This window comes from Pseudomonas sp. Q11 (genome assembly GCF_024494355.1).
GTDB lineage: Bacteria > Pseudomonadota > Gammaproteobacteria > Pseudomonadales > Pseudomonadaceae > Aquipseudomonas > Aquipseudomonas hefeiensis.
On the sequence record NZ_JAKNQY010000024.1, the window covers coordinates 1 to 56111 of the forward strand.

The following is a 56111-nucleotide window of genomic DNA, read 5'->3' on the forward strand; positions in this document are numbered from 1 at the left end:
CGCTGAAAGCCTGGACCGTGAAAAAGTTACTCATCTGCGTTCGGTCAAGGGGATCGGTCTGGTTACGGCGGCCAGTGTAATGGCCTATCTTCCTGAGCTTGGCGAGGTTGGCCGGCATCAGATCGCTGCATTGGCAGGCATCGCCCCCTATAACGACGATAGCGGCACGCACAAAGGCAAGCGCTACATCAGCGGAGGTAGGTTCGCCGCTAGGCGTGCTCTGTACATGGCCTGCTGGTCAGTGATCAGGTATCAGCCTGACTTTAATGCGCGGTATAAGGCGCTTCGCGAGAAAGGTAAATGCGCCAAGGTTGCGCTCATCGCATGCATGCGTGTCTTGCTGGTACGTCTAAACGCAATGATCCGGGATGGTTCTGAGTGGAAGGGCCGCGTCGCCTAAAGTGCGATCACGGAGACACCCTCAGATTTTGCATGGCCTGGAGCTGTGGGAGGCTTGCTGTCCCTGGAAACGATGGCTAAATAAATCATCCAAGACAGTTGCTCCCACAGTTCTCTGCGGTGTTCACCCATCGTGTTCACCACCAGAGCCCCTTGTGGGAGCGAGCCTGCTCGCGATGCAGGCGAACCTGTCTCCCAGGCTGGTCCCGACGTTATTCCAGCGCCGCCGCCGGGCCGAAGAATTCGTAGCGGCTCTGCCCGTCCGGCACGCCCAGTGCCTTGAGGTGGCGCTTCACAGCGGCCATGAAGCCTTTGGGCCCCAGGAAGTAGGCATCCAGGTCACGCTGCTCTGGCAACCATTTCGCCAGTTGCTCCTGGCTCAACAACCCGACCTTGTCAGCCGCCGGGCTCAAGCCGTCATCTTCGTCGTAGCAATAGAAGCGCTTGAGTTGTGGATGCCGCTGGGCCAGGTCATCGATCCAGTCGCGAAAGGCATGCGCGCCGCCATTGCGCGCGCAATGGATAAAATGCACAGGGCGTTCGGTTTGCAACGCCGCCTGCAACATCGCCAGGGTCGGGGTGATGCCGACGCCGCCGCTGATCAGTACCAGTGGCTTGTCGCTCTGGGTCAGGAAGAACTCCCCTGACGGCGGAAACAACTGGATGCTGCTGCCAATCGGGAAATGATGGTGCAGGTAGTTGGACACGCGCCCACCGGGCTCACGCTTGACGCTGATGCGATACTGACCGTTGTCCGCCAGGGCCGACAGGGAATAATTGCGGCGTACCTCCTCGCCATCCAACATCAGTTTCATGCCGATGTACTGGCCTGGTTCGGCTACCAGGATCGCTCCTTTGTCCGCCGGCTCGAAGTAGAAAGACGTGATTTCCGAGCTTTCCTGCACCCTGGCCGTCAGGATGAACTCACGCTCACCCCGCCAGCCGCCCGGTGCTGCGGCTTTCTGGTCATACATGCCAGCTTCGGCACCGATCAGGATATCGGCCAACTGGTTATAGGCAGCGCCCCATGCGGCAATCACTTGGGGGGTGGCAATCTCTTGACCCAATACCTCGGCGATCGCACGCAGCAAGCAGGAACCGACAATGGGGTAATGTTGGGGCTCGATCTGCAGGGCGACGTGTTTGTTGACGATTTTCGCCACCAGATCACCCAACTGATCGAGTTGGTCAATGTGCCGGGCATACATCAACACGCCGTTGGCCAGGGCACGGGGCTGATCACCGCTGGCCTGGTGAGCCTGGTTGAACAGCGGGCGCACCTGCGGATATTCGGACAGCATCATGCGATAGAAGTGAGTGATGAGCGCTTCACCACCGCTTTCAAGCAATGGCACGGTGGAGCGGATGATGGCGCGTTCTTCTCGGCTGAGCATAGGGTGATTCCTCGCAGGCTACAGAAATGGATACCTATGCCTTATCAGATTCCATGCCATAAAATTTATTGATATTTTTCAAATAATTACAAACAAGATAGTCATAAAGACACGGTACGCCGTATAGTCTTAAAGACCACATGGAGTCATTATGACCGCAACCTCCCTGCTAACCTCGCTGCTTCCACTGGTCGCCGACCTGTCTCGCGAATTGCCTGAAGGCGAGCGTTATCGTCGCCTGCTGGGCGCTTTGCGAGCGCTGCTGCCTTGCGACGCCGCCGCGCTGTTACGCCTGGACGGGGACTGCCTGATCCCTCTGGCGGTCGACGGCTTGAGTACAGACACACTGGGCCGGCGATTCCGGATCAGCGAACACCCACGTTTCCAGGCACTGCTGGCCAACCCGCAACCCACCCGCTTCGCCGCCGACAGTGACCTGCCCGATCCATACGACGGGTTGGTCGAGGGTCTTGATGAGCATCTGGAAGTCCACGACTGCATGGGCTGCCCACTGTTTGTCGACGAACGACCGTGGGGCCTGTTGACCCTCGACGCCCTGAACCCGGAACGCTTCGAGCCCATCGACCTGAGCGCCTTGCAGGCCTTTGCCAGCCTTGCCGCGGCCACGGTCAGCGCCGCCGAACGCATCGATCGCCTGGCCTTGAAAGCCGAAGACGAACATCGCCGCGCCGAGGTCTACCGCCAGGCCAGCGGCCAGCAACACCGCGACATGGTCGGCCAGAGCAAGGCCCACAAGCGATTAGTCGAAGAAATCAACCTGGTGGGTGGCAGCGACCTGACGGTACTGATCACCGGCGAAACCGGGGTCGGCAAGGAGCTGGTCGCCCAAGCCATACACGCGGCTTCCAAGCGCGCCGAGCAACCGCTTATCAGCCTCAACTGCGCCGCCTTGCCGGATACCCTGGTGGAAAGCGAACTGTTCGGCCATGTACGCGGCGCCTTCACCGGCGCCACGAACGACCGGAGCGGCAAGTTCGAACTGGCCGATGGCGGCACGTTGTTCCTCGATGAAGTGGGCGAGTTGTCCTTGACCGTGCAGGCCAAGCTGCTGCGAGTGTTGCAGAGCGGCCAGTTGCAACGCCTGGGCTCGGACAAGGAGCACCGGGTCGATGTGCGCCTGATCGCGGCCACCAATCGCGACCTGGCCGAAGAGGTGCGCAACGGGCGATATCGGGCCGACTTCTATCATCGCCTGAGCGTGTACCCGTTGCTGGTGCCGGCGCTACGGGATCGCGGGCGCGATGTGCTGCTGCTCAGCGGTTTCTTCCTGGAACAGAACCGTTCGCGCATGGGATTGGGCAGCCTGCGTCTGACCAGTGATGCCCAGGCTTCATTGCTGGCGTATGACTGGCCGGGGAATGTGCGTGAACTGGAGCACTTGATCGGGCGCAGCGCCTTGAAAGCCTTGGGCAGGTGCGCGGTGCGGCCAAAGATTCTCAGCCTCAGCGCCCAGGATCTGGACTTGCCCCAAAGCCCGGAGCAAAGTTCGGCACCTTTATCCGCTGGCCCTGCGCCTGCCATGGAGGGGGTCGCGGGGGACTTGCGCGAAGCCGTGGACGACTTTCAGCGCAAGCTGATCGTCGCCAGCCTGGAACGACACCAGCACAACTGGGCCAGCGCCGCCCGGGAACTGGGCCTGGATCGGGCTAACCTGGGGCGGATGGCCAGGCGGCTGGGGTTAAAATAGAACCTTTTCTGCCGCTGCGGCCCTTGTGGCGAGGGGATTTATCTCCTGGCCACAGCGTGTGTATTCACAGGCCGCTGACTTGAAATCGATTGTCTGTGGGTTTGGCCCTAAAGCCAGCCCCCAACGAGTCGATAACCCAATATCAAAAGCTGTTTTGGCGTTCTTCACGCTCGCCCCACCTTTTTCCACAGAAGGTTTTTATGTCTTCCAACAAAGGCCGCGCAGATTCACTTTCGCTTCTGCTGTTTACCTTGCGCAGCGGCAAGCTGATGGCAATCAACCTGCTCAAGGTCAGCGAAATCATTCCCTGCCCACCGCTGACCAAGCTGCCGGAGTCGCACCCGCACGTCAAAGGCATCGCGACCCTGCGCGGGGCCTCGTTGTCGGTGATTGACCTGAGCCGCGCCATTGGCGAACGGCCCCTGGAAGATCCCGACGGCGGATGCCTGATCGTCACTGATGTGAGTCGCTCCAAGCAGGGCTTGCATGTGCAGGCGGTGAGCAAGATCGTGCATTGCCTGACCACCGACATCAAACCACCGCCTTTCGGCTCAGGCGGCGTCCGCGCCTTCATCACCGGTGTGACTTCAGTGGATGGCACGCTGGTGCAGGTGCTGGACATCGAAAAAGTCATCCACGGCATCGCCCCGGCGCAAATTGAAACCGCGCCCACCGAACTGAGCATGGAAGACGCCGAAGTCCTGGGCAACGCGCGGATCCTGGTGGTCGATGACAGTCAGGTAGCGTTGCAACAATCGGTACACACCTTGCGTAACCTCGGCCTGCAATGCCACACCGCTCGCAGCGCCAAGGAAGCCATCGAATGCCTGCTGGACCTGCAAGGCACTGCGCAACAGATCAACCTGATCGTCTCGGACATCGAAATGTCGGAGATGGACGGCTATGCCCTCACCCGGACCTTGCGGGAAACACCGGATTTCGCCCACCTCTACGTGTTGCTGCACACCTCGCTGGACAGCGCCATGAACAGTGAAAAGGCTCGACTATCCGGCGCCAATGGAGTGCTGACCAAGTTCTCCTCACCGGAGCTGACCAAGTGCCTGATCACGGCCGCCAAGGCCGTTGCCGAGCAAGGTCACTGAGATCCGACGCTGCCCGTCGCGGGCAGGCCTTGCCCGCGATAACGCCCAAAACGCCAATCCAACCTCAGGCATACTCCGGTCCTGGCTTCCCAGAAAGGATCTTGCTGATGAAAACCCACACACTCATGTTCTTGGGCTTCACGGCCCTCGCCGTCCAGGCTCACGCCTCCAGCCCAGAAGCCTGGGCCATCCATGACAAAGCCGTGCTTGCCAGTTGCATCAAGGCCAGCGGCCTGAAGAACGCCGAACCTGTGGGCACTGCTGCGCAGTTCGATGACCGAGTGGGTTACACCGCGCTGTTGCTGCAAGGCCAGTACCCGCAGGAACACATGAAAGGCGCGACGGGCACCGAGCTGTGCCTCTACCGCAAGAAATCCAAAACCGCCTACGTGACCGAGTGGGACTCCATCCGCCCGCCGACACTGCCCGGTGATGGCGCATAACTTGCTTTGCAACGGCTAATCGCGGCGTTTTTCTGTCGCCGCTTTCCAGCTTTTTACCGGTCGCTCAATGAACACAACGTTTTCCTGCGTAGGGTGCGGCAAATGCTGCACCGATCACCATGTCCCCCTGACCCTCGATGAGGCTCGGATGTGGGCTGACGACGGCGGCCAGGTGATTGTCCTGGTGGAAGCCTTCCTGGCCGATGGCCTGGGCCTGCCGACAGGGCAACGCGAGCACGCTGAACGCCGTTCGGCGCGGGTCCACAGCGGCACCACCGAAGCCCTCGTGGCGATCACCTTCGCCGCCTATAACGCGGGTCGCTGCCGCAATCTTGACGAACAAAACCTCTGCCGCATCTACGAGCGCCGCCCCTTGGTGTGCCGCATCTATCCGATGGAAATCAACCCGCACATCCCCCTCAATACCTCCGTAAAGGAGTGCCCGCCGGAGTCGTGGGAGACCGGACCGCAACTGATACTCGGCGGTGAACTGGTCGACAGGGAACTGGCGCAGTTGATCGAGCGCTCACGTCAGGCCGATCGCGAGGAAATCCGGATCAAGGATCAAATCTGTGCGTCGTTGGGCATTCGCACCACAGCGTTGAAGGGTGATGGGTTTACCGCGTACCTGCCGGACATGAGCGCATTCGCCGCGGCCCTCGATCAAGTGCGCTTGCAGCCGCTGGAGCAGGAAACCAGTGAATGGCTGTTCCATCCGTCCGGCGATGACGTGGCCTGCCAGGTCCTGGCCAGCGGAGCCCGGGTCGTCACTGAGGCACCGGTCAACTACGCGTTTATTTCGCTACGGGCGGCGTAAACACCCCAGGGATGAAATAAAGATCCCTTGTGGGAGCGAGCCTGCTCGCGATAGCGGTGGATCAGTTTGCAGTGATGGTGGATGTGCCGCCGTCATCGCGAGCAGGCTCGCTCCCACATAGGTACTGCCCATGAGTACTCCATTCCTGCCACTGACTCGTCTCAATCGACGCTCCCCCTCTCGCCTAACCCACATGCAGAATGTTAGCGTGCTTGGTATTCCTTGCCCGATGAGCCTTCTGCGATGAAAAAAACCGTACTTGCCTTCAGCCGTATCACGCCCAAGATGGTCGAACGCCTGCAACAGGATTTCGACGTGATCGTGCCAAACCCGTCGAACGGCGACATCAACGCACAGTTCAACGAAGCCCTGCCCCACGTGCATGGCCTGATCGGTGTCGGTCGCAAGCTCGGCCGCGAGCAACTGCAGAACGCCACGAACCTGCAAGTGGTGTCCAGTGTGTCGGTGGGTTACGACAACTATGACCTGGCCTACTTCAATGAGCGTGGAATCATGCTCACCAACACCCCCGACGTGCTCACTGAAAGCACCGCCGACCTGGCCTTCTCCCTGCTGATGAGCAGTGCCCGTCGCGTCGCGGAACTGGACGCCTGGACCAAGGCCGGCCAATGGCAAGCGACGGTCGGCCCGCAACTGTTCGGCAGTGACGTGCACGGCAAGACGTTGGGCATCGTCGGTATGGGCAACATCGGAGCAGCCATTGCCCGGCGTGGCCGGCTGGGGTTCAACATGCCGATCCTCTACAGCGGCAACAGCCGCAAGACCGAACTGGAAGATCAGTTGGGCGCACAATTTCGTGAGCTGGATCAGTTGCTGGCCGAAGCGGACTTTGTTTGCCTCGTGGTGCCATTGAGCGAGAAGACCCGCCACCTGATTGGCCAGCGTGAACTGGCCCTGATGAAACCAAGTGCCATTCTGGTCAATATTTCCCGCGGCCCGGTGGTGGATGAACCGGCGCTGATCGAAGCCTTGCAAAACAACCGCATCCGCGGCGCCGGGCTGGACGTTTACGAGAAAGAGCCATTGGCCGAGTCGCCGCTGTTCCAGCTGAAAAACGCCGTAACCCTGCCCCATATCGGCTCGGCCACCCACGAAACCCGTGAAGCCATGGCCAACCTTGCGGTGGAGAACTTGCGAAGTGCGCTGCAGGGCCGGCGCCCGCCGAATCTGGTGAACCCGCAAGTCTGGAAGTAAACCAACCGGCAGGCCCCTTGTACGGGCCTGCCATTTCCTGGTTCAGCGCGCGCCCAAGGCGACTTCCGTCGCCACGGGCCGGGGTTTGCGAAACACCAGCACATTCCCCAGCATCACCAGGACTAACCCGAGCAGTGCCGGCGCCGTCCATTGGTAGCCCTCGACCAACGCCGAAACGTTCAACGCCACCACCGGAAACAGCACCGTGCAGTACGCCGCCTTTTCCGGGCCCATGCGCCCCACCAGCGTCAGGTAGGCGGTAAAGCCGATCACCGAGCCTGGAATCACCAGGTACAGCAGCGAGCCGACATAACGCGCGTTCCATTCCATATCAAACGGGATGCCTTTGAAAAGGCACCACACCGCCAGCATCGCCGCGCCATAGGCCATGCCCCAGGCGTTGGTGGTCAACGGTTTGAGACCGGCCTTCTGTTGCAGGCTCGAGAGTATGTTACCCGCCGAGAAACACAAGGTGCCCAGCAGCGCCAATGCCAATCCGAACAGCGTTTGCGGGCTCGCGCTATGGCCTGCGAGCTCCGGCCAGAACAGCAGCGCCAGCCCCAGCAGCCCCAAGGCGCCGCCCAGCATGACGTTGCGGGCGATCCTTTGCCCAAAGAACACTCGGGCATTGAGGGCATTCCAGAGCGTGGCGGTAGAGAACACCACCGCGACCAACCCGCTGGGAATCCACTGGCTGGCGGAGAGGAAACACATGAAGTTGATGCAGAACAGGCACAGGCCCTGGGCCACACAAATCAAATGACCGCGCCGGTTCATCACTTGCAGACGCCGGCTGAGCAAGAGCATCACAAACAGAATCAGCGCCGCCAGGCCGAAGCGATAGACAATCGACACGGGGATGGCGACATCGCCCAACTGCAATTTCAGCGCAATCCAGGTGGTGCCCCAGATGAGCACGGTAAGCAGATACAACGAGAGGTTCATGACGGCGACTCCTGACAATGACCGCCAGTGTTGCGCCGCCAACCATCGGGCGCTTGCGTAAACTTGCGGTTTTGTCGGCTGGCAGGCTGGCATGGGCCGTTCGACGGAGTAGGATGCAAGGCGTTGGAGAGAACCGATCATGCCCACACTGCAAACCCTGCAAGTCTTTCAAGCCCTCAACAGTTCGCCCAATGCTCGCCTTGAGCACAGTGCCGAGCTGGGAGACGGTATGGCGGCCGCTTTGTGGAGCAACCATCACGACGCCCAGGACTATGAGGCGCCGACTCACCACACACTGTCGTGCTACATCGCCGGTGGCACCGGCACGTTTCGCCGCGAACGGCCCGACACCACGGGGGCACCCAACAAACTCTGCGTCCTGCCGGCCGGGCATGAATCGGCCTGGGTCATCAATGGCGACATTCGCCTCGCCCACCTGTACTTCAGCCCTGAACAATTCGCCCTCGGTTGCGTCACGCTACTGGATCGCGAGCCGCGGCAAGTGCAGTTGCGCGAGGCCACCTTTCTCGACGACCCGCAACAGGCACAGCGCTTTCGCCAGTTGATCGCCCTGAACTGGCAGGAGCCCGGTGAACGCCTGCTGACCACCAGCCTGGCCCATGACCTGCTCAACCATCTGCTATTGAGTCAGGTCGGCCAGCGCCAGGGGCTTCGCCTCAAGGGTGGGCTGGCCGCTCACCAGCGGCGAATGCTGGTGGACTACATCGACAGCCATCTGGCCGACGCCATCAGCCTCGGCCAACTGGCGGCCCTGTGTGCGCTGTCCGAATACCACTTTGCCCGGATGTTCCGCGAAAGCTTCGGCTTGCCGCCCCACCAATACGTGCTGGCTCGACGCCTCGCACACGCGCGGCACTGGCTGCGCAGCACGTCAAAACCGCTGGGCGAGGTGGCGTTGGCCTGCGGGTTCGCGAGCGCCAGCCACTTTACGAATCGCTTCCGCCAGGCCCTGGGGGCGACGCCCGGCGAATATCGGCAGGCGTTTTTGCGCTAGCGAACAAAGTGCCAGCGGGGCGATCGCCATCGCGAGCAGGCTCGCTCCCACAGGAGCGCTATGCCGAACGTAAAACTCAAGTCCACTGAAGATCCAGTGTGGGAGCGAGCCTGCTCGCGAGACGGTAGCGCATTCAACATGGATGCAAGCTGAACGGGCGCCATCGCGAGCAGGCTCGCTCCCACATTGATCGCATGTTTGGGTGGCCTATCAAAGCAAAACGGGCCTGCGATGGCAGGCCCGTTTTCGGTAGGTCAGTAAAAAGAATTAGGCTCAGCCGTTGAGGGCAGCCCGTTCGTTCTCCAGGAATTCTTCCTCCAGCATCGCATCGGCCAAGGCCACGGATTCGGTCGGTGTCTCAACGGTCGCGCGCTTGACGCGAAGTTTGCCGAACAGATGCTCCAGGGCATGTTCAAGCTTGGTGGCCGCACCTTCGATGGCCAGTTCCAGCGTATCGGCCTTGTGTGTCACCGATACCGGTTGCAGGCCCTTTGGCCGCGCTTCCAGCTGACAACGCAAGTCATGGGGACCGGGCTTGTCGCCGTTCTCGTCCCGCAAATGAACCTCAACCCGTGTCAGGTCTTCTTCATAACGTTCGAGCGTGCTTTCGATGGTAGTACGTACCCACTCCTCCAGTCGGATGCTGCTTTGAATATGGTTATCGCTGTTGACTTGGATTTGCATAGTTCATCCCTTATTTCGGCTAGCTCGCCAGGGGCCAATCGACGTTAGCGCGACAACCCCTTGAATACAGAGTCGGGCTGGCGACAGAACAATTCAACCCCTTCGAAAAGATAAATATTCATATGCAAATAAAGCCAGACAACGGGCAAAAGCGCTGTTAATGTCGGGAGTTACCTCGCCTTGCTTACCCCGCGAAAAATCCGCGCTTACCCTGCACCGTCAGCGACCACTCGCCCATTCCTGCCCCGAAACGGGCATCCTGCCGGGCCGCATGCCAAAGCCTTCAGCGCCTATGCGCCGTGATCATTATCCGACAGTTTTTCCGGCATGCCCCTTGCTACTTCTCTGCAGGAGCTGTTGCAGGTTGGGATCTTCCGATCAAGCACCAGCATGGCTTCTGGATGAAGCATGATCATGGAATGGCCGGTGGTCCGGTATTGCGAACTAATCCCGATCACGACCGGTCAACAACTGCACGTTCAATCAGGCGGTGACGCATCATGGACAACCCTTTTCAGCTCATTACCGACGCTTTTGCGCCGCAGTATCAAATCAACCTGAGCATCCAGGGCCTGGACGGCAGCATCATGCTGACCCTGTCCAAAGCCGGGCGCATCGTCGCCAAGCGTATGATCAGCGCCCAGCAACGCAACGACCCGGAACGCCTGCGGCGCTTGGTCCAGAGCATTCAGTTCGGCATCGCCATCGAGCAAGGTCACAGCGCTGTGGCGATCCTCGAAGCCATGACCGGCGGTGACACTGTCAAGCTGCCACCACCGCAGACGCAGGGCGCGACATCCGCCCCCGCCGGCCTCTAGATCTCGCCCTTCTCCACTTCGGCATGCTCGCTGGAACCCGCGCCACCCTTGCGGTGCGGGTGCTCGATTTTCACCGAGGGGAACTGCGACGAGGCGTAACGCACCACCAGGATCGCGAACGCCAGCAGCAAGATGCCGCCGCACAGGTAGATGATGCCCAGGTCAGGCGGGCTGTGGTGAGAGACGTTGGAAATCAGCAGGCGCGTCAGCGCGGTGATCGCCACGTAGATCAGAAACCGCACCGGCATGTGGTTGGTCTTGAAGTAGATCCCGACCATCGCCCCCAATTCCAGATAGATAAACAGCAGCAGGATGTCATCGATCTTGATGTGCCCCTGCTCGAGCATCTGCAAAAACTCCATCACTGCCGCCCACGCGGTCACCGCGCCAATGGCGAACAGTGCCAGGTAATGGAAGGTCTCGACGAACAGGTTGCCCAGGGACTCGGCCAACTGATGTACGTTCTGGCGCAGGTTCTCGGCCCAGTTGATTTTCACGATGTAGTTTCCTTAGGTCGACTCGACCGGATGATGCAGGTTGGACGTGACGGTTGTTCTGCATGCAGAAAAAAGGCCAGCGGTTGAGGGTGAGATGGCAATGGGCCGCAACCGGACACTTTTGTGAGGTTGATGCGGGCCCTATCGCGAGCAGGCTCGCTCCCGCACAAGCGCTGCTGCCTCGCGACAAATACGGAAACCGGTCTACATTAAAAAGCCACTATCCAAAGGGAAGGGATTCGCTTATCCTTTTGGCTGTATATAAATACAGTAGTCACAAAGATAACCAATGTGAAGGCATGTGAGGTGGTGAATGGCCGTCGAAGTGGTATACCGCAGCAGCCGAGATCTGGAGCGCTTGTTCATGGATAAAGCCGAAGCTGACCGTCATGACAAAATGCTGGAACTCGCCGAATTGCTGGCCGAAGTGTTGCAAAAAGCCGTTCCATCGCTGAGCGAGAAACAGGTTGAGGAAGCCGGCATCTACATGGCGAAGAATCGCGATGTATTCGCCAAGGCGTTCAAGAGTCAGCCGGACGCCTTGTCCGAACTGCTCAATGCCCCTGCTGAATAAGCCTTGAAAAGATCGCAGCCTTCGGCAGCTCCATGGATACCCCTGGAGCTGCCGAAGGCCGCGATCTTTTTTTATCGGTACAACAAACGCTCTGCCAGTTCATCGGCCACCCTGGCCGGTGAGCGTTTTTCTGCCTGGGCGTGAGCAAAGACTTCCGTAAGCCTGGCGCCGATTTTCGACAAATGCGCGGTGATCGTCGACAGCTCTTCGCCGCGATGCTTCAAGGCGACATAGATCAGGCCACCGGAGTTGATCACGTAGTCCGGTGCATAGAGAATCCCGCGCCGTTCCAATTGATCGGCCACTTGCAGGTTGCTCAACTGGTTATGGGCCGACCCGGCGACCGCCGAGCAGCGTAGCTGAGCCACGCTGTGACTGTTGAGCACACCACCCAGGCCACAAGGGGCGAGGATGTCGCACGGGGTACTGAGCAGCGCGTCGTTGGCGATCGGATGCGCGCCCAGTTGCTCCATCGCCAGTTGTACCTTGCCGGGATCAATGTCGCTGACCAACAGTTCGGCACCCGCTGCGTGTAGCTGTTCGGCCAGGGCGTAACCGACATTGCCCAGGCCCTGGATCGCTACCCGCAGGCTTTCCAGGTTATCGCTGCCCAGGCGGGCCATGGCCGTGGCACGGATGCCAGCGAATACCCCCATCGCCGCGTGGGGCGCAGGGTCTCCCGACGCCGTGGTGCTGGTTACATGGCGGGTCTGTTGGGCGATGCAGTCCATGTCCGCCACCGACGTGCCGCTGTCGATGGCGGTGATATACCGTCCATCCAGTTGCTCGATGCAGCGCCCAAATGCCTCAAACAGCGCAGCGCGGCTTTCGACATGGGCCGGACGCATGATCACTGCCACGCCGCCGCCCACCGGCAAGCCGGCCAATGCGGCCTTATAGCTCATGCCCTGAGCCAGGCGCACGGCGTCGACCACGGCACTTTCATCGTCGGGGTAGGAAAGATAACGACATCCACCCAGAGCAGGCCCAGGACGGCTGCAATGAATGGCAATCACCGCCTTCAACCCGGTGGCCGGGTCTACGCTCAGGTGCAGCGATTCAAGGCGGGAGCTTTGCATGAGAGCAAACATCGACAGGCTCCCGAATCACTTTTGTTTGTTCCGCCAGTATAGGCGTGCGGTCAGAATTTGCTGGAGCGCGCCGGAATAAGTCGCCACGGCGGCCAGTCTTTTGGGCATAACCTGATTCCTTCCCTGGACGAGACTGGACGAAAGCCCGTAGCAGAGCTAAAAACGAGGCATAGCCCGGAGAGTGTGATGAAACCGCGCCAAGCCTTTTTTGATTGCCTGCATCGTTCCCCACCGGCGCTGTTCGAAGCGGCGTTGTGGATTGCTGCCGAACATGATCGCGAAGTGGACGTAACGGCCTTGCTGAAGGATTTCAAGGATCTGCAACAGCGTGTCAGCCACGACCTGCCGATGCTGCCCGTCAGTGAACTGGGCCAGCCCTTGCTGCGACGCCTCAATGACCTTGGATTCGCCCAGGACGATTTCACGCCCCTGCGCCCGAGGGCCGCTTTGCTCGACAAGGTGTTGACGCGTAAACGTGGACAGCCCCTCGCCCTCGGCCTGATCGCCCTGGAACTGGCTCGTGGCCTGGAAATTCCGATGGTCGGTGTCAATTTCCCCGGTCACTTCCTGTTGCGGGTCCCCGGTGCCGATCACCTGCTCGACCCGTGTGGCGGGCGCCGGTTGTACCCCAACGACTGTCGGGAATTGCTGCAACGCCAATACGGCGCCAACATGCCACTCAAAGCCGAGCACCTGGTCAGTGCCGAGCCCATGCAGATGCTCCAGCGCCTGTCGCGCAATCTTCGCCAATTGCATCTGACTAACGATGATTACATAGCTGCACTGATCGACGCCGAACGGGTGCTGGAACTGGGCAACGCCAGCGCCGCCGATTACCTGGCCCGCGCCAGCCTGTACCAGCGACTCGACTGCCCCAACGCCGAACGATTCGACTTGGAGCACGCGCTGATGCTCAGCGAGGACCCGATCCAGAGAATTCGGCTGACGGAACGGCTGGGGCATCTGCCGCCCAATTCGATTGTGCATTGAGCGGGGTGGTGGTGGATTGCAGAATGCAGATCCAGCTGTTCACCACACATCCTGTGGGAGCGAGCCTGCTCGCGATGGTGGTGTGTCAGGTAACATGTTTGGGAGCTGATCCACCGCTATCGCGAGCAGGCTCGCTCCCACAGGGGTTTCAGGGTGTGTCAGGTTGACTGGCCGGGTGGGCTTGCTGGAACGCTGGATGCGCGGCCGCCAGCGCCGCAACGCGACGGATCCGTGGATACGCCTCCAGGGAAACATTGAACCGCTCGGCCGCGTACAACTGCGGGATCAGATACACGTCCGCGACCCCGGGTGTCGTGCCGAAGCAGAAACCGTCATCCCCAATCAACTGCTCCACCGCCGCCAGCCCCTGGCTGATCCAATGCCCGATCCACTGTGCCACCTGCCTTTCATCGTGGCCCCACTGCCGCAGCATGTTGAGCACGCTGACGTTGTGCAGCGGATGAATATCACAACCGATCAACGCCGCGACGCCCCGCTCCCGGGCACGAAGCGCCAGGTCCGCGTTGAGCAGCGGCACCTGTGGATAACGTTCCTCCAGGTACTCGATGATCGCGGGTGACTGCACCAGCAACGTGCCTTCATCGGTACGCAGCGCTGGAACCCGGCCTTGAGGGTTGAGCGCCAGGTAAGCCGGCTGACGATGCTCGCCCCCAGGCACAGCGATCAGGTTGACCGGCAAGGCCTGGTAATCCAGACATTTTAGCGCCAGGGCAATGCGCACCCGGTAGGAAGAAGTGGAGCGGTAGTAAGTGTAGAGTTCCATGCCTTGTCCCTCACCGCGCCGGCAGGATCTTGCCCCGGCATTCGCCGAAGCCGATGGACGCAACACCTTCGCGGCTGCAACGGGCCCGCAGGATGATCTCGTCACCGTCCTCCAGGAATTTGCGTACTTCGCCAGAAGCCAGTTCGATTGGTTTTTTACCACCCTCGGTGATTTCCAGCAGGCTGCCGAACTGACCGCTCTCAGGCCCCGACAAGGTCCCCGAGCCGAACAGGTCACCGGCCTGCAACTGGCAACCATTGACGCTGTGGTGGGCGACCATCTGCGCCACGGTCCAGTACATGTACCGGGTGTTGCTCAACGTCAGGCGGTGGGCCGGCAGGTTCTGCTCGCGCATGGCTTCGGTCAGCAGCAGGACTTCCAGTTCGATGTCGAACGCCCCACCGGCCTGGTCACGCTCGTCCAGCAGATACGGCAATGGCTGCGGATCGCCTGCCGGGCGCGCCGGTTGCGGGCGACGGAAGGGTTCGAGGGCTTCGGCTGTCACCACCCACGGCGAAATACTGGTCAGGAAGCTTTTGGACAGAAAGGGCCCCAGCGGCTGGTATTCCCAGGCCTGGATATCCCGGGCCGACCAGTCGTTGAGCAGGCAGAAACCGCCGATGTGCTCGGCGGCATCACCGATGGCGATGGCGTCGCCCAGTGCGTTGCCCTTGCCGATCCAGATGCCCAGTTCCAGTTCATAGTCCAGCCGCGCGCACGGGCCAAAGGTCGGCTCGCTCTGGCCGGCAGGCAGCGTCTGGCCCTTGGGGCGGCGCACGTCGGTGCCGGACGGGCGAATGGTCGAGGCACGCCCGTGATAACCGATGGGCACGTACTTGTAGTTGGGCAACAGCGGATTGTCGGGACGGAACAACTTGCCGACGTTTTGCGCGTGTTCGATACCTACGTAGAAGTCGGTGTAGTCGTTGATTTTTGCCGGCAGGTGCATCTGGCAGTCGGCGGCGAGAACCAGCAGCTTCGCACCCTGGGCCTGGATCTGGTCCCGCAACGGGCTGTCTTCGCGCAGCAGGTCCAGCAGCCGTTGGCGCAAGGCCACCCGAGCATCGCGCCCCAGCTCGAAGAACGCATTCAACTGCCCGCCACTCATGGCTTCAACAGCGGTGCGCGCGGCGCCGTCAAACAGGCCCGCCTGCAGCGCGGCCTGCAAATCGAAAATCTGTTCGCCTATGGCCACGCCGCTACGGGGGCTGTCGCCTTGCACGCTGAATACACCCAGCGGCAGGTTTTGCAACGGGAAGTCGGCATGGCCGTTGGCGGAGGCAACCCAGCTACGGGTAGGGGAAACGTGAGTCATGGGTTATCTCCGGGTCGGGTCGAAGGTGACCGGCAGCGAGGCCCAGCAGGCGTCGTAGTCAGTTTGCAATTGTGGGCAATCCAGGGCGAAACGGCTCGGTCGCAGCACTTGGCTGGTCTCGAACATGAAGGCCATGGTGTTGTCGATTTTCACGGGTTCAAGCGCAGCATTGATGGCCTTGGTGCAGGTTTCGCCGTCCGGGCCATGGGCACTCATGCAGCTGTGCAAGGACGCACCGCCCGGCAGGAAACCTTCGGCCTTGGCATCATAGGCGCCCTGGATCAACCCCATGAACTCGTTCATCAGGTTGCGGTGAAACCACGGCGGACGGAAGGTGTTTTCAGCCACCATCCAGCGCGGCGGGAAGATCACGAAGTCGAGATTGGCCAATCCGTGGACGCTGGTGGGTGACGTCAATACGGTGAAAATCGAGGGGTCCGGATGGTCGAAGCTGACCGTGCCGATGGTGTTGAAACGGCGCAGGTCATATTTGTATGGCACGTTGTTGCCATGCCAGGCCACCACATCGAAGGGCGAATGATCCAGTTCACACCCCCACAACTCACCGAGGAATTTCTGCACCAGCGTGGTCGGGCGGGCAAGGTTCTCGTAATGAGCGACCGGCGCCAGAAAATCCCGTGGGTTGGCCAGGCCGTTGCTGCCGATCGGCCCGAGGTCCGGCAGGCGCAACGGCGCGCCATGATTTTCGGCAATATAGCCGCGGGCTTGTGGATCAAGCAGCTCGACGCGAAATTTCAAGCCCCGGGGGATTACGGCAATTTCCAGTGGCGCCAGTTCCAGCATGCCCAGTTCGGTGACGATGCGCAGCCGTCCCAGTTGCGGCACGATCAGCCATTCCCCGTCAGCATTGAAGAACACTCGTTCCATGGAACGGTTGGCGCGGTAATGGTAGAGGCTGATGCCGGCCGGTTTGTCCGAGCCGGCATTGGCCGCCATGCGCACCAGCCCATCGATGAAATCGGTCGGCTCGACGGGGATATCCAACGGGTTCCAGCGCAGCCGATTGGGCGTGACCTCGCCCAGAGGACCGCCCGCTATCTGATGTTCAAGCTTGATGAAGGCCGGATGATTGGCCGACGGCCGGATGCGATACATCCAGGTACGCCGCGCTTCGCTGCGAACCATGGTGAAGGCAGTGCCGGAGAATAATTCGGCATAGAGACCGTAAGGGGCTTTCTGCGGGGAGTTCTGGCCAACGGGCAAGGCGCCGGGCAGCGCCTCACTGGCAAATTCATTGCCAAAGCCTGACTGATAAGCCAGGTCCGACACTGTGGAATCGAGGGTCATGGAGCCTCCTGAACACAGGACTGGGTACGGCCTCGTCGTTTCACGAAGAAACGTCAGGCGCACAAGTTATTTTTATCGTAATTCAATTACGCATAACGTAATTTGCTCGACAGCGACCGTCAAGCTATAAAGACGCCCATTCGCCTCTGGACTCTGCGCCTCCATGGAAACCCCGCTCAGCAACGGTAAACAGAAAGTCCGCTCGGCCGAAGTCGGCACCGACATCCTCAAGGCCCTGGCCGAGCTGTCGCCCTCCACGTCGCTGTCGCGCCTGGCCGAACACGTGCAGATGCCGGCGAGCAAGGTTCATCGATACCTGCAGGCCTTGATCGCCAGCGGCTTCGCTGAACAGAACACCTCCACCAACCACTACGGCCTCGGGCGCGAAGCCTTGCGCGTGGGCCTGGCGGCGTTGAACGGCATGGACGTGTTGCAAGTGGCCGCCCTGCCCTTGGCCGAACTGCGCGATGACTTGAACGAAACCTGTTTCCTGGCGGTGTGGGGCAATCACGGCGCCACCGTCGTACGGATCGAACCCGCCGTACGGGCAGTGACCGTGGTGACGCAACTGGGGTCGGTATTGCCGCTGCTCAGCTCGTCCACGGGGCTGGTGTTCAGCGCCTACCTACCGACGCGCGAAACGATCGGCTTGCGCGAACAGGAGGTGAGCGCTTCCACCGCCCACGCCCTGGCCGATGACCAGGCCTATGCCGCCCTGTGTCAGCAGATCCGCAGTCGCGGCTTGCATCATGTGCATGGCTTGCTGATGCCCGGAGTGGATGCCTTGTCAGCCCCGGTATTCAATGCCGTCGGCCAAGTGACGGCGGTGATGACCATTGTCGGCCCGACCTCCCTGTTCCATGCCGATGAGAGCGGCCCGGCGGCGCAACGACTGCTGGCGGCGACCCGGGCCGTGAGCTGGCGGATGGGGTATGAAGCAGGCTCAGATCAGCAAACGGGACAATCCTGATCACGCCATCATTGATGTGAGCGGTGGTACGTTGCGGGGGCAGGTAATCATCTTGCCCGCTGGGAATTCTTTATCGCATAACGCCCATGACTTTGGCCTTGGCGACCGCCTGCGTGCGCCGTTGGACGCCTAACTTGCTGTGTATCCGCCGCGAATGGGTTTTTACCGTGTGCAAGGATATGAACAACCGTTCGGCAATCTGCTGATTTGAATAGCCCTGCGCAATGAGCTCCAGCACTTCCAGTTCCCGATGACTCAACAACGTGTCTTCGCCTGCCACCACCGGCTGCTCGATGTGCTCAGCCGATTGCGCCCAGCACAACAGATCAGACCGGCGCGAGCGTAACTCGCACAAGGCTTGCTCGGCCCGCCAACAGGCAACTCGCTTGAGTCCCTCTTGCACGAGCGAGCGCGCCTGGGAGCGATCAGCGGACAGCCAGACGACTTCAGCCAATGCCAGATACAACTCGGTCTCCAGGCCATGCATTTCACAGTGCTGTGCCCGGGCGATCATTGTCTTGAGTTGAGCTTGCGGATCTTGTGCCCGATGCAGGTAGACCTCGGTAAGCACCAGCAGGTACTCAAGTCTCGGAATCAACTCAAGGGTCGCAGGAGGCGCATGCTTGGCCTGCGGCCCGCGAAAGTGACGCAAGACCCGGGTCAAGGCTTCATGGGCCAGCTCCGGACGGCCTTGTTGCAGCCAGAACTGGCAACTGGTTTGCAACAGCACGCCACGGTACACCGTGTCGGGGATGTGCCGCTGTTGCATGATCCGCTCGGCATCGCGCAGTTGCAGGAAAGCCTCGCCATAGTCGCCGCTATTGGCCGCCAGGATGGCCTTGCCGAGAAAGCCATAAAGCACTTGTTTGTCCTGGCAAAGCAGCCCCGTTTCCAGGCCTGCTTGAAACTGCTCGGCAGCCCGCTCGGCAAACCCCATGCGCAATGCCAGGCGACCACGGCGCAGGGCAATACGCCCCAGCAACGCAGAAAAGTCCTGCCCCGGCTTATCGAGCAACGCCTGAACCGCGCACAACAGATGGTCGGCCCGGTGAGGAGCGCCGCGTTGCTCCAGTATTTGAGCGTGATCCAGTTCCAGCAACCCCTCGAAGACCAGCGATCCTTGGGCACGCGCCAGGCATAGCGCCTGACGGTTGATCCATTGGGCAGACGCCAGTTCACCTTTGAGCAGCGCCTGCTGTGTCAGCCCCAACAGGCACAACAGTTGTAAGGCCCAGGCCTCTGGGTCCAGGCTCGCCTGGGCCTGGAGCAAGTGCTCGCGCGCCTGTTCGCCATCTCCCGAAAGGTGCAACAGCCAGCCCCGCAGAACCTGCCACCGGGCCAGCAGTTGTCGCTGCAGGCAGGCCGAAGGTTGCGGCATGAACCGGGCCAGTTGTTCGATGCACGCCGATGCCTGATCGAAGCGTCCGGCGAACAGCAACGACGCCGTGACCAACCCCACCGATTGCGGTGTGCCGAGTGTCAGCGCTTCACCTTGTTGATCATGCAACTTGAGCAATAGCGTCACGTTGCTGCGCTGCAATACGTGTTCAAAATTCAGATGTTGCAGGAAACTGACGGCAGCCTCGAACTCTTGCGCTTGCATGGCCTGCTCGAATGCCATTTGCCAATCCTGCTCGGCGGCAAACCACTGGCAAGCCCGGCGATGCCAGGAACGTCCCTGCGGCCAGGGCTCGTCACGCACCAGTCGGGCCAGGGCCGGGAAAATCTGCAACCAATCCGAAGATTGCTCCCACGGTTCGATGAAACAGCCCAGGTCCAGCAACAAGGGCAGGCATTCGGCGCCCACCGTGTCACCAAACAGATGCTCGCAGAGCCGGGCATTGAAGCGGGGCAGATGCGCCAGCACGCGCCAGGCCTGCGCCAGGTCCGGGGTCAGCGTACTGAACAACTCATACTCAAGGTAATCATGCAGGGTCCCGGGCCGCCCCGGCGACGCGTGGCTGCGCGCCCATTCACAACGTTCAAGCAGGGCGATGCGCACCCCGGCACACCAACCGCCACTGCGCTGTATCACCTCGCGAGCGGTACGAGCACCCTGGGGACCGGGCAGATGTTTGAGCAACTGCTGGACATCGTCATGGGTGAAGACCAGTGCCTGGGCATCGAATTCATGCAGTTCATCATCCAGTAGCAGGCGCGGCCAGTTACAGTGAGGACGGCGGCGACCATTCAACCAAAGGTGCAGCGCCGGACTGCTGATGCTCAACAGACGATCGAGAAACTGGTCCAGCTCGGGATTGGGTACTCGGCAATAATCATCCAGGAACAGCCAGGTCGGCGCTTGCAAGCCCGCCAGGTGAGCCAACAGCCCCTCTTCATCCAGCAGCGGCAGCCCGAGGGTCTGCGCCAGACGCTCGCACATTTGCGCCGCGTCCAGCGTCGCGCCCCCCAACGGCAGCCAATGCAACCGGCACCCGGCGGGCGCCTGCAGGAAACATTCAGCGAACAACGCACTCTTGCCACTGCCCGCCGGTGCGCAAAGCAGTTTTACCCGCGCCTCGGAGGCCAGCAAGGGCTCGCTCAAGACCTTGCGCGGCACATGGGTCGAAGACAGCCGGGGCAGTAATCCAGGACGGTCCGGGCACGGGGTCATGGCGGTCATGTGCGAAGTCCTGTTTATTATTGTTTCATCACCCTAGTCCTGTGGCGCTCACCTTTGGAGAAGTATTCAGCGCGCTGATTGGCGCCCATAAAAAAAGACCGGCAAATCGATTGCCGGTCATCACGATTATCTAAAGTCAGGCTCAATTCAGTGGGAGCATGGCTTGCCCGCGATGGCCGCGCCGCGGTTCAACAATTGAACCGCGTTATCGTTCATCGCGGGCAAGCCATGCTCCCACAGATAAAACCTCTCGCCACAGTGACAAAGCTGCCAGAACTAACGAACCCCACTCGAGCGCAGCGCCGCTGGCGTGAAGTCCGCAGCCCTGGCTTGGAAACCGTACTCGTAGCTGCGCTTCTCTTCGTTCTTCATCCCCAACGCAATGTAGCGGCCGGCGATGATGTCGTAGAGTGCCTCAAGGGTGTAGCCCGGGTTCTGGTTGGCGTAGTAGAACTGGGCATGACCTTCGGCCACCCGCCACAGTTGACCACGACCGTCGTAGTGGTCCACCAGCGCCGCCTGCCAGCTATCCTCATCGAAATACATGTGGCGCTTGGCGTAGATGTGACGTTCGTTTGGCTTGACCGTACCGACCACTTCCCAGACCCGATGCAACTCATAGCGGGTCAGATCCTGGTTGATGTGGCCGGCCTTGATCACGTCGTCGTACTTGAGGCTGGGGGAATCAAGTTTGTAGCTGTTGTAGGGGATGTACATTTCCTTCTTCCCCACCAACTTCCAGTCGTAGCGGTCCGGCGCCCCCGAGAACAGGTCGAAGTTATCGGAAGTACGTAACCCGTCGGCGGCGGTGCCCGGACCGTCGTAAGCCACTTGCGGGGCGCGACGCACACGGCGCTGGCCGGCGTTGTAGATCCAGGCCAGGCGCGGCTCCTTCACCTGGTCAAGCGTTTCATGCACCAGCAGCACGTTACCGGCCAGACGCGCCGGCGCGGTGACCGACTGTTTGAAATAGGTCAGCACGTTGCTGGCCTTTTCCGGATCGGCGTCTTTGATCAGAAACGGCACGGCAATCTCTTCTTCAAAGCGGATCGGTGTGAAGCTGCCGTTGGTTTGCGGGGTAGCCTGGGTGATGATGCGCCGCACGTTGCCGCCGTGATAGCGGGTGACGTGGTTCCACAGCACTTCCACACCGCTCTTGGGGATCGGGAATGCGTAATAACGGTTACCGGTGAAATTGGCCAGGCCGTTGCCGTCATTGATGGTGGTTACGTTGAGGGCGCTGCGCTTGGCCGACTCGTAGATCTCGGGCGGTAGCGAGACGCTACGATGGGTCGGATAGACCGGAATCTTGTAGGTTTGCGGATAGCGCTTGAACATCGCGATCTGACCTTCGGAAAGCTTGTCCTTGTACTTGTCCACGGTCTCGGCGGTGATGGTGAACAGCGGTTTTTCACCGGCAAAGGGATCGGCCAAAAAGCCTTTGCTGTCCACCGCCCCGGCGTCTTTGGCGATGCCACCGGTCCAGGCCGGAATCGAGCCATCGGCATTGCCTGCCATTTCCGCGCCCAGCGGCGTGAGGCTGGTGCCCAGTTTGTTCGCTTCATCCGGCGAAACCGCCGCCATCACGTTCGCGGCCAGCAGGCTCAGGGCCAGGGCGCCGCATTGCAGAATCATCTTGCGCATTGGTTTTTCCTTGTCAGCCAGATCAGAAGTTCACGCCAAAGCTCAACGCGAGGAAGTCGCGGTCTTCGAGAACGTTGTAGTCGCCGCCGAAAAAGTCGGTGTAACTCAGGCTGGCGGTGTAGGTGTTGCGGTAGTCGGCATCGACACCGACGCTGATGGCCTTGGCGCCTTCGTTGAACAGGCCGTTGGGGCCGTAGCCGGCGACGTCATGGGACCAGGAGACGTTGGGCTTGAAGTTGATACCGGCAACGACGTTTGAGTAGTCAAGAATCGCCCGGGCGCGATAGCCCCAGGAGGTCGAGGTAACGAAACCGTCGGTGTCACCGCCAAACCCGTACTGGCCGTACACCGAGTCACGGCCATAACGCAGCTTGTCCTTGGATTCCAGCCCACCCACATGCACCACCGCAGCCTCGCCTACCAGGGTCAGGCGATCGGCGCCCATGACCTGATCAACGAAGTGCGTCAGGGTGCTCTGGATCTGGGTCAATTCCTTACGACGGTAACCGGTGTTGTCGGCCCCGGGCGAGGTCGCGATGGGCGACGCCGCGCCACCGGCAATCGGGTTGACCAGCGCCAGGGTCAGGTCATTGGTGTTGAGTTGCACCGGCGCGTTGGGACGGTAGCTGATTTCCCCGGTCCACGCGGTGCCGGTAGGCAGCGTGGTGGCGAAGCTGGCACCGTACAGACGGATGTCCTCGGGGTACTCAAGGTAATACTGACCACGCCCCAACATCACGCTTTGCGCCAGGCCGGCACCGCTGCCAGGGGCCAGTCCTTCTGCAATCGCGACCATTCCCGGCAGCGCCGACAACGTAGACAGGCCGGCGGTGGTGGTGCCCACGGTTGGCGTGCGGCTGTGGTAATTCATGAAGTACAGGCCGTACTCGGTGTCATCGCCGAGCCAGCGCAGTGCGGTGCCCCACTGCCCGGAGTCACGGGCGTCGCGGTCGCCGCCACGGGAAATGATCACCCCTTCACTGGAGACCTCAATGCCCTGGCCGAACGCCTCCGTCAACGGCTGGAACGGCGCAATCGCCGGGCTGCCCACGGTGTAGCCGCTGGTGCAGCCATCGGCTACCACGTCGTTGCCGAAGAAAGTGCCGCAGTTATCGACGACCGTCTGGTCCCACTCCAGTTGGTAGAAACCTTCGATGGTGAGCTTGTCGGTCAAGCCCTGGGAGGCGAACAGCATGTTCACCGGGATCAGGCCTTCCTTGATCTCGGCACCCGGACGGCGGAACGCGGAGACATCCACCGGGTTGATGCTGTTGATGGAGTTGCCGATGAAGGTACTTTCACCCCAACTGACCACCTGCTTGCCCGCACGCACCGTACCCGGCAAGTCGGCGATGGAATAATTGTGATAGACAAACGCATCGAGAAGCTGCGCCCCTGACGACTTGGAGCCTTCCTTGCGGTTGCTGTCGCTGATGTCCTTGAACGGGCGGCTTTCGTCCTTGAGTTCGAAGTCATACCAATACTTGCCGCGCACGAACACGCCAGTATCACCATACTTGAGTTCGAGATCGTGCAGGCCTTTGAATATCTTGGAGAAGGTCTCGCCCTTCTTGAAGTTCAGCCGCCCATCGTCACCGGTGGAAGACTGCCCCGTACCGCCGTTGACGCTGCCGACCAAATCCTTGTCGGCATCGCGCATGCCCCAGCTCGCGCCCACGGACAACGAGGAGTCGAACTGCCCCTCGATCTCGCCAATATTGAATGAAACGGCCTGCGCCTGGGCAGAGCAACCCAAGGCCACCGCGACGGCCAGCGCCTGCGGCTTGAAGATGGCGCGCATTGTTATTGTTGTCATGCGTCTTCCCCGGTGAGTGACAGAGCCTTCACCCTACTGCCGCACGACATGGGCGATAAGCGCACCAAGGAGGTATTCGCGCCGTACCCCGAAAGGATTACAGGCCATGGGATACGGGGCTTTGCGCCGGGCATGGACGCACTGGATGATGGGTTATCAGCGCCGCGCATGGTCATCGGGACCTTTAAACTGTTGCGCGCCCTGCAACGGTGCATGTTCGGATCCGGGCTGTTTCCCCGGATGCCCAATCCCTATGCTGACCGGGCTTTCAGGGCAACGGGCCTGCAGGTACAAGCCGCCATCGCGTCCCTCGCGACCGGCGCACCGTCATTCGGATGGATTGGCGCATCGGTCCATCACCTCCCGTGTTCACTGACGTTGGTTTTTTGCTCCTTTGCAACGTCATTTTCAGGCCGCTGCTTTTTGCAGCGGCCTTTTTTATGTCGGTTGATTTCCTGCGTGAAACTTCTCGATTCCTACAACATGGTCGGAATCTCTCACCTGCCCAGTCTATGCAATCGAACTTATAGTCTTTTTCGTCGCCTTGATGGTGACGAAATAAATGTACATGCACGGCTGCAAACAGTGAATGTCGGCAGGGGCGTTTAGAACACACGTATCAAAAAGAAAATCAACACACCACAAACAACGCATACATCTGGGCAGTGAGATTTACAATATCGACAACATCACCGCAATGACGTCTAGGCGACACATCAAAAACCACCGAAAACGCAAACACTGAGCAAATCGAGAAAGCGATATGTATCTTCTCTACCCTAGCGACCCATTTGATAAAAAACGTCCTGATGAGCAGTACGCTGAAGAGTACGAAGCGGCAATGACTGCCGGATTGAGGACTGTGCTGTTCTCTTTTGAAGATTTCGAAACAGACCTTTTCAGGACTTCCGCGCCCCTCACGCCCGGAGACTCGGTTTTGTATCGCGGGTGGATGCTGACACCCGACGCGTATGCTGCTTTGGTTAACCAGCTACGCAACAAGGGCGTCATTGAAGTGACCAACGCTACGCAATACCGACACTGTCATCACTTGCCGCAGTGGTATCCGTTGTTGGTTGCTTACACAAGCGAAACGGTGATGCTGGACAGCGATGCAAATTTCACTCAGGCACTCGAAGGCCTGCAATGGCCAGGCTACTTCGTCAAGGACTACGTAAAGTCACTTAACACCGGTGGTGGCAGCCTGGTGGACACTCCCGAAGGCATAGCACCGCTTGTTAAAAAGATGCGCCAGTATCGAGGTCAGATTGAAGGCGGTATCTGCGTCAGACGACGAGAAGACTACCTCGACGAAACCGAGCGTCGCTACTTTGTACTCCACGGACAGGCCTATGGCGCCACCGGTGAGGTGCCTGAATTGGTGACCGAATGCGCAGGGCTGATCGACAGTCCGTTTTTCTCGATCGACGTAGTGCTCAGGTCAGACGGTGTACTGCGAGTGGTCGAACTGGGTGACGGTCAGGTGTCAGACCGCAAGGAATGGTCCGCCGAACGCTTTGCCCGGATGTTGAGCCGTGCGGGATAGGTTGGAAAAAGATATGCCTGATTTCATTAACTCATTCACAACACCCGTCGCTGCCTTTTTTTGACAGCGGTTTTTATTGAACATCAAAAAGACTACTTATCACTGCCACCCACCAATTCCCAAACTTTCTAAAGCCTGTTCCTACAACAAAGCAGGAAGCCAACTACGCGCCCATAAAAAATTCACTGTTAGGCTGAAACTCAGTTGCGGCATTCTGCTCCGATTAAAACCTCAGTGAGTCTTCCATGACACTTATTAACTACAACAGTTATCGCTCAAAAAAAAGTTTTAATAACCGAGTTCGCTTTCTAGTCTTTCATTACACCGCCACGAACTTTTCATCCTCCATCAACGCACTGACCGGCCCTTCCGTCAGCGCCCACTACCTCATCCCGGACTTCACCGACCCGAGTTACTTGAAAGCAGGTTTCCAGGAACCGCAGATTTTCAATCTGGTCGACGAGAACCAACGTGCCTGGCACGCGGGTATGAGCAGTTGGGGTGGCCGCACGAATCTGAACGACACCTCAATCGGTGTTGAAATCGTCAACCTGGCCAGCGATAACCACGGGCAATTTACCTTCCCGCCTTATCAGCCCCAGCAAGTCGAGGCGATCGAATACCTGGCGTTGAACATCCTCAAGCGCTATCCAGAAATCAACCCGGTCAACGTCGTGGGGCATTCGGACATTGCTGCTGGCAGAAAAAGCGATCCCGGCCCGATGTTCCCCTGGCACGCGCTGTATCTGAAGGGCATCGGCGCCTGGTTCGATGAACCCACGCAGAAGGCGTACACCCGCGCCTACCAATGCAACGGCCTGCCGACTCGCGAGCAACTGCTCTGCTTGTTCCGCAAATATGGCTATGACACGTCGGCGGCCGCCACAAGTGCGGGTTTTCAGCGTTTGGTGCGGGCCTTTCAACTGCACTTTCGTCCGGCGACATATGACGGTGTGATGGACATCGAGACCGCCGCGAACCTGGCGGCGCTGGTGAAGAAATACGTCCCCTGACCACCGTTGTCGCGTGTGACGGCAACGGGTCGGGGCCGCAAGGTCAAACGGTGTAGCGTTGCAAATTCGCCATCATTTCCTTCAAGGTCTCAAGGTTGTCATTCGGGTGTACCGCACCCTCGAAATCACAGATCTGCTGCCAGTGGGCCGCGACGTCTTCGGGCGAGAAGCCTTTGCTTGGATCGAAGCCGGCACCCAGGCTGCGCTCCCAACGCACTTTGCCCATCCAGCCGCCGCCCACTTCGAACAACCCGGAGGTTTCCTGGCAGGTCTCGCTGGCCAGGTACACCACCAACGGGCTGACGAGTTCAGGCTTGAGCTGTTCGAACACCTGTGGCGGGATCAGGCCTTCGGTCATGCGGGTACCGCCGGTGGGGGCGATGGCATTGACCAGAATATTGTTCTTGCGGCCTTCGATGGCCAGGGTACGCGTCAGGCCATAAAGGCCAAGCTTGGCCATGCCGTAGTTGGATTGGCCGAAGTTGCCGTAGATGCCGGACGTAGAGGCCGTAAAAATCACCCGCCCGTAGTTTTGCTCACGCAAATGAGGCCAGGCGGCGCGGGTGACTTTGTAGGCACCCTCGACATGGACGCGGTAGACCAGGTCCCAGTCGGCGTCATCCATTTTGTGGAAGGTCTTGTCGCGCAGGATACCGGCGTTGTTGACCACTACATCGACCCTACCGAACGCATCAAGGGCATTCTGTACCAGTTTGTCGCCATCGGTGACGGAGTCGTGGCTCGCCTCGGCAATGCCGCCGGCTTGGCGAATTTCAGCGACCACCCGATCCGCCGCCGAGGCGTTGGCCCCTTCTCCCTGGGCAGAGCCGCCGAGGTCGTTGACCAGCACTTTGGCCCCTTGCCTGGCGAACAACAGGGCATGGGCACGCCCCAGACCACCGCCGGCTCCCGTGACGATCACGACTTTATCTTCGAAGCGCACAGATTCACTCATGGGCAGAACTCCAGCAGGCAATAGGACAATGCCCCGAGTGTCGGGCACAGGGCGGCCGGTCACAATCAACAGGGTTGAGAGTGAATGGTGGGCAATAAGGTGGGGGGATGATGCGAACTGGACCAGCTTGGGGGAACAACGGTCCTCATCAGGGGGCGGGACCGAGTCGCTGCTATCGCGAGCAGGCTCGCTCCCACACGGGTCTGCAGGGCTTTATGAGCAGACCACCTGCCTGACCGGCGCGGCCATGTTTTCGCGAAACTCCAGGTAATGCTTGAGTACCTGCACCGGGGCTTCGGTGTGTGGGTAGTGGCCGATGTCGGGCAGCAGTACGGTGTCAGGGTTGGGGACCAGCGCCTCATAGCGCGCCACCATGTGCTCACCGGAAATCGGATCGACCGCGCCATCGATCACCCGCAACGGCACCTCGTCGCGCTGCATGGCCTGCACCCAGCGGTCTCGCTGCACACGCCGCTCGGGAATATAGGCGATGAGTTTGTGCATGATCCGCGGTCCGTTATGGGTTTCGACCAAGCTCCAGTAATCGTCCAGTTCGCTTTCGCTCGGGCCGGTCCTGGGGCCAAATATCTGGCGAAAACTCTTGACCAGGCCCTCTCGGGAAAAAGCCCGGCCGAGTAACCAGCCCAAGGGACTGAGCAACAGTTTTTGCATCAGCACCGGATGATGGGTTTCGGGGAACAGGCCGCCGTTGAGAAAGACACAACTGGCGATTTCGATACGCGCTTCGTAGTGACGGGCGATCAGTTCCTGAGCCACGCTGTCACCATAGTCATGGGCCAGCACATGCACCGCTTGCTTCACATTCAAATGGGCCAGCAATGCCTGCTGCAGGTCAGCCTGCTCCAACAGGCTGTAGACATGATCCGTCGGCTTGGCCGAGTCGCCAAAACCGAGCATGTCGCAGGCGATCACCCGATAACGCTGCGCCAGCGGCTGCCACAAGTAATGCCAGTCCCAACTGGCGGTGGGGAAACCATGGATCAGCAACAACGGCTCGCCGTGCCCCGCCACCCAATACCGGATAGCGTGGCCTCGGAACATCATTGTCTGGCCGCGCTGGCGCCAAATACGCAGGGGAATCTGGACGAGAGGCATCAGCTTCTATAACCCGAATCTTGTTGATCGAGTTTGCGCAGCAACGCCGGCCATGCCAGCGCGCCTCCCATGCCTTGGGCGCTTTTGGTCACCCCGGCAATCATCGCCCGGGCGCCAGCCAGTATCTGCGGCTCGATGGCGATCAGTTCAGCCCCACCATTGTGCGCCAGGACCTGGATATCACAGGCTCGCTGGAAGGTGAACATCATCAGGAAGGTGTCGGCGATGGTGCCGCCGCAGGTCAGCAGACCGTGGTTGTGCAGCATCAGGAAATTACTGTCGCCCAGATCCGCTTGCAGGCGAGCCTTCTCTTCGTGGTTGAGGGCCACACCTTCATAGGCGTGATACGCCAGACTGGACAATACAAACAACGATTGCTGGCTGATGGGCAACACACCCTGCTTCTGTGCCGACACGGCGACCCCGGCCGCCGTGTGGGTATGCAGCACACACACCACATCGTGCCGCACCTCATGCACCGCGCTGTGGATGGTATAGCCGGCCGGATTGATCTCGTAGGGGCTGTCCATCAGCTTGTTGCCGGCCTGATCGACCTTGACCAGGCTCGACGCGGTGACTTCATGAAACATCAACCCGAACGGGTTGATCAAAAAATCATCGGTACCGGGAACCTTGGCGGAGATATGCGTGAAAATCAGGTCATCCCAGCCATGCAAGGCGACAAGCCGGTAACAGGCGGCAAGATCGACGCGGGTTTGCCATTCGGCGGCACTGACCTGATCTTTGATGCTGAGTGTCGATGGGACGGGCGCTACGCTCACGGCTCTGACCTCTGGCTTTCTAGTTATAGGAACTTGCTCTGAAACAGTCATGAACAAGCTAACCAGTCTAGTCAGCTCCAGCCGGGCCGGTAGTTGCATTGGCAGCCAGCTTACTGGCCGAGCGAGTCATCAACGCGGTGGCCTGTACCCCACCATTGCATCAACCCCGCAACGCGTTGATCAACTCCTCCAGCCAGGGTTCGGCATCGGTTTCCGGGGTAACGCTTTCGCTGGCATCCAGACGCAACATGGGCAATACCTCACGCACGCCCAGCTCAGCGAACAACTCACGCATCTGTTCACCACCGCCGCAGAAAGTATCGCCATAGCTGGCATCGCCCAGGCCTATTACGGCGCCGGGCAAGTCACGAAACGCGGCAGGCAATTGGTCGCGAATCGTCGAATATAACGGCATCAAGTTGTCCGGCAACTCTCCCATTCCCGTCGTGGAAGTCACGGCCAGCAAGGCCGTCGGGGCGAACGCCTGAATGTCCGCCAGGCTTGCACGGGGGTTGTGCAGCGTTTCGAAACCCGCTTCACCGAGCAGTTTGGCGGCGTGCCGGGCGACTTCTTCGGCGGTCCCATAGACGGAGCCCGAAAGGATGGCGACTTTCATCAATCTGATCCTGAACCTGAATAAAAGAGCCGCGATAGTAACAGGCTCATACGTAACGCTGCGATTGACTCTCAACAACCAATAATGGCCAGTGGACATCGCGCCAGGTTCTTCTAAAATGCAGCGCACACCGGATGCTCAAGGAGTGTCATCCATGATTAACGCTCAATTGATGCAACTGGTCATCAACGCCTCGAACGACGGCATCGTCATCGCTGAAAAAGAAGGCGACGAAGACAATATCCTGATCTACGTAAACCCGGCTTTCGAACGGCTGACTGGCTACAGCAGCGACGAGATCCTTTATCAGGATTGCCGTTTCCTGCAGTCGGGGGATCGCGACCAGCCGGCCCTGGACCAGATCCGCGCGGCCCTGAAGCAGAGTGGTGCCTGCCGGGAGATACTGCGCAACTACCGCAAGGACGGCAGCGCGTTCTGGAACGAGTTGTCTCTGTCGACGGTAAAAAACGAGGCTGACGGACGCACTTATTTCATTGGCGTGCAAAAAGACGTGACGGCGCAGGTCAAGGCTCAGCAGCGCGTCACCCAGCTGGAAAAGGAATTGGCCGAAGCGAGGGCAACCATCGCCCGGCTCGAAGCGACGAACGGCGAAAACAAAACGGCGAATTAGCGGTCAGTCACTACAATCACCAGTGAAAATGTACATATTCATTTCGAGCACACCATGCAGCGCGACGCCCTACTGACTCAGGATGAATTGGATTTCATCCGGACCATGCAGCACAACCCGCAGTTGAACGAGCGGGATGTAACGTCGAGCTTGCTGGTAAACGGCGGGTCACAGATCCGTGATTTGCTGACGCGCCTGGCGGCTAACGAGCAGGTCACGCTGCACGCTAATTTCGAAAACCAGCAAATGACTTTTCCGTTGCATCTGGTGGAAGACGAATTCCACGCGATGCACTTGCGCCTGGGCGTGCCCAGTATCTACGAAGACGGGCCGAAGATTCGTCCATGGCGTCTGACCCTTGACGAGCCGGTGGCCCTGGAAAATGCCAGAGGCCAGCCGGGTCCGCTCTGGGTCCATGAGGTGTCCTGCAAAGGTATCCTGCTGGAAAACCGCAGTCGCACCAAGCCACCAAAGCAATTTGCCTTGTGGTTCAGCCCGTCAGGTTATGAAAGGATTTCCCTGCGCGGCACGCTGGAACGGGAAACCGATCAGGGACTGTACGCCTACCATCTGAGCCAGAATGACGAGGATGAGACCGAACGCCTGCGCCAATACATCCTTCAGCAACACCGTCTGACCCATCCGGCCATGCATATCTAGCGCGCTGCCTCACCAGCCGCTCGTCAGGTATCCAGATTACCCGCCAACAGTTGTCGCAACCTCTGGTACATCAACGTCCCTTCACTGCCCAGGCAACCGATCGACGACCCCGCCAGGCTGTCCTGGAGCAGATCGGACGCGTCACCGGCCAGCATGAGCGGGCAATCCAGGCCCATAGCCAGTTTGCTCAGGCGCTTGGGTAGCTCGGGAAGCGGCGCATGATTGGAGACCAGCACCAGCGCCAACGGCTGGATCTTCTGGCACACCAGGGTCAGTTCGTCGAATGGCAGCCCAATGGTCAACACCCTGACGCCGACTTCCGCCTTGGAGACGAACAGCGCCGTGACCAGCAACTCCAGCTCTCGACATTGACCGACAATGCCAACAACCAACACGCGCCGCGACTGGGCTTCGCGCTTGAGCAAGAGTCGCTGGATGATGCGTGATCGCAGGAACCCATCGAAAAACACCCATTCGCTGGTTTGTCCGAACTCCTGCTGGCGTTGCTGCAACTGTCGCCAGATCGGCATCAGGATGTCCTGGAATACGATCGGCACGGCGTAGGTGGAAAATATCTGCCCGTAGAGACGGTCCAGCTCTATATCGTCAAAGTTGCCAACCGCGTCCGCCACTTGTTGTTGCCACTGGGCGTAATCGGCCTTTACCAGATCTGGGGAAATAAGCGTGGAGACCGGCTGCACCGACGCGGTCTTGGTTAGAATCTTTCCCACTTTGCTCACTGCCACCCCGCGTTCGATCCAGGCGAGGATGCTGCGCACCTTTTCGATGTCGCCCAAGGAGTACAAGCGATGCCCGCTTTCGGTGCGAGTGGGCTGGATCAGACCGTAGCGACGCTCCCATGCGCGCAAGGTCACGGGGTTCACGCCGGTCAGCCGTGCTACTTCGCGGATCGGGAACAGTTCCTCCTGCTTCAAGGCAGTGGATGCCTGGAAAACGAAGTTATCCTCGGTGATTACGCTCATTTTGGCAGACAATTCCGGCTGGCAAATTGGATCCCAGTGTACTCCCTCTGCGTCATAGGATGACAAGAACAAACACAGCCGATGCGCGATTTTGTTGCTTTTCGCTCAATATGGAATAAACCTTGCCTGCTTTTTTGGCGAATGGACGCTACCACCACCCGGGGGCGTTCCCGCGAATCTCCTACCCGGAGTACCGCACCTGTTTTACGGAGATACATAATGTCTACCTCACCCGTCACCCTGATGGTTGCCCGCCGTGTCGCCAATGGGCGCTATCAGGATCTGATCGCCTGGTTGCGCGAAGGCGAACAATTGGCCACCGACTTTCCCGGCTACCTGGGCTCCGGCGTGCTCGCGCCACCGCCCCAAGACGATGAATTCCAGATTATTTTCCGTTTTGCCGACGAGCGGACCCTGCATGCCTGGGAGCACTCTGCCTCGCGCACGGCCTGGCTGGGACGAGGCAGCGATCTGTTTGCCCATCCTTCGGAGCACAGGGTGCGGGGTATCGATGGTTGGTTCGGCGCCAGTGGTCAACGTCCACCGCGCTGGAAACAGGCCGTGGCCATCTGGCTCGCGTTCTTTCCAGTGTCGCTGCTGTTCAACTTCCTGCTGGGACCGTTGCTCAGTGAGCTGGGGATGGTGAGCCGCGTGTTGATCAGCACACTGATTCTGACGCCGCTGATGGTCTATCTGTTTATCCCGATGTCGACTCACCTGCTGGCGGGTTGGTTGAACGGTGCAGCGCCCAAAGCACTGCCAACCAAGCCGGCTACGCAGAATCAGTGATGCTGCGTAGTCTTCGCCGATCGCAAAGTTCGGCTTCAGCAGTGATTTGCGTGCTCGCGAAGGAGGCCTGTCAGTCGACATCCGCTTGACCGACACACCGTTTTCGCGGGCAAGTCCGCTCCCACAGAGTCGTCGCTGCCCCGCGTGGCTGTTATAGTTTTGCGATTGCCGTGAACCGAGCCGTCCTATGCCCAGCGCCACCGCTCCGATCCTGATCACCGGCGCTGCCCAGCGCGTCGGCTTGCATTGCGCCCATCGATTGCTCGAAGACGGTCACCCGGTGATCGCCACCTACCGCACCGAGCGCCCGGGCGTGCAGGCGTTGCGGGATATGGGGGCGATCGTACTGTTCGCTGACTTTTCCAGTGAAACAGGGATTTTGGCCTTCATTGAGCAGCTCAAGCAGCACACCGACCGATTACGGGCCATTGTGCACAACGCCTCAGCGTGGCTGGCCGAGGCGCCAGGCAATGAAGCGGCAGCGTTCAATGCCATGTTCGCCGTACACATGCTCGCGCCCTATCTGATCAACCTGCATTGTGCCGAACTGCTGCAGCGTTCAACCCCGGCAGATATCGTGCACATCAGCGATGACGTCACGCGCAAGGGCAGCAGCAAGCATATCGCCTATTGCGCCACCAAGGCCGGGCTCGAAAGCCTGACCCTGTCGTTCGCGGCGAAGTACGCGCCGCACATCAAGGTCAACACAATTGCCCCGGCCCTGCTACTGTTCAATCCCGAAGACGACGCGGCTTACCGCGCCAAGGCCCTGGCCAAGTCCGCGCTGGGCATCGAGCCCGGCAGCGAAGTGATCTATCAGAGCCTGCGTTATCTGCTGGACAACCCCTATGTCACCGGCACGACCCTGACCGTCAACGGCGGACGGCACGTCAAATAGTCTTGCTTCGAGGATGCACCATGGCGCTATCGCCCCAGAATTATCGCGAGATCCTCATCGGCCTGGGCGAAGACCCGGAACGCGAAGGCCTGCTGGATACTCCGGTGCGCGCAGCCAAGGCCATGCAGTACCTTTGTCACGGCTATGAACAGAGCGTTGAACAAATCGTCAACGGCGCCCTGTTCGCCTCCGACAGCGATGAAATGGTGATCGTCGCCGACATCGAACTCTATTCTCTGTGCGAACATCACCTGTTGCCCTTCATCGGCAAGGCTCATGTGGCTTATATTCCTACGGGCAAGGTCCTGGGGCTGTCGAAGATTGCCCGGCTGGTGGACATGTTCGCCCGCCGCCTGCAAATCCAGGAAAACCTCACCCGGCAAATTGCCGATGCGGTGCAGCAAGTTACCCAGGCCGCCGGCGTTGCAGTGGTGATCGAAGCCCAGCACATGTGCATGATGATGCGCGGTGTCGAAAAACAGAACTCGACCATGAACACCTCGGTGATGCTCGGCGTTTTTCGCGAGTCCAGCACCACCCGCCAGGAGTTCCTGCAATTGATTCGACGGAGCAAGTAAATGTCACAACTTCAACCGGCCATGGCGCGCATCAAGGTCAAGGACCTGCGCTTGCGCACTTTCATCGGCATCAACGAGGACGAAATCCTCAACAAGCAGGATGTGCTGATCAATCTGACCATCCTCTACGCGGCCCAGGATGCGGTGCGCGACAACGACATCGACCACGCACTGAACTACCGCACCATCACCAAGGCGATCATCGCCCACGTGGAAGGCAACCGCTTCGCCCTGCTCGAACGCCTGACCCAGGAACTGCTCGATCTGGTCATGGCCAACGAATCGGTGCTGCATGCCGAAGTCGAGGTCGACAAGCCCCACGCCTTGCGATTTGCCGAGTCGGTGTCGATTACTTTAGCTGCAAGCCGGGCTCCTTCGTAGCAGCTACAAGCCTCAAGCTGTAAGCTTCAAGCCTGACCACCGCAAACCCACTCTTGCAGCTTGAAGCTTGCCCCTTGAAGCTGTCTCGCAGAGACCACCATGAACGACCAACAACGCCTCGAACTTGAAGCCGCCGCTTTCCGTCGGCTGGTAGCCCACCTGGACAGCCGCAAGGATGTGCAGAACATCGACTTGATGAACCTCGCCGGCTTCTGCCGCAACTGCCTGTCCAAGTGGTACAAGGCAGCAGCCGATGAACGTCAGATCGAGGTCAGCCTCGATGACGCCCGCGAAGTGGTCTACGGCATGCCCTACGCCGAGTGGAAAGCCCAATACCAGCAAGAAGCCAGCGCCGAACAGCAAGCAGCGTTTGCCAAAGGAAAACCCGATGCCTGACCTGAACACCCTGCGCGCCAGCCTCAAGAGCGGCGAACATATTTTTGCCGACACCCTGGCGTTTATCTCCAACGGCTACGACTACCAGCCTCTGCCTTTTAAAAACGGTGACGTCGACAACGCCGCCGGGCAGAACGAAGGCTCTTGCAAGGCCCTCGGCCTGGCCCTGCTCGAAGGCTTGAGCGATGAAGAAGCCCTGCTGGCGTTTGGCGAACATTACCGGTCGGTACTGGCCACGCCTGAAGGCAGCGATCACGGCAATATCCGCGCGTTGATGACCCATGGTTTGGCTGGCGTGAAGTTCGGGGCGCAGCCGTTGCGGCGGCGCTGATCCAACGCGCCTCCCCTCTGTGCCGAGGTCCGCTTTTCTGTGGCGAGGGAGCTTGCTCCCGCTGGGCTACGAAGTAGCCCCCAGACGGCCCCTGCATGTGAACTGATGCACCAGGCGTGCTGATTTGGGACTGCTGCGCAGTCCAGCGGGAGCAAGCTCCCTCGCCACAGAAACAGTTCTCGCCAGACTCACTGATCTCACATCCCGACTTTTAAGATTGACCCGGCAACTTTATTTCGTTTGCCGGCCACCTCTGCTCGCGGCTTAGATAAAGGGAATCTTTCCTTCGTCCGAGCCGTCATCCATGAACAGCGAAACCATCAGCCAGTCGATTTCCATCGTGCATCCCGTCAGCCTCAGCCACGGCAAAAATGCCGAGGTCTGGGACACCGATGGCAAACGCTACATCGATTTCGTGGGTGGCATCGGCGTGTTGAACCTCGGTCACTGCCATCCTCGCATTGTCGAAGCCATCCGCGAACAGGCGACCCGACTGACGCATTACGCCTTCAACGCCGCCCCGCACGCGCCCTACATCGAACTAATGGAACGCCTGGCAGCGTTTGTTCCGGTGGATTACCCGGTCAGCGGCATGCTCACCAACAGTGGCGCCGAAGCCGCGGAAAACGCCTTGAAGATCGTACGCGGCGCCACGGGCCGCACCGCCGTCATCGCCTTTGACGGCGGTTTCCACGGCAGAACCCTGGCCACCCTCAACCTCAACGGCAAAGTCGCACCCTACAAACAGAAAGTCGGCGTATTGCCCGGCCCGGTCTATCACCTGCCCTACCCCAGCAAGGACAACGGTGTCACCTGCGAAGAGGCGTTGAAGGCCATGGAGCGGTTGTTCAGCGTCGAGATCGACGTGAATGACGTCGCGTGTTTCATCGTCGAACCGGTGCAGGGCGAAGCCGGTTTCCTGCCGATGGATGTTCCGTTCGCCCAGGCCCTGCGAAGGTTCTGCGACGAAAAGGGCATTGTGTTGATCATCGATGAAATCCAGTCCGGCTTCGGCCGCACCGGCCAGCGCTTTGCGTTCTCGCGACTGGGCATCGAGCCGGACCTGATCCTGCTGGGTAAAAGCATTGCCGGCGGCGTCCCCCTGGGCGCCGTGGTGGGGCGCAAGTCGCTGCTGGACAATCTGCCCAAAGGCGGCCTGGGCGGCACTTACTCAGGCAACCCCATCGCCTGCGCCGCCGCATTGGCAACCCTGGAGGAAATGACCGACGCAAACCTGCAAGCCTGGGGCACGCAACAGGAAGAGGCGATTGTCAGCCGCTACGAGTCATGGCGCAGCCGCGGGCTGTCACCTTACCTGGGCCGCCTGACCGGCGTCGGCGCGATGCGCGGCATCGAACTGGCCCATGCCAACGGCAGCCCGGCCTCGGCACAATTGACGCAATTGCTGGCCTTGGCGCGGGAGTCTGGTTTGTTGCTGATGCCCAGCGGCAAGTCCCGACACATCATTCGACTGCTGGCGCCACTGACGACCGAGTCGGCGGTGTTGGAGGAAGGGTTGGATATTCTGGGAGCTTGCCTGGCGAAGCTGTCTTAAAGTGCAGCTCTTCTGACCACACAAAAAATCTGTGGGAGCGAGCCTGCTCGCGATTCGGTGGCACATCCAACACTGATGCAAGCTGACCCGGCGCCATCGCGAGCAGGCTCGCTCCCACAGGGGGTTTGTGGCGAACAAAACATCTTGTCCACTGAACAGAAAAATCCCGCGCATAAAAAACCGGCCGAAGCCGGTTTTTTATACCAGTTGAATCAGAACGAAGCGTTCTGCAGACCGTCCAGGTAACGCTCGGTGTCCAAGGCTGCCATGCAACCGGCACCCGCCGAGGTAATCGCCTGGCGGTAGACGTGGTCGGCCACGTCGCCGGCCGCGAAAATGCCTTCCACGCTGGTGGCGGTGGCGTTGCCTTCACGGCCGCCCTTGACCACCAGGTAGCCATCCTTGAGTTCCAGCTGGCCTTCGAACAGCGAGGTGTTCGGTGTGTGGCCGATGGCGATGAATACGCCGTCGACTTTGATCTCGTCAAAGCTGCCGTCGTTGTTCTTCAGACGGGCACCGGTCACGCCCATGTTGTCACCCAGCACTTCGTCCAGGGTCGCGTTGAGTTTGAGGATGATCTTGCCTTCAGCCACACGGGCATTGAGCTTGTCGATCAGGATCTTCTCGGCGCGGAAGGTTTCGCGACGATGGATCAGGGTGACCGTGCTGGCAATGTTGGCCAGGTACAGGGCTTCCTCAACGGCGGTGTTGCCGCCACCGACTACGGCCACTGGTTTGTTGCGGTAGAAGAAACCGTCGCAAGTGGCGCAGGCGGAAACGCCTTTGCCCATGAACGCTTCTTCCGACGGCAGGCCCAAGTAACGAGCGCTGGCGCCGGTTGCAATGATCAGGGCATCGCAGGTGTAGGTCGCGCTGTCGCCGGTCAGGGTGTACGGCTTGGCGGCGAAGTCCACGGCATTGATGTGGTCGAAAACGATCTCGGTCTCGAAGCGCTCGGCATGCTCTTTCATGCGCTCCATCAACACCGGGCCGGTCAGGCCGTGGACATCGCCCGGCCAGTTATCGACTTCAGTGGTGGTGGTCAATTGACCGCCGGCCTGCATGCCGGTGATCAGCAGTGGCTTGAGGTTGGCACGGGCCGCATACACCGCAGCGCTGTAACCGGCAGGGCCGGAACCGAGAATAATCACTCGCGAATGACGCACTTCAGACATGACCTGCTCCTGTTGACCGGACCTGACGGACCGGGACGCCGGATGAGCGGCGCGAATAAAAAGGGACTGTTGACGCACTTGGGGAAGGCTTTGGTTCGACAGTCCTGAAAAAGAATGGGTGCAGCGTATCGAGGGAGCGAAGATTAAGGAAATACGGTTTAACAATCCAGCTCATAGGTGAGCTCTATCCGTATCGGTCAGCTCAATAAACTCGGCAAACGTTGTTACACGCCATGTCGATGCTTTCCCGAGCCCGGCAAAGCCGGTATGGTCGGCGCGTTCATCTTCGCTCGGAGCCTCCTATGCCCGCCCCCGTCCTGTCCGGCCCGCAATATTTGCGAGAAGGCCTCAAACTGGTCTTAAGCCCGGGTCTGCGATTGTTTGTACTGTTGCCATTGATGATCAACCTGGTGCTGTTCGTCGGATTGATCTACCTGGCCGGCCATCAGTTCAGCCTATGGGTCGACACGCTGATGCCGTCGTTACCGGATTGGCTGAGCTTTCTCAACTATGTCCTGTGGCCGCTGTTCGTAGTGCTTGTGGTGCTGATGGTGTTTTTCACCTTCACCATGCTTGCCAATATCATTGCCGCGCCGTTCAACGGTTTTCTCGCGGAGAAAGTCGAAGTGGTCATCCGTGGCAGCGACGACTTCCCGGCCTTCAGTTGGAGTGAGTTGATCGCCATGATCCCGCGCACCCTGGCCCGGGAGGCACGCAAGCTTGGCTATTTCCTGCCTCGCGCCTTGGGACTGTTGGTGCTGTCCTTCATTCCGGTGATCAATATCGTGGCCGCGCCGTTGTGGCTGCTGTTCGGGGTCTGGATGATGGCGATCCAGTACATCGACTACCCGGCGGACAACCATAAGCTGGGCTGGAACGAAATGCTCGCCTGGCTGCGGGAAAAACGCTGGCAGAGCCTGGGCTTTGGCGGCAGCGTGTACCTGGTGCTGCTGATCCCGGTGGTCAACATCCTGATGATGCCGGCGGCCGTGGCCGGGGCGACCTTGTTCTGGGTCCGCGAGCAAGGCGCCGAGACCGCGTTGGCCCGGCAAGGCTGACCGGTCACAAATCCATCATCCAAGCGTCACAATGGCGAAACGGCCCCAGTCGACACTGGGGTCATGACCACACACCTGCATATCACCCTCATCACCGAAACCTTCCCGCCGGAAATCAATGGCGTGGCCAATACCCTGGGCCGCCTGTGCGACGGCTTGCGCGCCCGCGGGCATCAGGTGGAATTGATACGGCCTCGTCAGGCTGGCGACCAGCGCCAGGCCAGTGACGAGCAACTGATGCTGTGCCGGGGCTGGCCGCTACCGGGGTATCCGGGCCTGCAGTGGGGCCAGGCTTCGATGCACAAGCTGCTGCGGCGCTGGAAACGTCATCGTCCGGACGTGCTGTACATCGCCACGGAAGGGCCGCTGGGTTTATCGGCGTTGCGGGCGGCGCGGCGCCTGGGCATATCGGTGGTCAGTGGCTTCCACACCAACTTCCAGCAATACACCCAGCAGTATGGCCTCGAGTTATTGAGTCGCGCCCTCACCCATTACCTGCGTTGGTTCCACAACCGTTCCAACCTGACCCTGGTGCCGAGCCTCAGTCAGCGCATGGAGCTGGAACGCCGGCATTTCGAGCGCGTGGCGCTGTTGTCCCGCGGTGTGGACAGCCAACTGTTCCACCCGATCAAACGCTCGACAACCCTGCGTGAGGCCTGGGGCTTGGGCGACGACGATATTGCGCTGATCCATGTCGGGCGTCTGGCGCCGGAAAAGAACCTGAACTTGCTCAAACGCAGTTTCAAAACACTGTGTAGCGCTTTCCCGGAGCGGCGGCTGAAACTGGTGGTGGTCGGTGACGGTCCACAACGGGCCGCGCTGCAACAGGAACTGCCCGACGCAATTTTTTGTGGGGCCCAGCGTGGCGAGTCGTTGGCCAGCCATTATGCGTCCGGGGATGTATTCCTCTTTCCGAGCCTGACCGAAACCTTCGGCAATGTCGTGCTGGAAGCACTGGCATCCGGGTTAGGTGTGGTGGCCTACGATCAGGCCGCCGCGGCACAACACATCCGTCATGGTCATAACGGCGTGCTGGCCATGCCGGGGGATGAAGAGGCGTTCTGCGACGCGGCCCGGTGGCTGCTGGAGGAGCGTGAAACCTTGCGTTGCGTGCGCCTTAATGCGCGCCAACATGCCAGCCGCCAGGGCTGGGCATCGGTGATCGAGCAGTTCGAAACGCAGTTGCGTGGGGTTTGTCAGATCGAGTCATCGTTGCCCCAGGTGGTGTCGCCGCGCTGAAAAGCGTCGCGGGCAAGCCTTGCTCCCACAGAGTTATCAGTCGCTCACAAATAGTGTGCTCACTGAAGATACTGTGGGAGCAAGGCTTGCCCGCGATGAGGCCCTACAAAGCGCCGCTTAAACCAGCGTCATCAACGCCTCACGGCTGAACGGCAAGATCTCCTGCTCCCGCCCTTCACGCACTTTTTGCGCCCAATCCGGGTCCACCAGCAGCGCACGCCCCACCGCCACCAGGTCGAACTCATCATTATTCAGGCGCTCCAGCAGTTTCTCCAGACTGGCCGGCTGCGCGACTTTGTCGGTGTTGACCATAAATTGCAGGAACTCGCCATCCAGACCAACGCTGCCGACGGTGATGGTTGGCTTGCCGGTGAGGGTGCGAGTCCAGCCCGCCAGGTTCAGCTCGGAACCTTCGAATTCAGGTTCCCAGAAGCGACGTGTCGAGCAGTGGAAAATATCCACGCCAGCTTCGGCCAACGGCTTGAGGAATTCGCCCAGGGCTTCTGGCGTTTGCACCAGGCGCGCGGTGTAATCCTGCTGCTTCCATTGGGAAAAACGGAAGATGATCGGGAACCCTTCGCCCACCGCGGCACGCACGGCGCGGATCAGTTCGATGGCGAAGCGCGAACGGTTGGCCAGACTTCCACCGTAACCGTCGGTGCGCGGGTTGCTGCCCTCCCAGAAGAACTGGTCCACCAGGTAGCCATGGGCGCCGTGGATCTCCACGCCATCCATGCCGATGCTCTGGGCGTCTTTCGCCGCCTGGGCGAACGCTGCGATGACTTCGTCGATATCCGCTTGGGTCATGCCGTGAACCACGACCTGGCCATCCTTGAGTTTTTCCGACGGGCCATAGCCCGGCACGCTGGCGTCCGGCTCGGTCCCCAATTTCCGCACGTTACCGACATGCCAGAGCTGCGGGACGATCTTGCCGCCTTCGGCATGCACTGCATCAACCACTTGCTTCCAGCCGGCCAGCGCGGCATCGCCGTAAAAATGTGGCACGTTCGGATAACCGTTGGAGGCCTTGTGCCCGACGGTCGTGCCTTCGGTGATGATCAGACCGACGCCGGCCGCCGCGCGACGGCGGTAATACTCCACGACCTTGGCGTTCGGCACGCCGCCTGGGGAAAAGGAGCGAGTCATCGGCGCCATCACTACCCGGGTCGGCAGCTCCATTGCACCGAGATGGAAGGGTTTGAACAAGGCTTTTACAGGCATGGGACACTCCACGGAAACAGGGACGCTGGTCGAATATGACAGCGATAATATGGACCGTGGAGAACGATGGATAGCACTATTGATTTGAATGATTAAGGATCAAAAGGAAGGCCAGAAGAGTGTGTCCACACACAATACCTGTGGCGAGGGAGCTTGCTCCCGCTGGGCTGCGTAGCGGCCCCGTTTTTTTGCGGTCGCTACGCAACCGAGCGGGAGCAAGCTCCCTCGCCACAGGGTGTGGTGGTTGCTCCAGAGGTTCAGCCCAAGGCTTTTTCGATAGCCTGGATCACGGCCGGATCATCCGGCGTCGTGCGCGGCGAGAAACGCGCCAGCACCCGACCGTCCTTGCCCAGCAGGAATTTCTCGAAGTTCCAAGTGATGTCCCCGGGAAACTCGGCCCCCTCGCCCGCCAGCAGTCGGTACAACTGATGACGGTCAGGTCCGTTCACCTCCAGCTTGCTGGACAACGGGAACGTCACACCATAGTTGAGGCTGCAGAAATCCTGGATTTCCTGTTCCGTCCCCGGCTCTTGTCCGGCGAACTGGTTGCAAGGCAGGCCCAGCACACAGAAACCCTTGGCCTTGTATTGCTGATAGAGGTTTTCCAACGCCGCGTACTGAGGTGTCAGGCCACATTTGGAGGCGACATTGACCACCAGCACGACTTGCCCCTTGAACGGCGCCAGATCAAGTTCCTGACCATCCAGGGCTTTAAGTTTAAGGTCGTGAAAAGCACTCATGACGAACTCCAGGTTTGCGGATCTTTTCGAACAGCCATGGGGCGATGCTAGCAGCAACCGACTAAAAAGGCGCCGTAAGGCGCCTTTCCAGTTCACTTGAGCGTAGCGCAGAAATCAGTGGTGATGACCACCTTCGCCATGGACGTGACCATGAGCGATTTCTTCCTGGCTGGCTTCACGAATGTCGACAATCTTGACCTGGAAGTTCAAGCGCTGACCGGCCAACGGGTGGTTGCCGTCAACGGTGACGTCATCGCCTTCCAGGTCGCGGATGGTGACGATCTGCATCTGGCCATCGGGCGCCGAAGCGTGGAACTGCATGCCTACTTCCAGCTCATCCACGCCCTCGAACATGCTGCGGCTCAGGGTGCTGACCAGCTCGGCGGAGTATTCGCCATAAGCATCTTCCGGCTCAACGGTAACGTTCAGCTCGTCACCGGAAGTTTTGCCTTCCAGGGCTTTTTCCAGCCCCTGGATGATGTTGCCTGCGCCATGCAGGTAGACCAGCGGAGCGCCGCCGGCAGAGCTGTCGATGACCTCACCAGCGTCGTTGGTCAGGGTATAGTCGATGGAGACAGCCTTATTGGCGGCGATCAGCATGGGGCGAGACCTTTTGCATAAGAATGAAGAACGGACAAGTCTAAACAAGGATTTGCCCGAAAGCGAACGGAACCCGGACAAACGGCCCTGCTCGAACAGACCAACGGTCACAGGTTTTCATCAGGACGAGGACGGGCACTGGGTGGCCGAGCTGTCCTGCGGCCATACCCAGCACCTGCGCCACCAGCCACCGTGGCAATCCCGTAGCTGGGTGCTGGACCCTGTCCAACGTACTGAAAAAATTGGCCAGCCCTTTGACTGCGGCTGGTGCGCACAGGCCCCGGTTAGCGATAACCTTGGCGCCTGAATTGACGGTAGACGGCAGTTATAGCCTCGCCTTTGCCATGCTCCTTTAGAGAATCCGCATGCAAACTTTTTTTATCGCGCCCACCGATTTTGGTGTGGGTCTGACCTCCATCAGCCTCGGGCTGGTGCGCACACTCGAACGGGCCGGGCTGAAAGTCGGCTTTTTCAAACCCATCGCCCAGCCCCACCCCGGCGATACCGGGCCGGAACGCTCCACCGAACTGGTGGCCCGCACCCATGGCCTCAAGCCGCCACAGCCCCTGGGCCTGGCACACGTCGAACGCATGCTGGGCGACGGCCAGCTCGATGAGCTGCTGGAAGAAATCATCACCCTCTACCAGCAGGCCGCCATCGGCAAGGACGTGCTGGTCGTCGAGGGCATGGTCCCGACCCGCAATGCCAGCTATGCCGCGCGGGTCAACCTGCACCTGGCCAAGAGCCTGGACGCCGAGGTCATCCTGGTGTCGGCGCCGGAGAACGAAGTGCTGACCGAGCTTTCCGGTCGCGTCGAGCTGCAGGCGCAACTGTTCGGCGGGCCCAAAGACCCGAAAGTCCTCGGCGTGATCCTGAACAAAGTCCGTACCGACGAAAGCATGGAGGCCTTCTCCGCGCGGCTCAAGGAGCACTCGCCGCTGTTGCGCAGCGGCGATTTCCGCCTGCTGGGCTGCATCCCGTTCCGCCCCGAACTCAACGCCCCACGCACCCGCGACGTGGCCGACCTGATGGGCGCGCAGGTGCTCAATGCCGGCGATTACGAAACCCGGCGCATGAGCAACATCATCATTTGCGCCCGCACCATGCGCAATACCGTGGAGCTGCTCAAGCCCGGCGTGCTGGTGGTGACCCCCGGCGATCGCGACGACATCATCCTGGCCGTGAGCCTGGCAGCCCTCAACGGCGTACCGTTGGCCGGCCTGCTGCTGACCAGCGACACCCTGCCTGACCCGCGCATCATGGACCTGTGTCGAGGCGCCTTGCAGGCGGGGCTTCCGGTGCTCTCGGTCAGTACCGGGTCTTACGACACAGCGAACCTGCTCAATGGCCTGAACAAGGAAATTCCAATCGACGACCGCGAACGTGCGGAGATCATTACCGATTTTGTCGCCAGCCACCTGGACGCCAAATGGCTGCACCAGCGTTGTGGTACGCCACGGGAAATGCGGTTGTCGCCGGCTGTGTTCCGCTATCAATTGATCCAGCGCGCCCAGGCCGCCGACAAACGCATCGTGCTGCCCGAGGGTAGTGAACCGCTGACCGTCCAGGCCGCTGCCATTTGTCAGGCCCGTGGCATCGCTCGCTGCGTGCTGCTGGCCAAACCGGCGGACGTCGAGGCAGTGGCTCGTGCCCAGGGCATCGAACTGCCGCCGGGGCTGGAGATTCTCGACCCGGATTCGATTCGCGAGCGTTACGTCGAACCGATGGTGCGGCTGCGCAAGAGCAAAAGCCTGAACGCGCCGATGGCCGAGCAGCAACTGGAAGACACCGTGGTGATTGGCACCATGATGCTGGCGCTCGATGAGGTCGACGGACTGGTGTCGGGTGTTATCCACTCCACCGCCAACACCATCCGCCCGGCCTTGCAACTGATCAAGACCGCCCCAGGCTGCTCGCTGGTGTCTTCGGTGTTTTTCATGCTGTTCCCCGAAGAAGTGCTGGTCTATGGCGACTGTGTGATGAACCCGCATCCTAGCGCCGCGGAACTGGCGGAGATTGCCCTGCAAAGCGCCGACTCGGCTGCCGCGTTCGGTATCACACCGCGGGTGGCAATGCTCAGCTATTCCAGCGGCGAGTCGGCCAGCGGCGAAGAGGTGGAGAAAGTCCGCGAAGCCACCCTGCTGGCCCACGAAGCGCAACACGGCTTGTTGATCGACGGGCCGCTGCAATACGACGCCGCTGCCAACGAAACCGTCGCCCGGCAATTGGCGCCCAATAGCCAGGTGGCCGGCCGGGCGACGGTGTTCATTTTCCCGGACCTGAACACCGGCAACACCACCCACAAGGCCGTGCAACGCAGCGCCGATTGCGTCAGCCTCGGGCCCATGCTGCAAGGCCTGCGCAAACCGGTGAACGACTTGCCCCGCGGCGCTCAGGTCGACGACATCGTGTACACCATCGCCCTGACCGCGATCCAGGCCGCCAACCGACCCATGGATATTTAAATGCTGGATTTCCTGCCTGCTCCCGTGCGCGGCGTCATTGCCTCGCTGCTGTTGGCGTTGAACACCATCGCCTGCTGCACACCGCTGTTCATCGTGGCAATCTTCAAGCTGTTGCTGCCCTTCCCCGCCGCCCAGCGTTTCACCGACTGGCTGATGAGCCACATCCATGAAGCCTGGATCAGCAACAACAAGGCCTGGATGAACCTGCTGCGCCGCACCCGCTGGCACCTTAGCGGCCTGGAAGGCCTGGACTACCAGCATTCGTACCTGATCACCAGCAACCACCAGAGTTGGGTCGACATCATGGTATTGCAGTACGTGCTGAACCGGCGCATTCGTCCATTGAAGTTCTTTCTCAAGCAGGAACTGATCTGGGTGCCGGTGATCGGCCTGGCCTGGTGGGCCCTGGGGTTCCCGTTCATGAAGCGCTACTCCAAGGCTTACCTGGAGAAATACCCGGAGAAGAAAGGCAAGGACCTGGAAACCACCCGCAAGACCTGTGCGAAATTTCGCAACAACCCCGTGGGCATATTCAACTTCGTCGAAGGCACGCGCTTCACCGAAGGCAAGCATGCCCAGCAACAGTCACCGTTTCGCTACCTGCTCAAGCCCAAGGCCGGGGGCATTGCGTTTGTGCTCGATGCGATGGGCGAACAGCTGGAGTCGATCATCAACGTGACCATCCACTATCCGGGCGGCCGACCGGGGTACTGGGATTTGCTCTGCGGCAAGGTTGACGAAGTGGTGGTGCATTTTCAGGAGTTGAAAATCCCGCCGCAGTTCATCGGCAGGAACTACGATCAGGACGGCGCGTATCGCCTGGAGTTCCAGGGCTGGATCAACCAGCTGTGGCAGGACAAGGACGCGTTGCTTGAGCAGATGCATCGCGAGTATCCCTGTAATTCTTGAGGTGTCTGTACTGGCCTCATCGCGAGCAAGCTCGGCTCCCACAGGGATTGATGCGAACTGCATTTCCATGTTCACCAACAATCCCTGTGGGAGCCGAGTTTGCTCGCGATGGCGTCCTTCCAGACAACAAAAAGCCCGCAGATGATCACTCATCTGCGGGCTTTTTCTTGTCGCTTGAAGCTAGAAGCTTGCAGCGGCGTTCCTTAGATCGCCCCACGCTTGCGCAGCAGATCCAGCACCTGCTTGACGCTCTCTTCCAACGACAGCGACTGGGTGTCGATCACCAGATCGGCGTCCAGCGGCACGTCATACGGGAAAGACTCGCCGGGGATGTTGTCGCCGGCAGCAGCGTACAGGCCTTGCGGATCACGCTGGGCGCAGACGATTGGCGAGGCCTGGACATAGACCGTCAGCAGACGTTCCTTGCCGATCAGGTCTTTGGCCTGTTCGCGCCCTTCTGCATTCGGCGCGACGAACGCGGCGAGGGTCAGCAGCCCGGCTTCGTTGAACTGGCGGGCGACATGAGCCGCACGGCGCCAGTTTTCGGTACGCCCGGCACGGTCCTGCGGCAAGCCTTTGTTCAGGTCATGACGCAGGTTCTGGCCATCAAGCACGAAGACCGCACGGCCCAGGTCGAACAGCTTACGTTCCACCGCATAGGCCAGCGTGCTTTTGCCAGCGCCCGACAACCCGCTGAACAGCACCGTGGCCGGTTGCTGGCCGAAACGCTGGGCGCGCTCTTCAACCGACACATGGGCCAGTTTGCCATGATGGGTACTGTGGCCGTGGGTCAAAGGCTGGGCCACGATCATGCCGGCGCCCACGGTGCCATTGGTCAGGCGATCGATGATGATGAACGCGCCGGTGGTGCGGTTGCTCTCGTAACCATCCAGGGCGATCGGTGCATCCAGGGCGATCTTCACCTTGCCGATTTCATTGAGTTGCAACGCGCTGGCCGGCCCTTCTTCCAAAGTGTTCACGTCGACCTTGTTGACGATGCTGGCAATCGAGCCCGGCACGTAACTGGTGGCGCGCTTGATGTCGTATTTCTTGCCCGGCAGCATCGGTTCCTCGGCCATCCACACCAGCATCGCTTCGAAGCTGTCGGTGACCGGCGGCACGCTGTCGGCATGCACCAGCAGGTCGCCACGGGAAATGTCGATCTCGTCTTCCATGGTCAGCGTCACCGCCTGGCCAGGGCCGGCGTGTTCCAGTTCGCCTTCGAAGGTGACGATGGATTTAACGCGGCTGCTCTTGCCCGAAGGCAGCACCACCACTTCGTCACCCTTGTGCACGATGCCGCTGGCCAGGGTGCCGGCGAAACCGCGGAAGTTCAGGTTCGGACGATTGACGTACTGCACCGGGAAACGCAGGTCGGTGAAGTTACGGTCACCCGCCACTTCCACGGTCTCGAGGATTTCCATCAGCGACTGGCCGGTGTACCACGGCGAGCGCTCGGACTTGTTCACCACGTTGTCGCCCTTGAGGGCCGACATCGGCACGAAGTGCATGCTGGTGGGCTTCATCTTCAAGCCTTCGGCGAACTTCAGGTAGTCGGCCTTGATCGACTCGAACACGCCCTGGTCGAAGTCCTTGAGGTCCATCTTGTTGATGGCCACGACGATATGCTTGATGCCCAGCAACGAAGCGATGAAGCTGTGGCGACGGGTCTGGGTCTGCACGCCGTAGCGGGCATCCACCAGAATGATCGCCAGGTCACAGGTGGAAGCACCGGTGGCCATGTTGCGGGTGTACTGCTCATGGCCGGGGGTGTCGGCGATGATGAATTTGCGCTTGGCCGTGGAGAAATAGCGGTACGCGACATCGATGGTGATGCCTTGCTCGCGCTCGGCCTGCAGGCCGTCGACCAGCAACGCCAGGTCGATGTCATCACCGGTGGTGCCGACTTTCTTCGAATCGCGGGTGATGGCTTCCAGGTGATCTTCGTAGATCATCTTGGAGTCGTGCAGCAAGCGCCCGATCAGGGTGCTCTTGCCGTCGTCGACGTTACCGCAGGTCAAAAAACGCAGCAGCTCTTTGCGCTCGTGCTGGCCCAGGTAAGCGAGGATGTCCTCGCTGATCAAATCAGATTGGTGGCTCATTGTATTCAAGCTCCGAGCTGTAAGCTTCAAGCGGCAAGCTTGTAGGCGTACAGCTAGTCAGAAATTTTGTTGATCAAGCCGCAGAGCATTTTTGAGAGCTCGCGAGTTTCTGCAATCCAGTTATCAGCCAGCGGCTGGGCGATGTAAGCAATGTCGCTGCCGATGAGGATTTGTGTTCGTAACTCTCCACAAGAAGCCTTCGCGATCCAAAGAAAACGTACCTTTTCTTTGGCGCTGCGACGCTCCATTCCCTCAGCAATATTGGAGGGCACCGAAAGTGCTGAGCGGGTGACTTGGTCCTTGAAACCAAGATCCCTGCATTGGGCAAACTCCCGGTAGATTTCCACCGCCAGACACTTGCTTCTCTGCCAAACAACCAACTTCTCGAAATCCATTACGAGTCACTCAATCGCGGCTCGCAACAACCGGCTGCAAGCACCAAGCTGCAAAATTACGCATACCGCCTTTAACTTGCAGCTTGCTGCTTGTAACTCGAAGCTTAAAAGTACCCTTGACGTTTCTTATCTTCCATCGAGCCTGCGCCATCGTGGTCGATGACCCGGCCCTGGCGCTCGGAAGTTCGCGTCAGGAGCATTTCCTGAATGATGTCCGTCAGGCTTTCGGCCTCGGACTCCACCGCGCCCGTCAACGGGTAGCAGCCGAGGGTACGGAAACGCACTTTCTTTTTGACGATACGGGCTTTGTCTTCATCGGACAGGTGCTCGAGGATGCGCTCGTCGTCGATCATGATCAGCGTGCCGTTCTTCTCGATCACTTCACGCTCGGCGGCGAAGTACAGCGGCACGATCGGGATGCCTTCGAGGTAGATGTATTGCCAGATGTCCAATTCGGTCCAGTTCGACAGCGGGAATACCCGGATCGACTCGCCCTTGTTGACCTTGCCGTTATAGACGTTCCACAGCTCCGGGCGCTGGTTCTTCGGATCCCAGCGGTGCTTGCTGTCGCGGAACGAGTACACGCGCTCCTTGGCGCGGGACTTCTCTTCATCGCGGCGGGCACCACCAAAAGCGGCGTCGAAACCGTGCTTATCCAAAGCCTGTTTCAGGCCTTCGGTCTTCATGATGTCGGTGTGCTTGGCGCTACCGTGAGTAAACGGGTTGATGCCTTGCGCCACGCCGTCCGGGTTCACGTGAGTGATCAGGTCCAGGCCCAGTTCTTCAACCATGCGGTCGCGGAACTTGTACATTTCCTGGAATTTCCAGCGGGTGTCGACATGCATCACCGGAAACGGCAGCTTGCCGGGGAAGAACGCCTTGCGTGCCAGGTGCAGCATCACGGCGGAGTCTTTACCGATGGAGTACAGCATCACCGGGTTATCGAACTCGGCGGCCACCTCGCGGATGATGTGGATGCTTTCCGCCTCCAGCTGTTTCAGATGCGTCAGTTTGTCGACCATGGCTACTCACGAAAACTTTCTTATGAACGGCCAGCGGGCCGTGTTCGAGCGGGGAATCCTAGCACAGCAACCTCTTCTAATCAGGGCGCCAACTAGATCGAAACAGCATATGGATATGCCCGGGGGTTCGGGCCTTGCGCTGGCCTCTGTGGGAGCCTCTGTGGGAGCAAAGCTTGCTCGCGATGACGTCGGCACATCCAACACCGCTATCGCGAGCAAGCTTTGCTCCCACAGGCCCCTTCCCACATTCAGTTCAGCGTTTGTCAGATCGGATTCGGGCAATCAATGAAGATGTGTTCCAAGGCAAAGCGCCGCGCCAGGTAATCGCCCAGCGCCTGCACACCGTAGCGTTCGGTCGCATGGTGCCCGGCGGCGATGAAGCTGATGCCGTTTTCCCGGGCGCTGTGGAAGGTCTGCTCGGATGCTTCGCCGCTGAGGTACAGATCAACCCCAGCCAGCACTGCCTGATCGATGTAGCCCTGGCCCCCGCCGGTGCACCAGCCGACCCGGCGGATCATCTGCTCGCCTTCGATCAGCAAGGGCTCGCGGCCCATGACTTCCTGCACTTTACGGGCGAAGTCGCGAGGCGTCATCGGTTCGGACAAGGAGCCGACCAAGCCGACGACCTTGGGATTGTCCGGGTCCAGCGGCCCCTCGACGGTAATGTCCAACTGGCGGGCCAATTGCACGTTATTGCCCACTTCGGCATGCAAATCCAGCGGCAAGTGATAGGCCAGCAGGCTGATGTCGTGCTTGAGCAGGGTTTTGAGGCGACGCTGCTTCATGCCGGTGACGCACGGATTTTCGCCTTTCCAGAAATACCCGTGATGCACCAGCACCAGATCAGCGTCAGCCTCCACTGCAGCATCGAGCAACGCCTGGCTGGCGGTCACGCCGCTGACAATGCGCGTCACCTGAGGGGCACCTTCGACCTGCAAGCCGTTGGGGCAGTAATCGGCAATCCTGGCGGCGGCCAGATAACGATCCGCTTCTTCTACCAGGGTGTTCAGGGCTACGGCCATGAAAAGACTCCTAAATATCCCGTTCAGAGGCGCGCGTGGCCTCGTATAATGCGCGACATTATGGGCGGTCTCACTCCGCCTGCAACCTTTGTAGGACGTGCTTAATGCTCAAGGCGCTGCGTTTTTCCGGCTGGCCTCTGTTGGCCGGCGTGCTTGTCGCTCTACTGATTATCCAGCGTTATCCGGAGTGGGTCGGCCTGCCGAGCCTGGACGTCAACCTGCAGCAAGCGCCACAAACCAAGGCGCTGCAGCAGGGCCCGGTGTCTTATGCTGACGCCGTGACGATCGCCGCACCGGCCGTGGTCAATCTGTACACCACCAAGGTCGTCAACAAATCCAACCATCCACTGTTCGAAGACCCGCAGTTCCGGCGCTTCTTCGGTGACAACTCACCCAAGCAGAAACGCATGGAGTCGAGCCTGGGGTCGGGCGTGATCATGAGCCCCGAAGGTTATATCCTGACCAACAACCACGTCACCAGCGGCGCCGACCAGATCGTGGTGGCCCTCAAGGATGGTCGCGAAACCCTGGCCCGGGTGATCGGCAGCGACCCGGAAACCGACCTCGCGGTGCTGAAAATCGACCTGAAGAACATGCCGGCCATCACCATCGGACGTTCGGACAGCATCCGCATTGGCGATGTCGCCCTGGCCATCGGCAACCCCTTCGGCGTCGGCCAGACCGTGACCATGGGGATCATCAGCGCCACCGGACGTAATCAGCTGGGCCTGAACAATTATGAAGACTTCATCCAGACCGATGCCGCAATCAACCCCGGTAACTCCGGCGGCGCGCTGGTGGATGCCAACGGAAACCTTACCGGAATCAACACCGCAATCTTCTCCAAATCCGGCGGCAGCCAGGGCATCGGTTTTGCGATTCCGGTAAAACTGGCGATGGAAGTGATGAAGTCCATCATCGAACATGGCCAGGTGATTCGTGGCTGGCTGGGTATTGAAGTCCAGCCGCTGTCCCAGGAACTGGCGGAGTCCTTCGGCCTGTCCGGGCGCCCCGGGATCGTGGTAGCAGGCATATTCCGCGATGGCCCGGCCCAGAAGGCCGGCCTGCAACTGGGCGATGTGATCCTGAGCATCGACGGCGAACCGGCCGGCGACGGTCGCCGCTCGATGAACCAGGTGGCGCGGATCAAGCCTACCGACAAAGTCACCATCCAGGTGATGCGCAACGGCAAGGAGCTCAAGCTCACCGCTGAAATCGGCTTGCGCCCACCGCCGGCACCGGTGGTGCTCAAGGAAGAAGAGTAGCTGCGCGATAGGAATGGCCTTGCATGCCAAGAGTCCCCTGTGGCGAGGGAGCTTGCTCCCGCTGGGCTGCGAAGCGGCCCCAACAGAATTGAATGCGATCAGTCTGATGTTTTCAGGTGACAGTTTTTGGGGCTGCTGCGCAACCCAGCGGGAGCAAGCTCCCTCGCCACAAAAAACCGTGTTCGCCTCGGTAATTTTAGTCAATCAGAAATAGCATAAATTCTCATTAGTAGTGTTATATTGTTTCAATACTAAAAATTGGAACAACATAACATGTCATCTCTAAAACGGATTTCCCTCGCCAGCCTGGCCTTGGGTCTGCTGGGTGACCCGGTAATCGCCGAGGAAATCCAGCCGATGGAACTGGACGCCATCAACGTCTCCGCCGATTACCAATCCCCTACCGGTCCCGTAACGGGCTATCGCGCCACCCGTTCTGCCAGCGCCACCAAAACCGACACCGCCCTGCGCGACATCCCGCAATCGATCAGCGTGATTCCCGCCAGCGTCCTCAAGGACCTGGGCAGCACCAACGTTGAACGGGCCCTGGAATATGCTGGCGGCGTGTCCAAGCAAAACAACTTCGGTGGCCTGACGCTCTACGAATACAGCGTGCGCGGCTTCACGACTTCGGAGTTCTACAAGGACGGCTTCAGCGCTAACCGCGGTTATCCGAGCACGCCGGACGCGGCCAACATCGAGCGCATCGAGGTGCTCAAAGGCCCGGCGGCCAGCCTTTACGGGCGCGGAGACCCCGGCGGCACCGTGAACATTGTCACCAAGAAACCCCAGCCCGAAGCCTTCACCACCCTGCAAACCAGCGCCGGTAGCTGGGATCGCTACCGCACCGCGCTGGACATCAACACGCCTCTGGACGCTGAGGGCAACCTGCTGTCGCGGGTCAACCTGGCGGTCGAGGACAACAATAGTTTTCGCGATCACGTCGACAGCAAGCGCGTCTTCGTCGCGCCTTCCATCAGTTGGCAGTTGAACCCCGACACGCGGTTGCTGGTGGAAAGCGAAATCGTGCGCCACAGCTCGACGTTCGACCGTGGCATCGTCGCCCCGAACAATCGCTGGAGCGGCGTTTCCCGCTCGACCTTCTTGGGCGAACCCAACGACGGCGACATCGACAACCACAACAACATGCTCCAGGCCGCCCTCGAACATCAGCTCAACGACGCCTGGCAACTGCGCCTGGCCAGCCATTACAAACAGGGCGAGCTCTGGGGTTTCGCCTCAGAAGCACGGCCCCTGAACGCCGACGGCCGTACGGTGAACCGTCGCTACCGCGAGCGCGACAACAATTGGCACGACAGCATTACCCAGCTTGAATTACGCGGGCTGCTCGACCTCGGTCCTTGGCAGCACGAACTGTTGATCGGTACCGAATACGAGGACTATCGCAAGAACGAGCGCGTGACCACGATCAACGGCGGCACTTACCCCATCGACATCTATCAGCCGGTCTACGGCCAGCCGAAACCTGATGGTCAACGTACCGGCACCGATTTTTTCGAGCGTGTGAAAAGCCGTGCGCTGAACCTTCAGGACCAGATCGTCTTCACCGACAAACTGCGGGGCATGCTCGGCGTGCGTTATGAGCATTTCGAGCAGAGCATTGACGACCACACCACGCAGCTTACCAGCCGCCAGCGTCATGACACCTTCACGCAACGGGCCGGCCTGCTGTACCAACTGACACCCGAGGTCGGACTGTTCGCCAACGCCTCCACCTCGTTCAAGCCCAACAATGGCCTGGATGCTGGGGGCAAAACCTTCGATCCGGAGGAAGGCGTTGGCTATGAAGTGGGGATCAAGAGCGAGCTGTTCGACAACCGTCTGAGCACCACCCTGGCGGCGTTTCATATAGAGAAGGAAAACGTCCTGGCGCTTGACCCGGCGACTGACTCCAGCCGTGCCATGGGCAAGGCCCGCAGCCAGGGGTTCGACCTGCAGGTCACCGGGCAGGTAACTGACGCCATCCGGGTGATCGGCGCCTTCGCCTACATCGATGCCGAAGTGACCAAGGGTGACGAAACCATTCCCACCGGCAGCCGGATCCTTGGCGTGGCCAAGCACAGCGGCAGCCTGCTCGGCGTCTACGAATTCCAGGACGGGCACCTGCGTGGTTCCGACGTGGGTGCCGCATTCACATACGTCGGGGATCGCTCGGGCGAGGCCGGCAAAGACTTCGAACTGCCGGCCTACCACACCGTGGATCTGCTGGCCCATTACAAGGCCAGCGACAACGTCACCGTGGGCCTGAACCTGAACAACGTCTTCGACGAAAAATACTACGAGCGCTCGTACAGCAACTACTGGGTCAGCCCCGGCGAGCCACGCAACTTTACCGTCAGCCTCACCCTTGATCTGTAAAAAGGAAAATCAATGAAATACCCCAAGACCTTCGCCCTTCTCAGCCTGTTCCTGGCCACACAAGCCTCGGCCCATGGCCTGTGGACCGAACAACGGCGCGGCAACATCGAAGTGATCTACGGCCACGGCGCCGAGGACAATGCCTTTAAGGCGCAGAAAATCAGCGGTGCGTGGGCCTATGACCTGGGCGGCAAGATGATCCCGGTCACCGTCGAACGCTTGCCCGACCATGCTCGCCTGCAACCTCTCAAGCCACCCGCCGTGATGGCCGTGGAACTGGACAACGGCATGTGGTCCCAGACCGCTGACAAGAAATGGATCAACGAAGGCCGCAGCAAGGTGCCCGGGGCGATTGAATCGACCCACACCTTCAAGTACAGCCTGGCGATCTACGAGCCGGGGGCGAAGTTGCCAAAGCTCGATCAGGTCAAGTTCCTGATCCTGCCGGAAGTCGACCCGCTGACCGTAGGCCCGGGCCAGTCACTGCCGGTACGGGTGCTGCTGGACGGTAAACCGGCGGCCGGGGTGAAGCTGGTGGGTGATTACCGCAGCGCACCGGACACTGTATCAGCAGAAACCGACGCCGAAGGCCGGGCCAAGGTGCTGGTGCGTAACGAAGGGTTGAATGTGATCGCCGCGCAGATGGAAATCGCGCTCAAGGACAACAAGGACGTGGCAACGCGCGGGGTGTTTACTTCGCTGACCTTCCTTGGTGAAGAGCATCACGAGTAACCCAGACTAATAGACACATTAATCAGTCGGAAAGATTGACCTGTGGGAAAGTTTGACCTGTGGGAAAGTTTGACCTGTGGGAAAGTTTGACCTGTGGGAGCAAGGCTTGCCCGCGATAGCGGTAGTTCAGTCAACATTTAAGTTGACTGGCACTGCACCATCGCGGACAAGCCTTGCTCCCACAGGGATTTTCACCGGGCTTTTAGATCTCACCCAGGGCTTCGATCAGCGCCTGGTTCTGCTCCGGCGTGCCGATGCTGATCCGCAGGAATTGGGCAATCCGCTCCTGCTTGAAGTGCCGCACAATCACGCCTTGCTCGCGCAATTTCGCCGCCAGCCCTGCCGCATCGTGACGGGGGTGACGGGCGAAGATGAAGTTGGCCGCCGAAGGCAACACTTCAAAG

General features: G+C 60.0%; 56 protein-coding genes (1 of these 56 running past the window's edge). 31 read left to right on the forward strand and 25 right to left on the reverse strand.

Annotated features, from left to right (window positions below):
• The coding region (locus tag MA884_RS21575) for a transposase (RefSeq protein ID WP_256232419.1) at positions 1–400 on the forward strand (400 nt) is incomplete at its 5' end.
• A 211-nt stretch (positions 401–611) separates the two neighbouring features.
• Here MA884_RS21575 and hmpA read toward each other — a convergent pair.
• Positions 612–1793 carry an NO-inducible flavohemoprotein gene (gene hmpA / locus MA884_RS21580; protein ID WP_256232420.1) on the reverse strand — a complete coding sequence of 394 codons (1182 nt, stop codon included), beginning with the start codon at positions 1791–1793 and terminating at the stop codon, positions 612–614.
• 151 nt (positions 1794–1944) lie between these two features.
• Here hmpA and norR point away from each other — a divergent pair, with 151 nt between their 5' ends.
• The 5 genes from norR (at position 1945) to MA884_RS21605 (ending at position 7079) form a co-directional block, all read left to right on the forward strand.
• The gene (gene norR / locus MA884_RS21585) at positions 1945–3501 is read left to right on the forward strand and encodes a nitric oxide reductase transcriptional regulator NorR (protein WP_256232421.1); all 1557 of its coding nucleotides are present in this window, start codon (positions 1945–1947) and stop codon (positions 3499–3501) included.
• Between the two features lie 200 nt (positions 3502–3701).
• Positions 3702–4604, forward strand: a complete 903-nt coding sequence (locus MA884_RS21590; protein ID WP_256232422.1) for a chemotaxis protein CheV — start codon at positions 3702–3704, stop codon at positions 4602–4604.
• Positions 4605–4711: 107 nt separating this feature from the next.
• On the forward strand, positions 4712–5047 hold the full coding sequence (locus MA884_RS21595; protein WP_256232423.1) for a hypothetical protein: 336 nt from the start codon (positions 4712–4714) through the stop codon (positions 5045–5047).
• A 67-nt stretch (positions 5048–5114) separates the two neighbouring features.
• Entirely contained in the window at positions 5115–5864 is a 750-nt protein-coding gene (locus tag MA884_RS21600) for a YkgJ family cysteine cluster protein (RefSeq protein WP_256232424.1), read from the forward strand.
• A gap of 243 nt (positions 5865–6107) precedes the next feature.
• On the forward strand, positions 6108–7079 hold the full coding sequence (locus tag MA884_RS21605) for a D-glycerate dehydrogenase (protein ID WP_256232425.1): 972 nt from the start codon (positions 6108–6110) through the stop codon (positions 7077–7079).
• 42 nt (positions 7080–7121) lie between these two features.
• Here the strand turns inward: MA884_RS21605 and MA884_RS21610 are convergent, their stop codons facing one another.
• Positions 7122–8024 carry a DMT family transporter gene (locus MA884_RS21610; protein ID WP_256232426.1) on the reverse strand — a complete coding sequence of 301 codons (903 nt, stop codon included), beginning with the start codon at positions 8022–8024 and terminating at the stop codon, positions 7122–7124.
• A 139-nt stretch (positions 8025–8163) separates the two neighbouring features.
• Here MA884_RS21610 and MA884_RS21615 point away from each other — a divergent pair, with 139 nt between their 5' ends.
• Positions 8164–9039 (forward strand): helix-turn-helix domain-containing protein, encoded by an 876-nt coding sequence (locus MA884_RS21615; RefSeq protein ID WP_256232427.1) that lies wholly within the window; start codon positions 8164–8166, stop codon positions 9037–9039.
• A gap of 273 nt (positions 9040–9312) precedes the next feature.
• Here MA884_RS21615 and MA884_RS21620 read toward each other — a convergent pair whose 3' ends face one another.
• Positions 9313–9723: an HPF/RaiA family ribosome-associated protein gene (locus tag MA884_RS21620; RefSeq protein ID WP_256232428.1), complete on the reverse strand. Its 411-nt coding sequence runs from the start codon at positions 9721–9723 to the stop codon at positions 9313–9315.
• Between the two features lie 500 nt (positions 9724–10223).
• On the opposite strand from MA884_RS21620, the gene MA884_RS21625 reads away from it, so the two are divergent.
• Positions 10224–10541, forward strand: coding sequence for a DUF3509 domain-containing protein (locus tag MA884_RS21625; protein WP_256232429.1), 318 nt, complete (start codon positions 10224–10226; stop codon positions 10539–10541).
• Here MA884_RS21625 and MA884_RS21630 read toward each other — a convergent pair.
• The gene (locus MA884_RS21630; protein ID WP_256232430.1) at positions 10538–11038 is read right to left on the reverse strand and encodes a phosphate-starvation-inducible PsiE family protein; all 501 of its coding nucleotides are present in this window, start codon (positions 11036–11038) and stop codon (positions 10538–10540) included. The genes MA884_RS21625 and MA884_RS21630 overlap by 4 nt on opposite strands.
• Before the next feature lie 313 nt (positions 11039–11351).
• Here MA884_RS21630 and MA884_RS21635 point away from each other — a divergent pair, with 313 nt between their 5' ends.
• On the forward strand, positions 11352–11612 hold the full coding sequence (locus MA884_RS21635; protein WP_047228616.1) for a YebG family protein: 261 nt from the start codon (positions 11352–11354) through the stop codon (positions 11610–11612).
• A 71-nt stretch (positions 11613–11683) separates the two neighbouring features.
• Here MA884_RS21635 and MA884_RS21640 read toward each other — a convergent pair whose 3' ends face one another.
• Positions 11684–12703, reverse strand: coding sequence for a Glu/Leu/Phe/Val dehydrogenase dimerization domain-containing protein (locus tag MA884_RS21640; RefSeq protein WP_256232431.1), 1020 nt, complete (start codon positions 12701–12703; stop codon positions 11684–11686).
• Between the two features lie 186 nt (positions 12704–12889).
• Here MA884_RS21640 and MA884_RS21645 point away from each other — a divergent pair, with 186 nt between their 5' ends.
• On the forward strand, positions 12890–13693 hold the full coding sequence (locus tag MA884_RS21645) for a SirB1 family protein (protein WP_256232432.1): 804 nt from the start codon (positions 12890–12892) through the stop codon (positions 13691–13693).
• A gap of 148 nt (positions 13694–13841) precedes the next feature.
• Here the strand turns inward: MA884_RS21645 and maiA are convergent, their stop codons facing one another.
• The 3 genes from maiA to hmgA are packed head-to-tail and all read right to left on the reverse strand — an operon-like array spanning position 13842 to position 17100.
• On the reverse strand, positions 13842–14477 hold the full coding sequence (maiA, locus tag MA884_RS21650; RefSeq protein WP_256232433.1) for a maleylacetoacetate isomerase: 636 nt from the start codon (positions 14475–14477) through the stop codon (positions 13842–13844).
• 10 nt (positions 14478–14487) lie between these two features.
• The gene (gene fahA / locus MA884_RS21655; protein WP_256232434.1) at positions 14488–15792 is read right to left on the reverse strand and encodes a fumarylacetoacetase; all 1305 of its coding nucleotides are present in this window, start codon (positions 15790–15792) and stop codon (positions 14488–14490) included.
• A 3-nt stretch (positions 15793–15795) separates the two neighbouring features.
• Positions 15796–17100 carry a homogentisate 1,2-dioxygenase gene (hmgA, locus tag MA884_RS21660; RefSeq protein WP_256232435.1) on the reverse strand — a complete coding sequence of 435 codons (1305 nt, stop codon included), beginning with the start codon at positions 17098–17100 and terminating at the stop codon, positions 15796–15798.
• Between the two features lie 163 nt (positions 17101–17263).
• On the opposite strand from hmgA, the gene MA884_RS21665 reads away from it, so the two are divergent.
• Entirely contained in the window at positions 17264–18070 is an 807-nt protein-coding gene (locus MA884_RS21665) for an IclR family transcriptional regulator (protein WP_256232436.1), read from the forward strand.
• A gap of 70 nt (positions 18071–18140) precedes the next feature.
• Here the strand turns inward: MA884_RS21665 and MA884_RS21670 are convergent, their stop codons facing one another.
• From MA884_RS21670 to MA884_RS21680, 3 genes are all read right to left on the reverse strand, one after another.
• Positions 18141–20693 carry a LuxR C-terminal-related transcriptional regulator gene (locus MA884_RS21670; RefSeq protein ID WP_256232437.1) on the reverse strand — a complete coding sequence of 851 codons (2553 nt, stop codon included), beginning with the start codon at positions 20691–20693 and terminating at the stop codon, positions 18141–18143.
• Between the two features lie 276 nt (positions 20694–20969).
• A complete protein-coding gene (locus tag MA884_RS21675) occupies positions 20970–22337 on the reverse strand; it encodes a DUF1329 domain-containing protein (RefSeq protein WP_256232438.1) in 1368 nt (455 codons plus the stop codon).
• Between the two features lie 22 nt (positions 22338–22359).
• The gene (locus MA884_RS21680; protein ID WP_256232439.1) at positions 22360–24153 is read right to left on the reverse strand and encodes a DUF1302 domain-containing protein; all 1794 of its coding nucleotides are present in this window, start codon (positions 24151–24153) and stop codon (positions 22360–22362) included.
• A 589-nt stretch (positions 24154–24742) separates the two neighbouring features.
• Here MA884_RS21680 and MA884_RS28090 point away from each other — a divergent pair.
• The 3 genes from MA884_RS28090 (at position 24743) to MA884_RS21690 (ending at position 26712) form a co-directional block, all read left to right on the forward strand.
• A complete protein-coding gene (locus tag MA884_RS28090) occupies positions 24743–24898 on the forward strand; it encodes a hypothetical protein (protein WP_371134798.1) in 156 nt (51 codons plus the stop codon).
• Between the two features lie 18 nt (positions 24899–24916).
• Complete coding sequence (locus tag MA884_RS21685) at positions 24917–25699, forward strand: ATP-grasp domain-containing protein (protein WP_256232440.1); 783 nt, start codon at positions 24917–24919, stop codon at positions 25697–25699.
• A gap of 245 nt (positions 25700–25944) precedes the next feature.
• The gene (locus MA884_RS21690; RefSeq protein WP_256232441.1) at positions 25945–26712 is read left to right on the forward strand and encodes an N-acetylmuramoyl-L-alanine amidase; all 768 of its coding nucleotides are present in this window, start codon (positions 25945–25947) and stop codon (positions 26710–26712) included.
• 43 nt (positions 26713–26755) lie between these two features.
• Here the strand turns inward: MA884_RS21690 and MA884_RS21695 are convergent, their stop codons facing one another.
• From MA884_RS21695 to MA884_RS21710, 4 genes are all read right to left on the reverse strand, one after another.
• On the reverse strand, positions 26756–27667 hold the full coding sequence (locus MA884_RS21695) for an SDR family oxidoreductase (RefSeq protein ID WP_256232442.1): 912 nt from the start codon (positions 27665–27667) through the stop codon (positions 26756–26758).
• Positions 27668–27880: 213 nt separating this feature from the next.
• Complete coding sequence (locus MA884_RS21700; protein ID WP_256232443.1) at positions 27881–28783, reverse strand: alpha/beta fold hydrolase; 903 nt, start codon at positions 28781–28783, stop codon at positions 27881–27883.
• Positions 28783–29565 (reverse strand): class II aldolase/adducin family protein, encoded by a 783-nt coding sequence (locus MA884_RS21705; protein ID WP_256232444.1) that lies wholly within the window; start codon positions 29563–29565, stop codon positions 28783–28785. Before MA884_RS21705 ends, MA884_RS21700 begins: the two co-directional genes overlap by 1 nt.
• Before the next feature lie 160 nt (positions 29566–29725).
• On the reverse strand, positions 29726–30181 hold the full coding sequence (locus tag MA884_RS21710) for a flavodoxin (protein WP_256232445.1): 456 nt from the start codon (positions 30179–30181) through the stop codon (positions 29726–29728).
• A gap of 154 nt (positions 30182–30335) precedes the next feature.
• Here MA884_RS21710 and MA884_RS21715 point away from each other — a divergent pair, with 154 nt between their 5' ends.
• Positions 30336–30812, forward strand: a complete 477-nt coding sequence (locus MA884_RS21715; protein WP_256232446.1) for a PAS domain-containing protein — start codon at positions 30336–30338, stop codon at positions 30810–30812.
• A 54-nt stretch (positions 30813–30866) separates the two neighbouring features.
• Positions 30867–31472, forward strand: coding sequence for a hypothetical protein (locus tag MA884_RS21720; RefSeq protein WP_256232447.1), 606 nt, complete (start codon positions 30867–30869; stop codon positions 31470–31472).
• Positions 31473–31495: 23 nt separating this feature from the next.
• Here MA884_RS21720 and MA884_RS21725 read toward each other — a convergent pair whose 3' ends face one another.
• Complete coding sequence (locus MA884_RS21725) at positions 31496–32455, reverse strand: MerR family transcriptional regulator (RefSeq protein ID WP_256232448.1); 960 nt, start codon at positions 32453–32455, stop codon at positions 31496–31498.
• Positions 32456–32674: 219 nt separating this feature from the next.
• Here MA884_RS21725 and MA884_RS21730 point away from each other — a divergent pair, with 219 nt between their 5' ends.
• The 7 genes from MA884_RS21730 to MA884_RS21760 all read left to right on the forward strand — a co-directional run bounded on the left by MA884_RS21730 (position 32675) and on the right by MA884_RS21760 (position 37383).
• Positions 32675–33244 (forward strand): antibiotic biosynthesis monooxygenase, encoded by a 570-nt coding sequence (locus tag MA884_RS21730; RefSeq protein WP_256232449.1) that lies wholly within the window; start codon positions 32675–32677, stop codon positions 33242–33244.
• 187 nt (positions 33245–33431) lie between these two features.
• On the forward strand, positions 33432–34142 hold the full coding sequence (gene folM / locus MA884_RS21735; protein WP_256232450.1) for a dihydromonapterin reductase: 711 nt from the start codon (positions 33432–33434) through the stop codon (positions 34140–34142).
• Positions 34143–34162: 20 nt separating this feature from the next.
• Positions 34163–34720, forward strand: coding sequence for a GTP cyclohydrolase I FolE (folE, locus tag MA884_RS21740; protein WP_047228635.1), 558 nt, complete (start codon positions 34163–34165; stop codon positions 34718–34720).
• Positions 34721–35101, forward strand: coding sequence for a dihydroneopterin triphosphate 2'-epimerase (gene folX / locus MA884_RS21745; RefSeq protein ID WP_256232451.1), 381 nt, complete (start codon positions 34721–34723; stop codon positions 35099–35101).
• A 99-nt stretch (positions 35102–35200) separates the two neighbouring features.
• Positions 35201–35497: a DUF1244 domain-containing protein gene (locus MA884_RS21750; protein ID WP_076383573.1), complete on the forward strand. Its 297-nt coding sequence runs from the start codon at positions 35201–35203 to the stop codon at positions 35495–35497.
• Positions 35490–35828, forward strand: a complete 339-nt coding sequence (locus MA884_RS21755) for a HopJ type III effector protein (RefSeq protein ID WP_256232452.1) — start codon at positions 35490–35492, stop codon at positions 35826–35828. The genes MA884_RS21750 and MA884_RS21755 overlap by 8 nt, the downstream gene beginning before the upstream one ends.
• Positions 35829–36132: 304 nt before the next feature.
• On the forward strand, positions 36133–37383 hold the full coding sequence (locus MA884_RS21760) for an aspartate aminotransferase family protein (RefSeq protein WP_256232453.1): 1251 nt from the start codon (positions 36133–36135) through the stop codon (positions 37381–37383).
• Positions 37384–37595: 212 nt separating this feature from the next.
• On the opposite strand, the gene trxB is transcribed toward MA884_RS21760, so the two are convergent.
• The gene (gene trxB, locus MA884_RS21765) at positions 37596–38558 is read right to left on the reverse strand and encodes a thioredoxin-disulfide reductase (protein WP_256232454.1); all 963 of its coding nucleotides are present in this window, start codon (positions 38556–38558) and stop codon (positions 37596–37598) included.
• A 302-nt stretch (positions 38559–38860) separates the two neighbouring features.
• Here trxB and cysZ point away from each other — a divergent pair, with 302 nt between their 5' ends.
• The gene (gene cysZ, locus MA884_RS21770) at positions 38861–39616 is read left to right on the forward strand and encodes a sulfate transporter CysZ (protein ID WP_256232455.1); all 756 of its coding nucleotides are present in this window, start codon (positions 38861–38863) and stop codon (positions 39614–39616) included.
• A 63-nt stretch (positions 39617–39679) separates the two neighbouring features.
• Positions 39680–40855, forward strand: a complete 1176-nt coding sequence (locus MA884_RS21775) for a glycosyltransferase family 1 protein (protein WP_256232456.1) — start codon at positions 39680–39682, stop codon at positions 40853–40855.
• A gap of 117 nt (positions 40856–40972) precedes the next feature.
• Here MA884_RS21775 and MA884_RS21780 read toward each other — a convergent pair whose 3' ends face one another.
• The 3 genes from MA884_RS21780 to MA884_RS21790 form a co-directional block, all read right to left on the reverse strand.
• Positions 40973–42076 (reverse strand): NADH:flavin oxidoreductase, encoded by a 1104-nt coding sequence (locus tag MA884_RS21780; RefSeq protein WP_256232457.1) that lies wholly within the window; start codon positions 42074–42076, stop codon positions 40973–40975.
• A gap of 257 nt (positions 42077–42333) precedes the next feature.
• A complete protein-coding gene (locus MA884_RS21785; RefSeq protein ID WP_256232458.1) occupies positions 42334–42816 on the reverse strand; it encodes a glutathione peroxidase in 483 nt (160 codons plus the stop codon).
• 114 nt (positions 42817–42930) lie between these two features.
• Entirely contained in the window at positions 42931–43416 is a 486-nt protein-coding gene (locus MA884_RS21790) for a peptidylprolyl isomerase (RefSeq protein ID WP_256232459.1), read from the reverse strand.
• Between MA884_RS21790 and MA884_RS21795 the strand changes: the two genes are divergently transcribed.
• The 3 genes from MA884_RS21795 to MA884_RS21805 are packed head-to-tail and all read left to right on the forward strand — an operon-like array spanning position 43385 to position 46790.
• Positions 43385–43723 (forward strand): DUF3565 domain-containing protein, encoded by a 339-nt coding sequence (locus MA884_RS21795; protein ID WP_092394906.1) that lies wholly within the window; start codon positions 43385–43387, stop codon positions 43721–43723. The genes MA884_RS21790 and MA884_RS21795 overlap by 32 nt on opposite strands.
• Positions 43724–43781: 58 nt before the next feature.
• On the forward strand, positions 43782–45881 hold the full coding sequence (gene pta, locus MA884_RS21800) for a phosphate acetyltransferase (RefSeq protein ID WP_256232460.1): 2100 nt from the start codon (positions 43782–43784) through the stop codon (positions 45879–45881).
• A complete protein-coding gene (locus MA884_RS21805; RefSeq protein WP_256232461.1) occupies positions 45882–46790 on the forward strand; it encodes an acyltransferase in 909 nt (302 codons plus the stop codon). It abuts the gene before it with no gap.
• 203 nt (positions 46791–46993) lie between these two features.
• Here the strand turns inward: MA884_RS21805 and cysN are convergent, their stop codons facing one another.
• From cysN to MA884_RS21825, 4 genes are all read right to left on the reverse strand, one after another.
• The gene (gene cysN, locus MA884_RS21810) at positions 46994–48892 is read right to left on the reverse strand and encodes a sulfate adenylyltransferase subunit CysN (RefSeq protein WP_256232462.1); all 1899 of its coding nucleotides are present in this window, start codon (positions 48890–48892) and stop codon (positions 46994–46996) included.
• Positions 48893–48945: 53 nt separating this feature from the next.
• Complete coding sequence (locus tag MA884_RS21815; protein WP_256232463.1) at positions 48946–49287, reverse strand: four helix bundle protein; 342 nt, start codon at positions 49285–49287, stop codon at positions 48946–48948.
• Positions 49288–49391: 104 nt separating this feature from the next.
• Positions 49392–50309 (reverse strand): sulfate adenylyltransferase subunit CysD, encoded by a 918-nt coding sequence (cysD, locus tag MA884_RS21820; RefSeq protein WP_092394040.1) that lies wholly within the window; start codon positions 50307–50309, stop codon positions 49392–49394.
• A gap of 263 nt (positions 50310–50572) precedes the next feature.
• The gene (locus MA884_RS21825; RefSeq protein ID WP_256232464.1) at positions 50573–51331 is read right to left on the reverse strand and encodes a Nif3-like dinuclear metal center hexameric protein; all 759 of its coding nucleotides are present in this window, start codon (positions 51329–51331) and stop codon (positions 50573–50575) included.
• A 104-nt stretch (positions 51332–51435) separates the two neighbouring features.
• Between MA884_RS21825 and algW the strand changes: the two genes are divergently transcribed.
• From algW to MA884_RS21840, 3 genes are all read left to right on the forward strand, one after another.
• A complete protein-coding gene (algW, locus tag MA884_RS21830) occupies positions 51436–52596 on the forward strand; it encodes a Do family serine endopeptidase AlgW (protein ID WP_256232465.1) in 1161 nt (386 codons plus the stop codon).
• Between the two features lie 273 nt (positions 52597–52869).
• Complete coding sequence (locus MA884_RS21835) at positions 52870–54975, forward strand: TonB-dependent siderophore receptor (protein WP_256232466.1); 2106 nt, start codon at positions 52870–52872, stop codon at positions 54973–54975.
• Positions 54976–54987: 12 nt separating this feature from the next.
• The gene (locus tag MA884_RS21840) at positions 54988–55707 is read left to right on the forward strand and encodes a DUF4198 domain-containing protein (protein WP_188250971.1); all 720 of its coding nucleotides are present in this window, start codon (positions 54988–54990) and stop codon (positions 55705–55707) included.
• A 202-nt stretch (positions 55708–55909) separates the two neighbouring features.
• Here MA884_RS21840 and hisC read toward each other — a convergent pair whose 3' ends face one another.
• On the reverse strand, positions 55910–56111 hold the end of the coding sequence (gene hisC, locus MA884_RS21845; RefSeq protein WP_256232467.1) for a histidinol-phosphate transaminase. Its footprint extends 851 nt past the window's final position; 202 of the gene's 1053 nt are visible here — the last part of the coding sequence; its start codon lies beyond the right edge, outside the window; it ends in the stop codon at positions 55910–55912.

Excerpts from the sequence above, each read along its gene's own strand:
- hmpA (WP_256232420.1), bottom strand. The coding sequence starts at position 1,793 with ATGCTCAGCCGAGAAGAACGCGCCATCATCCGCTCCACCGTGCCATTG.
- norR (WP_256232421.1), top strand. The coding sequence starts at position 1,945 with ATGACCGCAACCTCCCTGCTAACCTCGCTGCTTCCACTGGTCGCCGAC.
- MA884_RS21590 (WP_256232422.1), top strand. The coding sequence starts at position 3,702 with ATGTCTTCCAACAAAGGCCGCGCAGATTCACTTTCGCTTCTGCTGTTT.
- MA884_RS21595 (WP_256232423.1), top strand. The coding sequence starts at position 4,712 with ATGAAAACCCACACACTCATGTTCTTGGGCTTCACGGCCCTCGCCGTC.
- MA884_RS21600 (WP_256232424.1), top strand. The coding sequence starts at position 5,115 with ATGAACACAACGTTTTCCTGCGTAGGGTGCGGCAAATGCTGCACCGAT.
- MA884_RS21605 (WP_256232425.1), top strand. The coding sequence starts at position 6,108 with ATGAAAAAAACCGTACTTGCCTTCAGCCGTATCACGCCCAAGATGGTC.
- MA884_RS21610 (WP_256232426.1), bottom strand. The coding sequence starts at position 8,024 with ATGAACCTCTCGTTGTATCTGCTTACCGTGCTCATCTGGGGCACCACC.
- MA884_RS21615 (WP_256232427.1), top strand. The coding sequence starts at position 8,164 with ATGCCCACACTGCAAACCCTGCAAGTCTTTCAAGCCCTCAACAGTTCG.
- MA884_RS21620 (WP_256232428.1), bottom strand. The coding sequence starts at position 9,723 with ATGCAAATCCAAGTCAACAGCGATAACCATATTCAAAGCAGCATCCGA.
- MA884_RS21625 (WP_256232429.1), top strand. The coding sequence starts at position 10,224 with ATGGACAACCCTTTTCAGCTCATTACCGACGCTTTTGCGCCGCAGTAT.
- MA884_RS21635 (WP_047228616.1), top strand. The coding sequence starts at position 11,352 with ATGGCCGTCGAAGTGGTATACCGCAGCAGCCGAGATCTGGAGCGCTTG.
- MA884_RS21640 (WP_256232431.1), bottom strand. The coding sequence starts at position 12,703 with ATGTTTGCTCTCATGCAAAGCTCCCGCCTTGAATCGCTGCACCTGAGC.
- MA884_RS21645 (WP_256232432.1), top strand. The coding sequence starts at position 12,890 with ATGAAACCGCGCCAAGCCTTTTTTGATTGCCTGCATCGTTCCCCACCG.
- maiA (WP_256232433.1), bottom strand. The coding sequence starts at position 14,477 with ATGGAACTCTACACTTACTACCGCTCCACTTCTTCCTACCGGGTGCGC.
- fahA (WP_256232434.1), bottom strand. The coding sequence starts at position 15,792 with ATGACTCACGTTTCCCCTACCCGTAGCTGGGTTGCCTCCGCCAACGGC.
- hmgA (WP_256232435.1), bottom strand. The coding sequence starts at position 17,100 with ATGACCCTCGATTCCACAGTGTCGGACCTGGCTTATCAGTCAGGCTTT.
- MA884_RS21665 (WP_256232436.1), top strand. The coding sequence starts at position 17,264 with ATGGAAACCCCGCTCAGCAACGGTAAACAGAAAGTCCGCTCGGCCGAA.
- MA884_RS21670 (WP_256232437.1), bottom strand. The coding sequence starts at position 20,693 with ATGACCGCCATGACCCCGTGCCCGGACCGTCCTGGATTACTGCCCCGG.
- MA884_RS21675 (WP_256232438.1), bottom strand. The coding sequence starts at position 22,337 with ATGCGCAAGATGATTCTGCAATGCGGCGCCCTGGCCCTGAGCCTGCTG.
- MA884_RS21680 (WP_256232439.1), bottom strand. The coding sequence starts at position 24,153 with ATGACAACAATAACAATGCGCGCCATCTTCAAGCCGCAGGCGCTGGCC.
- MA884_RS28090 (WP_371134798.1), top strand. The coding sequence starts at position 24,743 with ATGTCGGCAGGGGCGTTTAGAACACACGTATCAAAAAGAAAATCAACA.
- MA884_RS21685 (WP_256232440.1), top strand. The coding sequence starts at position 24,917 with ATGTATCTTCTCTACCCTAGCGACCCATTTGATAAAAAACGTCCTGAT.
- MA884_RS21690 (WP_256232441.1), top strand. The coding sequence starts at position 25,945 with ATGACACTTATTAACTACAACAGTTATCGCTCAAAAAAAAGTTTTAAT.
- MA884_RS21695 (WP_256232442.1), bottom strand. The coding sequence starts at position 27,667 with ATGAGTGAATCTGTGCGCTTCGAAGATAAAGTCGTGATCGTCACGGGA.
- MA884_RS21700 (WP_256232443.1), bottom strand. The coding sequence starts at position 28,783 with ATGCCTCTCGTCCAGATTCCCCTGCGTATTTGGCGCCAGCGCGGCCAG.
- MA884_RS21710 (WP_256232445.1), bottom strand. The coding sequence starts at position 30,181 with ATGAAAGTCGCCATCCTTTCGGGCTCCGTCTATGGGACCGCCGAAGAA.
- MA884_RS21715 (WP_256232446.1), top strand. The coding sequence starts at position 30,336 with ATGATTAACGCTCAATTGATGCAACTGGTCATCAACGCCTCGAACGAC.
- MA884_RS21720 (WP_256232447.1), top strand. The coding sequence starts at position 30,867 with ATGCAGCGCGACGCCCTACTGACTCAGGATGAATTGGATTTCATCCGG.
- MA884_RS21725 (WP_256232448.1), bottom strand. The coding sequence starts at position 32,455 with ATGAGCGTAATCACCGAGGATAACTTCGTTTTCCAGGCATCCACTGCC.
- MA884_RS21730 (WP_256232449.1), top strand. The coding sequence starts at position 32,675 with ATGTCTACCTCACCCGTCACCCTGATGGTTGCCCGCCGTGTCGCCAAT.
- folM (WP_256232450.1), top strand. The coding sequence starts at position 33,432 with ATGCCCAGCGCCACCGCTCCGATCCTGATCACCGGCGCTGCCCAGCGC.
- folE (WP_047228635.1), top strand. The coding sequence starts at position 34,163 with ATGGCGCTATCGCCCCAGAATTATCGCGAGATCCTCATCGGCCTGGGC.
- folX (WP_256232451.1), top strand. The coding sequence starts at position 34,721 with ATGTCACAACTTCAACCGGCCATGGCGCGCATCAAGGTCAAGGACCTG.
- MA884_RS21750 (WP_076383573.1), top strand. The coding sequence starts at position 35,201 with ATGAACGACCAACAACGCCTCGAACTTGAAGCCGCCGCTTTCCGTCGG.
- MA884_RS21755 (WP_256232452.1), top strand. The coding sequence starts at position 35,490 with ATGCCTGACCTGAACACCCTGCGCGCCAGCCTCAAGAGCGGCGAACAT.
- MA884_RS21760 (WP_256232453.1), top strand. The coding sequence starts at position 36,133 with ATGAACAGCGAAACCATCAGCCAGTCGATTTCCATCGTGCATCCCGTC.
- trxB (WP_256232454.1), bottom strand. The coding sequence starts at position 38,558 with ATGTCTGAAGTGCGTCATTCGCGAGTGATTATTCTCGGTTCCGGCCCT.
- cysZ (WP_256232455.1), top strand. The coding sequence starts at position 38,861 with ATGCCCGCCCCCGTCCTGTCCGGCCCGCAATATTTGCGAGAAGGCCTC.
- MA884_RS21775 (WP_256232456.1), top strand. The coding sequence starts at position 39,680 with ATGACCACACACCTGCATATCACCCTCATCACCGAAACCTTCCCGCCG.
- MA884_RS21780 (WP_256232457.1), bottom strand. The coding sequence starts at position 42,076 with ATGCCTGTAAAAGCCTTGTTCAAACCCTTCCATCTCGGTGCAATGGAG.
- MA884_RS21785 (WP_256232458.1), bottom strand. The coding sequence starts at position 42,816 with ATGAGTGCTTTTCACGACCTTAAACTTAAAGCCCTGGATGGTCAGGAA.
- MA884_RS21795 (WP_092394906.1), top strand. The coding sequence starts at position 43,385 with ATGGAGACAGCCTTATTGGCGGCGATCAGCATGGGGCGAGACCTTTTG.
- MA884_RS21790 (WP_256232459.1), bottom strand. The coding sequence starts at position 43,416 with ATGCTGATCGCCGCCAATAAGGCTGTCTCCATCGACTATACCCTGACC.
- pta (WP_256232460.1), top strand. The coding sequence starts at position 43,782 with ATGCAAACTTTTTTTATCGCGCCCACCGATTTTGGTGTGGGTCTGACC.
- MA884_RS21805 (WP_256232461.1), top strand. The coding sequence starts at position 45,882 with ATGCTGGATTTCCTGCCTGCTCCCGTGCGCGGCGTCATTGCCTCGCTG.
- cysN (WP_256232462.1), bottom strand. The coding sequence starts at position 48,892 with ATGAGCCACCAATCTGATTTGATCAGCGAGGACATCCTCGCTTACCTG.
- MA884_RS21815 (WP_256232463.1), bottom strand. The coding sequence starts at position 49,287 with ATGGATTTCGAGAAGTTGGTTGTTTGGCAGAGAAGCAAGTGTCTGGCG.
- cysD (WP_092394040.1), bottom strand. The coding sequence starts at position 50,309 with ATGGTCGACAAACTGACGCATCTGAAACAGCTGGAGGCGGAAAGCATC.
- MA884_RS21825 (WP_256232464.1), bottom strand. The coding sequence starts at position 51,331 with ATGGCCGTAGCCCTGAACACCCTGGTAGAAGAAGCGGATCGTTATCTG.
- algW (WP_256232465.1), top strand. The coding sequence starts at position 51,436 with ATGCTCAAGGCGCTGCGTTTTTCCGGCTGGCCTCTGTTGGCCGGCGTG.
- MA884_RS21835 (WP_256232466.1), top strand. The coding sequence starts at position 52,870 with ATGTCATCTCTAAAACGGATTTCCCTCGCCAGCCTGGCCTTGGGTCTG.
- MA884_RS21840 (WP_188250971.1), top strand. The coding sequence starts at position 54,988 with ATGAAATACCCCAAGACCTTCGCCCTTCTCAGCCTGTTCCTGGCCACA.